The following is a 47,531-nucleotide window of genomic DNA, read 5'->3' on the forward strand; positions in this document are numbered from 1 at the left end:
GGCCGCCCTCCTTGGCGAAGGTCGCGTAGATGTCGGTCATCTCAGAAGTCCCAGCCCTCGTCCTCGGTCACGGGCGCCTCGGTGACGGCGGCGAAGGAGTCGCCCGCCATGCCGGCGGCGAGGGTCGTGCCGTCCGCGGGGTCGATCAGCAGGAAGGAGCCGGTGCGGCGGGAGTCGGCGTACGAGTCGAGCGCCAGCGGCTCGGCGGTGCGCACCCTGACGCGGCCGATGTCGTTGGCGACCAGCCGGCCGGGCTCCGGGTGCTGCGAGAGGTCGTCGAGCGTCAGACGCGACTCGATGGACTTGACGATGGCCTTCACCGTGCGGGTGGTGTGCTTGAGGAGCACCCGCTGGCCCACGGTGAGCGGCTGGTCCGCGACGTGGCAGACGGTGGCCTCGACGTCCTGGGTGGTGGCGGGCGCGTCACCGCTCGGCACGACGATGTCGCCGCGGGAGACGTCGATGTCGTCCGCCAGCAGCAGGGTGACCGACTGGGGCGTCCAGGCCACGTCCACCGGCTCGCCCAGCAGGTCGATGCCCGCGACGGTCGACGTGCGGCCCGACGGCAGCACGGTGACCTGCTCGCCCACCCGGAAGGTCCCGGCCGCGATCTGGCCCGCGTAGCCGCGGTAGTCGGGGTGCTCGGCGGTCTGCGGACGGATCACGTACTGCACGGGGAAGCGGGCGTGGCAGCCGGTCAGGTCATGGCTGGCCGGCACGGTCTCCAGGTGCTCCAGCACCGTCGGCCCGCCGTACCAGTCCATCCGCGCGGAGGGTTCCACCACGTTGTCGCCGGCGAGCGCGGAGATCGGGATGGCGGTGACCTCGGGGACGCCGAGCTCGGTGGCGTACGCCGTGAACTCCTCGGCGATGGCCGCGAAGACGGGCTCCGCGTAGTCGACGAGGTCCATCTTGTTGACCGCGAGCACCACGTGCGGCACGCGCAGCAGCGCGGCGATCGCCGCGTGCCGGCGGGTCTGCTCGACGACGCCGTTGCGGGCGTCGACCAGGACGACCGTCAGCTCGGCCGTGGACGCGCCGGTCACCATGTTGCGGGTGTACTGCACGTGCCCCGGGGTGTCGGCCAGGATGAACCGCCTGCGCGGGGTGGCGAAGTAGCGGTACGCCACGTCGATGGTGATGCCCTGCTCCCGCTCGGCGCGCAGTCCGTCGGTGAGCAGCGCCAGGTCGGGCGTCTCCTGGCCGCGGCCGCGGGACGCCGCCTCGACGGCCTCCAGCTGGTCGGTGAGCACCGACTTGGAGTCGTGCAGCAGCCGTCCGACGAGCGTGGACTTGCCGTCGTCGACGGAACCGGCGGTGGCGAAGCGCAGCAGGGTGGTGGCCGACAACTGGGCGGCGAGCTGCTCGGTCGTGCTGGTCATCTCTAGAAGTACCCTTCGCGCTTGCGGTCTTCCATCGCGGCCTCGGACATCTTGTCGTCGGCGCGGGTGGCGCCCCGCTCGGTGAGCCGGGAGGCGGCGATCTCGGCGATCACCGCGTCCAGCGTGATGGCGTCGGAGTCGACGGCGCCGGTGCAGGACATGTCGCCCACCGTGCGGTAGCGGACGAGCCGCTTCTCGGTCGCCTCGTTCGCCTTGGGACCGCCCCACTCGCCGGCGGTCAGCCACATGCCGGAGCGCTTGAACACCTCGCGCTCGTGGGCGAAGTAGATCTCGGGCAGCTCGATGCGCTCCCGCTGGATGTACTGCCAGACGTCGAGCTCGGTCCAGTTGGAGAGCGGGAAGACCCGCACGTGCTCGCCGGGGGCGTGGCGGCCGTTGTAGAGCTGCCACAGCTCCGGGCGCTGGCGGCGCGGGTCCCACTGGGAGAACTCGTCGCGCAGCGAGAAGACCCGCTCCTTGGCGCGCGCCTTCTCCTCGTCGCGCCGGCCGCCGCCGAAGACGGCGTCGAAGCGGTGCTGCTGGATCGCCTCGGTCAGCGGCACGGTCTGGAGCGGATTGCGGGTGCCGTCGGGGCGCTCCTTGAGCACACCGCGGTCGATGTAGTCCTGCACGGACGCGACGTGCAGGCGCAGCCCGTGCGCGGCCACCACCCGGTCGCGGTACTCGAGGACCTCGGGGAAGTTGTGTCCGGTGTCCACGTGCAGCAGCGTGAAGGGGACCGCCGCGGGGGCGAACGCCTTCAGCGCCAGGTGCAGCATGACGATGGAGTCCTTGCCGCCGGAGAAGAGGATCACCGGCCGCTCGAACTCGCCCGCGACCTCGCGGAAGATGTGGACCGCCTCGGACTCCAGGGCGTCCAGGTGGGACAGGGCGTACGGGCTGTCGGTGCCGCTCACGACGTCGACGCTGGTCGTCACAGCAGACCCCTTTCGGCGAGCAGTGCGTGGACGGTGTCGGCGGATTCCCGCACGGTCTGGTTCTGGGACTCGATCCGCAGGTCGGGCGACACGGGCTCCTCGTACGGGTCGTCGACCCCGGTGAGCCCGCTGATCTCGCCCGCGGCCTGCTTGGCGTACAGCCCCTTCACATCGCGCTCCGAGCACACCTCGACCGGGGTGGCCACATGGACCTCCACGTAGGCGGTGCCCTCCTGCTGGTGCCGCTTGCGGACGGCGTCGCGGCTGTCCGCGTAGGGAGCGATGACCGGGACGAGCACCAGCACGCCGTTGGACGCGAGGAGTTCGGCGACGAACCCGATGCGCTGGACGTTGAGGTGCCGGTCCTCGCGGCTGAAGCCGAGGCCCGCGGAGAGGAACTCGCGGATCTCGTCGCCGTCGAGCAGCTCGACCCGCCTGCCCTCGGCGCGCAGCACGGCCGCGAGCTCGTGGGCGATCGTGGTCTTGCCGGCGCTCGGCAGGCCGGTGAGCCAGACGGTGGCTCCGGTCACGTCGTTCTCCTGGGTGGTCTGTTCGTCGCTCATCAGCCGTGCAGCCCGCATTCCGTCTTGCCGCGCCCGGCCCAGCGGCCGGCGCGGGCGTCCTCGCCCTCCAGCACCCGGCGGGTGCAGGGCGCGCAGCCGACGGAGGCGTACCCGTCCATGAGCAGGGGGTTGGTGAGCACGCCGTGCTCGGCGACGTAGGCGTCCACGTCGTCCTGCGTCCAGCGGGCGATCGGCGAGACCTTGACCTTGCGCCGCTTCTCGTCCCAGCCGACGACCGGGGTGTTCGCGCGGGTCGGGGACTCGTCGCGGCGCAGGCCGGTGGCCCAGGCCCGGTAGGCGGTCAGGCCCTCCTGGAGCGGGGCGACCTTGCGCAGCGCGCAGCACAGGTCGGGGTCGCGGTCGTGCAGCTGCGGTCCGTACTGCGCGTCCTGCTCGGCCACGGTCTGGCGGGGCGTGAGGGTGACGACGTTGACGTCCATCACCGCGTCCACCGCGTCGCGGGTGCCGATCGTCTCCTCGAAGTGGTAGCCGGTGTCGAGGAAGACGACGTCCACGCCGGGCATGGCGCGGGAGGCCAGGTGCGCGACGACCGCGTCCTCCATGGAGGAGGTGACGCAGAAGTCCTTGCCGAAGGTGTCGGCCGCCCAGGCGAGGATCTCGAGCGCCGGGGCGTCCTCCAGGTCGCGGCCCGCCCGCTCGGCCAGCGACTTGAGATCGTGATCGGTCCGTATCGCCGTCATATCGCTTCCCCTCCACCGTCGTTGCGCTGAAGTCCGCGGGCGAGGAGCCCGAGGAACTTCAACTGGAAGGCCCGGTTGCATGCCGCGCATTCCCAGGCGCCGTGACCCTGCTCGTTCGGACGCAGGTCCTCGTCGCCGCAGTACGGGCAGTGGAACGGCGCCGCCCGCTCGCTCATGACAGGGCCTCCTCGGAGGCGCGGGCGGCCCAGGTGGCGAAGCGCTCGCCGTCCTCGCGCTCCGCCTGGAAGCGCTTCAGGACACGCTCGACGTAGTCCGGCAGCTCGGCCGAGGTCACCTTCAGCCCGCGGACCTTGCGGCCGAAGGCCGGCTCCAGGCCCAGGGCGCCGCCCAGGTGGACCTGGTAGCCCTCGACCTGGTTGCCCTCGTCGTCGAGGACCAGCTGGCCCTTGAGACCGATGTCCGCGACCTGGATGCGGGCGCAGGCGTTGGGGCAGCCGTTGATGTTGATGGTGAGCGGCTCGTCGAAGGCGGGCAGCCGTCGCTCCAGCTCGTCGATGAGCGCGGAGCCGCGGGCCTTGGTCTCGACGATGGCCAGCTTGCAGAACTCGATGCCGGTGCAGGCCATCGTGCCGCGCCGGAACGGCGAGGGCGTGACCTGGAGGTCGAGTGCCTCCAGCCCGGAGACGAGCGAGTCGACCCGGTCCCCGGCGACGTCGAGCACGATCATCTTCTGCTCGACGGTCGTCCGGAGCCGGCCGGAGCCGTGCGCGGCCGCCAGCTCGGCGATCTTGGTGAGCGTGGCGCCGTCGACGCGGCCCACGCGCGGCGCGAAGCCGACGTAGAAGCGGCCGTCCTGCTGGCGGTGCACGCCGACGTGGTCGCGCCAGTGCTCGACGGGCTGCTCGGGCGCGGGGCCGTCGAGGAGCTTGCGGTGCAGGTACTCGTCCTCCAGCACCTGGCGGAACTTCTCGGCGCCCCAGTCGGCGACCAGGAACTTCAGGCGGGCGCGGTTGCGCAGCCGGCGGTAGCCGTAGTCACGGAAGATCGAGATGACGCCTTCCCAGGCGTCCGGGACCTCGTCCAGCGGCACCCAGGCGCCCAGGCGCACGCCCAGCTTGGGGTTGGTGGACAGGCCGCCGCCGACCCAGAGGTCGAATCCGGGGCCGTGCTCGGGGTGGTTCACGCCGACGAAGGCCACGTCGTTGATCTCGTGGGCCACGTCGAGGAGGGGCGATCCGGAGATCGCGGTCTTGAACTTGCGCGGCAGGTTGGAGAAGTCCTTGTTGCCGATGAAGCGGCGGTGGATCTCGTCGACCGCCGGGCTGCCGTCCACGATCTCGTCCTCGGCGATCCCGGCGACGGGCGAGCCGAGGATGGTGCGCGGGGTGTCGCCGCACGCCTCGGTCGTCGACAGGCCGACGGCCTCCAGCCGGCGCCAGATCTCGGGCACGTCCTCGATGCGGATCCAGTGGTACTGCACGTTCTGCCGGTCGGTGAGGTCGGCGGTGCCCCGCGCGAACTCCTGGGAGATCTCGCCGATCACACGCAGCTGCTCGGTGGTCAGGCGCCCGCCGTCGATGCGCACCCGGAGCATGAAGAACTCGTCGTCCAGCTCCTCCGGCTCCAGGATCGCGGTCTTGCCGCCGTCGATCCCGGGCTTGCGCTGGGTGTACAGGCCCCACCAGCGCATCCGGCCGCGCAGGTCGGCACCGTCGATGGAGTCGAAGCCGCGGTGGGCGTAGATCGTCTCAATGCGTGTCCGCACATTGAGACCGTCGTCGTCCTTCTTGGTCTGCTCGTTCCCGTTCAGCGGGGTGTGGTGGCCCATGGCCCACTGACCCTCGCCACGGTGGCGTCCGGCCTTGCGGCGGGACGCGGCGGAGACGGGCTTTTCCGGGGTGGCGGCCATGGTGATGTGTCCTTCGAGACTGCAGGAGGGCGGCTCTGAGCTGCACACTCGCGACGAGGGCGCGACGGTGCGCAGGGCGGGGTGGAGCGGGGGAAGCTGCGGCTGTGCTGAGCTGTCAGCCGGCGGGACAGATGGCGCTGGACATGCGGCCGAGGTCGACGTGCCGCCGACTCACCAAGGCAATTCCAGTGCTGGACATGGCGGAAGCGTGTCATGGGACTTTGGAACCAGTCCACCTTCATCCACGATGTGGACAACACTGTCCCGCATCGCGAGACAGTGTGTCCTGGGTCACCGCAGAGCGTACGGAACGCCGCGGGGTGTTCAGATTTCGGTGTCAGACACCGGCGTCAGACACCGGCGCCCGGCCAGGGGCCGGGGGCGGCCACGTCGGACTCCTCCGCCGTCTTCGTGTCGAAGAGCCGGAACCCCCGGCGGAGGTAGTTGTCCATCGCGTGCGGCCCGTCCTTGGAGCAGGTGTGCAGCCACACCCGCTCCGTCCGCCCCAGCTCCGGGCGGCGCTCACCCAGGTCCCAGGCGCGGGCCACCCCGTACGACAGCAGGTGGCCGCCGATGCGCCGGCCGCGGAAGGCGGGGATCAGCCCGAAGTAGACGATCTCGACGCTGCCGCCCTCCTGGGCCTCCAGCTCGACGTAGCCCGCCGGGGTGCCCCGGTCGTACGCCACCCACGTCTCCACGCCCGGCCGCCCGAGCCACTTCTCCCACTCGGCGTACGTCATGCCGAGCCGGTCGGTCCAGCGGACGTCGCCCCCGACGGCGGTGTAGAGGAAGCGGCTGAACTCCGGAGAGGGCACCTCGGCCCGCACGACGCGTATGTCCCCTTCGGGCACGGCCGCCGGACGCTGATCGGCGGGCGACGTCTGTTCGAGGGACCAGGTGGTCACAGTGATGCTCATGGAGGCCAGGGAATCACGCCGTCCCGATCCGGCCAAACGTCCGAATCCGGACGACGAGGCGCCCGTATCCGGGTCGTTCCGGACGACGAGGCGCCCGTATCCGGGTCGTCCCGGGGGACGAGGCGCCCGCATCCGGGTCGTCCCGGGGGACGGCGCACCCGCATCCGGCCGCTACGCGGCACGGGCGCGGCGGACGGCCGGCGCGGTCGAGTGGGGCAGCAGCGACGCCGGATCCTCGGGAACCACCAGTTCCACCTCGACCTCCTCGGCGAACCGGTACGGCCGGTGGGCCAGCACCTGGGCGAAGTGGCGCCGCAGCCGCGACATCTCCGCCCGCACCGTGACCGTCCGGGTCCGGTCCGCGAAGATGTCCTCGGCCAGCTGCGCCGCGCTGCGCCCCTCCCGGTGCCGGGCCAGCAGATAGAGCAGCTCCGCGTGGCGCGGGCTGAGCTCGTGCGACCAGCTGCCCGCACCGCCGGATATCCGTACCGACGGCCGGTGCGGCCGGCTCAGATCGAGGAGCACCCGGCCCGCGCCCACGGGCGCCGGGTCGCCGTCGTCCACCCGCACCAGCCAGCCGCCCGGCAGCGGTTCGAGGGTGCAGCTGCCGAGCGACGGCAGCCACTGCCGCCCCGCGCGGACCGACTTCGGCAGCGCCAGCCTCCCCGGAGGCGGCATCCCGGCCACCGCGGCCGTCCACCCCCGCTCGTCCACGGCGAGCGCCCGCCCCCCGAGCCGGCCCAGCAGCGGGGAGGCCACGCTGCGCAGCCGGTCGAGCGCGTCGCGGTGGCGGTCGCGCAGCTCCGCCTCGGCCAGCCTGGTCACCGACGTGACCAGGGCGAGCGTCGCCGGATGCATCGTCGACAGCGGACCGCTGATGTCGACCACCCCGATCAGCCGGCCGTCCCGCGGATCGGTGACCGGCGCCCCGGCGCAGGTCCAGGTGTGGTGCGTGGAGACGAAGTGCTCGGCGGAGTGCACCTGCACCGGACGGCGGCTGATCAGCGGCGTGCCCACGCCGTTCGTGCCGACCAGTGCCTCGCTCCAGTCGGCCCCCGGCACGAAGCCGAAGGCGTCGCCCTTGCGCAGCACCGGCGCGCTGCCCTCACGCCACAGCAGCCGCCCCTCGGTGTCCGCGATCACCATGATGTGCTGTGCGGCCTCCGCGATCGACACCAGGCCGTCGCGCAGCACGGGCAGCACCTCCAGCAGCGGGGAGGCCAGCCGGCGCCGTTCGATCTCCTCCAGCGGCAGCACTCCCGCCCTGCGGTCCCGGTCGGGATCCACCCCGCCGCGCAGCATCCGCTGCCAGGACTCGTCGATGTCCGCCCGGGGCCCCACGGGCGGCCTGCGGCCGGCCAGGGCCGCGTCCCGCACGCCCTTCAGCAGACGCGTCGCCGCCGCCGCGTCCATGGCGGACAGGCGGACGAGATCGACCGTGGAGTTCTCCACTGCGCCCTCCTTCGGCGACGCCGGCGTCGGTGCGGATGAGGTTGGCTCAATCCTGCCCTGTCGGGGAGACCGGCCGCCGCGATATGCCTCACAAGGATGCAACCCTTTGCAACCGTCGCGAACACGCGTGCGCCTGTACGAAGGTGACAGAACACCGGCCCGCCGGTGGGGTGGTGCCGTGTCGGCGCAGCACCACCCGTCACACGTCACGGGCGCGGGTCGCCTGCACCTGGCCCGCGCCCGTTCGACGTGCCCGGTGACCCGCCGGCCACCGCGCCCTTCCCGGCCCGTCCGCCGCCCGGCCCGTCCCCGGCCTCAGGCGACCGGCCGCGCCCGCTCCACCACCGCGGCCAGGTCCAGGGTGTGCGGCAGCGTCCCGAAGGCCGCCCCCCACTCGCCCCCGAGCCGCGACGCGCAGAAGGCGTCGGCCACCTCGGGCGGCGCCCAGCGCACCAGCAGCGAGCCCTGGAGCACCAGCGCCATCCGCTCCACCACCCGGCGGGCCCGCGCCTCGATCCCCGCCAGGTCCGCCAGCTCCGTCAGCAGCGCGCGGATCGCCGCGTCGAGCCGGTGGTCGGCCCCTCGCGCGGCGCCGACCTCCTGGAGGAACGCGTTCACCGCCTGCGGCTCCCGCTGGAGCGCGCGCAGCACGTCCAGCGCCTGGACGTTCCCCGACCCCTCCCAGATCGAGTTCAGCGGGGACTCCCGCAGCAGCCGGGGCATCCCTGACTCCTCCACGTACCCGTTGCCGCCCAGGCACTCCAGCGCCTCCGCGACCAGCGGGGTGCACCGCTTGGTCACCCAGTACTTCGCCGCCGGCACCGCGATCCGCAGCAGCGCACGCTCCGCGTCGGTGTCCGCGTCGTACGCCGCCGCGAGCCGCATGCCGAGCGCGGTCGCCGCCTCCGACTCCAGGGCCAGGTCCGCCAGCACATTGCGCATCAGCGGCTTGTCGACGAGCAGTCCGCCGAAGGCGCTGCGGTGGGAGCAGTGGTGGACGGCCTGCGCCACGGCCTGGCGCATCAGCCCCGCCGAGCCGAGCACGCAGTCGAGCCGGGTCGCGGCCACCATCCCGATGAGGGTGCGCACCCCGGCGCCCTCCTCGCCCAGCCGGCGCGCCCAGGTGCCCTCGAACTCGACCTCGGCCGACGCGTTGGACCGGTTGCCCAGCTTGTCCTTGAGGCGCTGGAGGCGGAAGACGTTGCGCGTGCCGTCGTCGAGCACCCGGGGCACCAGGAAGCAGGTCGGGCCGCCGGCCGCCTGCGCGAGGACGAGGAAGACGTCGTTCATCGGCGCCGAGCAGAACCACTTGTGACCGGTGAGCGCGTACTCCCCGTCGGCCGCGAGCGGCTCGGCGCGGGTGGTGTTGGTCCGGACGTCGCTGCCGCCCTGCTTCTCGGTCATGCCCATGCCGGCGAGCGCCCCCGCCTTCTGCCGCGCGGGCCGCAGGCCCTGTTCGTACACGGACGAGCGCAGCCGTCCCTCCCACTCGGCAGCCAGCGCGGGATCGGTGCGCAGGGCGGGGACCGCGGCGTGGGTCATGGAGACGGGGCACAGGTGACCCGCCTCCGCCTGGGTCCACACCAGGAACCCGGCGGCGCGGCGGACGTGCCCGTGCTCCCTGCCCCAGGCGTCGGTCAGTCCCGCGGAGACCGCCTTGCCGAGCAGCCGGTGCCAGGCGGGGGAGAACGTCACCTCGTCGACGCGGTTCCCGTAGCGGTCGTGGGTCCGCAGCCGTGGCGGGTCGCCGTTCGCCTCCTCCGCCCACCCCTGCGCCTGGGCGGAACCCGCCGAGCGCCCGAGGAGGGCGAGCTCGTCCTGTGCCGCGGCGAGGACGCCGGGGGCGACATGTCGCCCGACCGCCTCCGTGAGCGCGCGGTCGGCGGTGAAGACGTCGTACCCCACCAGGGGCGGAGCCTGGTTGGTCACTGTGTGGGTGCCCGGTGCCATGCCGATACGGTAAGGAGGTGCAGGCAGCAAACGAAACACCCGAGCGGCCGTCGGGCCGGCTCCACCGGGCCCGAGTCCTCTACCGCAACGTCTCGAAGCGGAGGATGACCTGGCTGCTGCTGAAGGACACCGTCAATTCGTGCATCGAGTACCGCATCCTCGGCCTGGCGGCGGAGGCGGCGTTCTTCACCCTGCTGTCCGTGCCGCCGCTGATGCTCGGCCTGCTCGGTCTGCTCGGCTACATCGACGACTGGACCAACACCACCACCGTCGCCTCCATCGAGGAGAACATCCTCACCGCCGTCGGCACCGTGCTCTCCGACCGCGGGGTCAACGACATCGCCAAACCGCTCCTGGAGGACGTCACCCAGGGCGGCCGGCCCGACCTGATCTCGATCGGCTTCGCCATCGCGCTGTGGTCCGGGTCGCGGGCGGTGAACGTCTTCATCGACACCATCACCGTCATGTACGGGCTGGACGGCCAGCGCGGCATCGTCGCCACCCGGCTGCTCGCCTTCCTGCTCTACCTCATCGCCCTGCTGATCGGCGCGGTCGTGCTGCCGCTCGCCGTGGTCGGCCCCGACCGGGTCGTGGAGCTGATGCCCTGGGGCACGGAAGTGGTGCGGATCCTCTACTGGCCCGTGGTCATCCTGCTCTCCATCGCCTTCCTGACCACGCTCTACCACGTGTCCGTCCCCGTGCGCTCGCCGTGGGTCGAGGACATCCCGGGTGCGCTGGTGGCGCTCGCGATGTGGTTCCTCGGCAGTTTCCTGCTGCGCATCTACCTGACCAGCCAGGTGGAGGGCCCGACCATCTACGGCTCGCTCGCCGCGCCGATCGCCTTCCTGCTGTGGATAGGCATCTCCGCCTTCGCGGTCCTCGTCGGCGCGGCCGTGAACGCGGCCATCGACCGGGTCTGGCCCTCGGTGGCCACGGCCGCGGCCCGCGCCGCGAACGAGCGTGCCCGCGCCGCCGACGCGGCGGAGCTGCTCGCCCGGGCCCGGGCGGCCCAGCTGTACGGCGACGAGGACGACGACGACGGCGACGACGGCGGGGACATGCCGTCCGAGTTCCCCGAGCGCTGGTCCCGCTTCCTGCCGCCCGACGACGTGAAGTCCCGTCTGCACACCGGCCGGGACTCCACCCGGGACGCGGGCCGCGACCACGGCCGCGACGAGGCCGGGGACACGGCCCGCGACACCGGCGCGGACCGCACGGGCGACAACGGGCCCAAGGGCCCGTAGCGCCGCCTATCGGGCGGGGGGCTTCCCGTGGGCGGGGCCGACCGTGGCAGCCCTTAGCCTGGACGCATGTACCGGGAACGGCCCGCCCTGCTGCCGGGCGCCGTCGTGTGGACGCGGACCGCCGGGGCCGACGGCCGGGCGGCGTACCCCGTGCTGCCCGACGGATGCATGGATCTGCTGTGGAACGACGGCAGGCTCCTCGTGGCCGGGCCCGACACCCGGGCGCACACGGCCTCCGGCGCCGCGGGCGCCCGCTGGGCGGGGCTGCGGTTCGCCCCCGGCACCGCTCCCGCGTTCCTCGGCGTCCCCGCGCACGAACTGCGCGATCTGCGCGCCGACCTCGCCGATCTGTGGGGCGGGGCGGCCGCCCGCGACGCGGCCGCGCGGGTCGGCGACGCCGACCCCGCCTCCGGACTGGAGGCCGTCGCGCTCGACCGGGCGGCCCGGGCCGGGGCACCCGACCCGCTGACGGCCCGCGTCGTGCGGCATCTGGAGGCCGGCGGCACGGTCGCCGCCGCGGCGGAGGCCGCCGGTATCGGCGCCCGGCAGCTGCACCGGCGCTCCCTGGACGCCTTCGGCTACGGGCCCAAGACCCTCGCACGGATCCTGCGGCTCCAGCGTGCCCTGGCCCTGGTGCGCCGCGGTGTCCCGTACGGCGAGGCCGCGCTGCTGGCCGGCTGCGCCGACCAGGCCCACCTCGCCCGGGAGATGCGGGCGCTCGCGGGGACCACGCTGCGTGCCTACGAGGCGTCGGCGAAGAGGGAGACGCCCATGCCGTCCGGGTCGAGCACCACGGCGTAGCGCTGCCCCCAGACGGCGTCCCAGGGCTTCAGATGACCCCGGTGGCCGGCGGCCAGCAGCTCGGCGTAGAGGCTGTCGACCTCCGCCGGGCCGTCGCAGCGGAAGGCGAGCCCGAGGCGTTCGCCGGCCTCGGGCCGGGACCAGCCGGGGTCGAAGGAGCGGATGGTCTCCTCGGTGTCCCACAGCACCCGTGTGCCGCCCGGCAGGGTGGCCTCCGCGTGCGGGGCGGTGTCGGCCCCGGCGGGGATCTCCAGTCCGAGGCGGCGGTAGAAGGCGAGCGAGGCGGCCATGTCGGAGACGATCAGGCCGATGGCGTCGAGTCGTGGAGTCATGCGCCCACCGTAGGCAGGCGAGGGACCGCCGGTCTTGAACGTTTCGGACACCGCGCGCCGGTGGCCCGGCCCGTGCGTGTGCCCCGCCCCGGGTGCCCGCCGGAGCGCACCGGACAATGGGCGGGTGAGCCTCCACTACGAGGTCGTCCTCGCCTGCGCGCTCCGGGACGACCTGCCCCACGACGTGATCGCCGCTCTCCACTGGCACCTGGGGGAGCGCCCGGGGCCGCCGCCCGGCCTCGACCCGGACGCCCACGCCTACCCGTTGCTGGAACCGGACCCCCAGAGCGCCCTGCCCGGCGGGGACTTCGCCTCGCTGCGCCCCGGGGACCACCACGGATGGGGCCTGTTCTCCCGCAACCTGTGGCTCGACGACGACCTGGGCCGCCTCGACGCGCTGCTCGACCTGCTCGCGCCGCACGCCGAACAGGACGGTTACGCGGGACACTTCCGCGCGACGGACGCCACCGACCCCACCGTGTTCGTGTTCCGCGGAGGAGGGCACGCACTGCACGAGTCCTGACGCGCCGGCGCGGCCCCCGAGCCCGTGCGGGCGGGCACGCGCCGCACGCGTCCCGGCGCACCGCCGGGGCGCGGTGCGGGCGGGCACGCGTACGGGGGCCCCGCCGTGGGCAGGGACCGGACGACCCGTGCGGCCGTCCGCCCCCGGAGGGACGCCGCACGCCGCCGCGACCCGAGTGGAGGCTGCATGGCGCACGAGAGTGGATGGACGTTCCTGGACGACCGGGGCCGTCTTGCCGCCGCATCCCGTACTCCCGCGCGGCCCGTCGCCTACATACAGGCCGGAGCCGCCCTGTACGACCTCGGCATACGTCCCGTGGGCGTGTTCGGCTCCGCGCACGACGGCGCGGCGGCCGATCCGGTGAAGGCCGGCGCGCTGCCCCTGGACGGCACCGCCTACCTGGGTCCGGGTCCCGCCGTGGACGCCGACACCGTGCTCGGGGCCGGCCCCGATCTGCTGGTCGCCGTCGCCTACGGCGCCGGCGGCCCGGTCTACGGGCTCGACCCGGACACCGCCAAGCGGATCGAGGAGCGGCTGCCCGTCGTCGTCCTCGACGTCGGGCAGGAGCGCTCGCTCGACGAGATGCGCGCACGCTTCGCCGACCTCGCGGTGTCCCTCGGCGCCCCGCCCCCGGCCGCGCACTCCGACGCCGCCCGCACCGCCCTGCGCACGGCGGCCGGCGCGGCCGCCGGGCAGCGCGTCCTCGCCCTGTCGCCCGCCGGACCGGACGGCGTGCACCTCGCCCGCCCCGCCGCCTGGCCGGACCTGCGGGAGCTGACGGACTGCGGGGTGACCGTGGCCGCACCCGCGCCGGGCCCCGGTCTCAACTGGGCGACGACGGACTGGAACCGGGCCGCGCTGCTGGAACCGGACGTCGTGCTCCTCGACGTACGGGCCAACGCGGCGCCCCCCGAGCGGCTCGCGCGCTCCGAGGGCTGGCGCGCCATCGAGGCCCGAGCCCGGATCGTGCCGTGGAACCCCGAACTCCCGTGCAGCGCCCGCGCCCACGACGCCTTCCTGCGCACCGTCGCAGAGGCCCTGACGACCCGCCAGGACTGAGGCCGCACCCGGGAACGCCCCTGCCGCAGGCACGTTTTGGAACACCGGCCGATCATCAATACGATCCGCTGATGATCATAAGAAAACGGCTCGCGGCCGGGGCGTGCGCCCTGCTCGCGGCCCTGGCCGCCGGACTTCTCCCGGCGGGGACGGCCGCGGCCGACGAGCCGGCGGCGCAACAGCCCCCCAAGGTCGAGCTCGTGCTCGACGTCAGCGGCTCGATGCGTGCCCGCGACATCGACGGCAGGAGCCGGATGGCCGCCGCCAAGCAGGCGTTCAACGAGGTGCTGGACGCGGTGCCCGACGAGGTCCTGCTCGGCATCCGCACGCTCGGGGCCGACTACCCGGGCGAGGACCGCGAGCGCGGCTGCAAGGACACCCGGCAGCTGTACCCGGTCGGTCCGCTCGACCGGACCGAGGCCAAGGCCGCCGTCGCCACCCTCGCCCCCACCGGCTGGACGCCCATCGGCCCGGCCCTGCTGGGCGCGGCGAAGGACCTGGAGGGCGGTGACGCCACCCGCCGGATCGTGCTCATCACCGACGGCGAGGACACCTGCGCGCCGCTCGACCCCTGCGAGGTGGCCCGCGAGATCGCGGCCAAGGGCATCCACCTGGTCATCGACACGCTCGGCCTGGTGCCGGACGCCAAGACCCGCGCCCAGCTCCGCTGCATCGCCGACGCCACCGGCGGCACCTACACCTCGGTGCAGCACACCGACGAACTCTCCGGCAGGGTGAGTCAGCTGGTGGAGCGCGCCGCGGACCCCGTCGTCACGCCGGTGGCGACCGAGGGCGCCGCGCGCTGCGCGGACGCGCCCGAGCTCACGCCCGGCCTCTGGACCGACCGCGAGAAGTTCGGCGAGCACCGCTGGTACCGGGTCGACGTGCTCCCCGGTCAGGAGCTGCGCGCCTCGGTCAGTGTCGCCGCCGACCGGGCGGTGGCCCGCGACTACGGGGTGCTGCTGCGTGCCGTCACGGTCCACGGCCGCGAGATCGTCCGCGGCTCGGAGGCCGGTGACGGACGGACGGACCTGATCTCGACCGGCCTGCGCTACCCCAGGGCCGAGGCGGAGGACACGGACGGCGCCGAGCCGGCCGCGGAGGTCGTCTGCCTCCAGGTCAGCAATTCCTTCGCCGCGGCCCCCGGCGTCAAGACCGAGCCTGGTCTGCCCGTCGAGCTCACCGTGGACGTCGTCGAGGCCCCGGACGACGCGGCCGACGCGGCCTCCTTCGGGCTGGGCCGCGGCTGGTGGCTGCTCGGCCTGCTCGTGCTCACCGGCTTCGCGGCCGGGCTCGTGTGGGGCTGGGTCTCGCGCTGGCGCATCGCCGTTTGGAGGACCAACTGATGCGATTCGCACGGATGCTGACGGCCGGCGCGCTGGCCGCCGCGGCACTGCTCGGCCCGGCCGCACCGGTCGCCCCGGCCGACACCCCCTCGCCCCGGCCGGGTGCGGACGGCTCCGCGCCCACCGAGGCCGGCACGTCCTTCCGCACCGCGACCCCGGTCGAGCAGGGGCAGAAGGCGACCGCGAACGGGTCGAGCGGTGACTACCTGTACTGGGTGTTCCCGGCCGACGCGGGGGACCGCCCCACGGTGCGCGCCTCGGTCACCCTGCCCGAACCGACCGCCCGGCACGGGGCGTCGGACTGGCGGATCGACGTCTACGACGGGCTCCGCCGCCGCCAGCCCTGCATGTACGGCATGCAGAGCCGGACGGCCGCCGCGGACGCGGTGACGGTAGAGCTGTCGTGCACGCTGCGGCCGGTGCGGGCGCTCGCCGACCCGTGGTCGGACGACCCGCTGCCCGGCAGCTACTACGTCCGGCTGACCGTCACCGCCCAGCCGGAGCAGGACCAGGGCCTGCCGGTGCGCGCCGAGGTGGAGGCCGTCTCGAAGCGGGTCGGCGGCGCCTGGGCGGTCGACGGCACGCTCGCCGAGCCGCTGGTGCCGGGTGTCTCGGCCGACGAGCGGCGCAAGGAGGAGGAGACGGCTCTCGACTGGTCCTCCGGCTGGTGGTCCGACCGCTGGGTGTGGACCGGCGCCGGCGGACTGCTCGCGGCGCTCGCCGCCATCGCCGGTTACGTCCTGACCCGAGGTCCCGGACGTCCCGCCGGGGTGCCGCCGGCGGCCTGAGCCGGGTACGGGGAAGCGGCCGCGGCGTCGTCACGCCGCGGCCGCTTCCCGCGTTCCGCCACCGGGGCGGGCCCGGGCCGGGGTCTCAGAAGTCGAAGACGACGCCCGCCGAGGCGCCCTGGAGGCACGTGTTGCCGAACACGTGCGTGTACGAGACCCGCTTGCCGTTCCACACCCCGTCGGCGGTGACCGTGACCGGGTCCCACTGCCTGGTGCAGCTCACGCCCGGCGCCGTCGTGGTGCCGGCGTCGAACCGTCCCTCCTCGGCGCGCAGCTCGGCACAGGCGGCACGGGCGGCGGGGTGGGTGCCGGTCGCCGTGGGCGCGCAGCCGAGGGTCACCGCCCGCAGGACCGTGCCGTTCGCGGCGTCGTCGCCGGGGGTGACGGTGAGGACGAGCGCGGAGGGTGCGTACAGGCTCCGGGCCTCCTGCGGCGCCGCGCCGGCGCTGCCGGTCCCGGGGGCCACGGCGAGGCCGAGCGAGATACCGGCGAGCGCGAGTCCTCTGGCGATGTACCGCATTGCGAACACTCCTTGGGGTCGTTGTTTCGGAAATCGGACGGAGTCTTGCTCACCGCGCCGCTCCGCGCGCGACGCCACCACACGATCCGGTCACCCCTTGTGACCCTTCATGGGCGGATTGTCACGGCGTTTGCCGTGCTGAACCACTGTTCAGTAGTCCATGAAACGGCCGAAGAAAGCCCCTGGCGTCGTTGAGCCTGCAATCAGTAGGCCAATCAATGCTTGAAGCATTGATTTAAAGGTTTCCTGCCGTTCAGTCTGCGGTCGCTCACGCGGTGGACCGATCCGGCGCGCCGGGGTTCACTGGCAGAGGACCCCGGAGGTGACGATGGACCCCGTCGAAGCACTGGAGCGCGTGGCGTTCCTGCTGGAACGCTCCCGCGCCGAGACCTACCGCGTGCGCGCCTTCCGGACGGCCGCCGCCGTACTCGCCGGCCTGGGCCCCGAGGAGACAGCCCGCCGCACCGAGGCCGGAACCCTGGTGCGGATCAAGGGCGTCGGGCCGAAGACGGCCCAGGTGGCCGAGGAGGCGCTCGCCGGGCGGACGCCCGCCTACCTGCGCCGGCTGGAGGACGAGGCGGACGCCACGCCGCTGGCGGAGGGCGGTGAAGGGCTGCGCGCCGCCCTGCGCGGCGACTGCCACCTGCACTCCGACTGGTCCGACGGGGGCAGCCCCGTCGAGGAGATGGGACGCACCGCGGCACGCCTGGGACACGAGTGGGCCGTGCTGACCGACCACTCGCCCAACCTCACCGTCGCGAACGGGCTGAGCGCCGAGCGGCTGCGCGAACAACTGGACCTCGTCGAACGGCTCAACGACACCTGGGCGCCGTTCCGCCTGCTCACCGGGATCGAGTGCGACATCCTGCCCGACGGCACCCTCGACCAGGACCCCGAACTGCTCGACCGGCTCGACGTCGTGGTGGCCTCGGTCCACTCCAAACTCCGCATGGACGCGGCTTCGATGACCCGCCGGATGGTCGCCGCGGTCTCCAACCCCCTGACCGACGTCCTCGGCCACTGCACCGGCCGGCTCGTCACCGGCGGGCGGGGCACCCGGCCGGAATCCTCCTTCGACGCCGACGAGGTCTTCGCCGCCTGCGCCGAGCACGGCACCGCCGTCGAGATCAACTCCCGCCCCGAGCGCCGGGATCCGCCCCTGCGTCTGCTGCGCCGCGCGGTCGCCGCGGGCACCCTCTTCGCCGTCGACACCGACGCCCACGCCCCGGGCCAGCTCGACTGGCAGATCATCGGCTGCGACCGCGCGGAGCGCTGCGAGGTGCCCGCGGAACGGGTGGTCACCACCTGGACGGCCGACGCCCTGGCCGAATGGACCCGCACCCGCCGCCCGCCCGGCGACCGGTGAACACCCGTCCCCGGAGGGCCGGCGCAGAGGGCGGAAAAAACCGGTGGCACCCGCCGGTGGGGAGCGGCTAACGTGTGCACCGTTGTGAGGGGGCGGCCCGGTGCCGCCACCCTGTGAGCCGACAAGGACCAGGAGGTGTGACCGATGGCTGTCATGGCGACGGGCGCTGCCCGCATCCGAGAGACCGTCAATTCCACCTCCGTGGCCGCCGGCTGACCACCACCTCACCGCGCCGTACCTTCGGCGCCGCCGGGGCCACCCCTGTGAAGGGCACCCCTTGAACTCCTCTGCTTCCGCAGACCTGTACTCGCACACGCTCACCGCCTACGGCTGGGACGACGCCTGGGCGGACGCGTTCACCCCCTACACCGAGCGCGGCCTGCTGCCCGGCCGCGTCGTCCGGGTCGACCGCGGCCGCTGCGACGTCGTCACCCCGGTCGGCACCGTCCACGCCGACACCGAGTTCGTCACCCCGCACGACCCGCTGCGCGTCGTGTGCACCGGTGACTGGGTCGCCGTGGACGCCGGCGGCGACCCGCAGTACGCCCGGGCCGTGCTGCCGCGCCGCACCGCGTTCGCGCGCTCCACCTCCTCCAAGCGCTCCGAGGGCCAGATCCTCGCGGCCAACGTCGACCACGCGGTGGTCTGCGTCTCGCTCGCCGTCGAACTCGACCTCGGCCGCATCGAGCGTTTCCTCGCCCTCGCCTGGGAGAGCGGCGCCGAACCGCTCGTCGTGCTCACCAAGGCGGATCTCGTCCCCGACGTCACCGGTCTGTCGTACCTGGTGCAGGACGTCGAGACCGCGGCGCCCGGTGTCCAGGTGCTCCCCGTGAGCTCCGCCACGGGGGAGGGCGTCGAGGTGCTGGCCGCGATCCTGTCGGGCGGCACCAGCGTGCTGCTGGGCGTCTCCGGCGCCGGCAAGTCGACCCTGGCCAACCTGCTGCTGGGGGAGGACGTCATGGACGTCCAGGCCACCCGGGAGACCGACGGCAAGGGCCGGCACACCACCACCACCCGCAATCTGCTGGTCCTGCCGGGCGGGGGAGTCCTCATCGACACCCCGGGTGTGCGGGGCGTCGGCCTGTGGGACGCGGCGGCCGGCGTCGGCCAGGTCTTCGCCGAGGTCGAGGAGCTCGCCGGCCGGTGCCGCTTCCACGACTGCGCGCATGTGGCGGAGCCGGGCTGCGCCGTCCTCGCCGCGGTCGAGGACGGCACCCTGTCCGACCGCCGGCTGGAGAGCTACCGCAAGCTGCTCCGCGAGAACCGGCGGATCGTCGCCAAGACGGACGCCCGGATGCGGGCGGAGATGCGCCGCGACTGGAAGCTCCGCGGCGCGGAGGGCAAGGCGGCGATGGAGGCCAAACGCGGACGCGTGCGCTGAGCCGCGCGGGCGCGGCCGCCGCCGGGGAGACGGGCCCCCGGGGCCGCTGCCGGACACCGTGCGCGCCGCCGGTCCCCGGACCGCGCGGCGCACACGGCCGGCGTGCCGTGGCGCTCGCGAGGCGCCGATGCGCCGTCGTGGTCGCCCGGGTGGCACCGGGCACGCGGGGGCGTGCGGCCCGCCCTCGGGACCGCCACCGGACAGCGGCGGTCCCCCGTGCTCTCAGGGCCCGCCGCGGCACGCCAGGCCCCCGGGCCCGGGCCCGCCGCCGCCCGTCGGCCGTGCGACGGCCTCCAGGAACACGGCTGGTGCGCCGGGGCGGTCCCGCGGGTCCGGGTGCGGGGTTGGTGTGTCGTGGCGGTCTCGCGGGTCCGGGTGCGGGGCTGGTGTGTCGTGGCGGTCTCGCGGGTCCGGGTGCGGGGCTGGTGTGTCGTGGCGGTCTCGCGGTCCGGGCGCACGGCCGGTGTGTCGTGGCCGTCCCGCGGATCCCGCGCACGGCCGGTGCGCCGTGGCCGTCCCGCGTGTCCGGGCGCACGGCTGGCACGCTGGGGCCGTCCCGCGGGTCCGGGCGCACGGCTGGTGTGTCGTGGCCGTCCCGCGGGTCCGGGTGCGGGGCCGGTGTGCCGTCGTGGCCCCGTGAGACGGCCGCACGGCCGGTGTGCCGCGGTCCCGAAGGCCCCCGGGGCCTTCCGCGCCGCGTGTCAGCCGCGCAGGGTGACCGTCACCCACGCCCCCACGACCAGCAGGCACCCGAACAGCTCCACCAGCACGCTGGTGCCGGCCGCGCGCATCACGGCGCGGGTGGAGGCCCGCGCCTGGCCGTGGCCGCCGAGGCGGCGGCGTTCGCAGAGGTAGATCCCGCCGACGAAGCCGGGAACCGCACCCACCACCGGAAGCAGGACGAACCCGGCCAGCGCGCCCACCCCCGCCCAGACGGCCGTCCGGCGGGTGATCCCCACCCCGCGCAGCCGGCGCGGCGGCAGCAGCCACACCACGACCTGGTTGATCAGCAGCACGGCCGTCGCGCCCACCAGCAGCGCCCACGCCGTCCCGGTCAGCTCGTGCATGGCCCACCACAGGACGGCGGCCCACACCAGCCACGGCCCGGGCACGCCCGGCACCAGCACCCCCAGCAGACCCAGCAGCATCACCCCGCCGGCCATCAGCAGCTGCCACACGCCCATCTGCCCAGCGTGCAGGATCAGTCGCGTCCCCGCAGGTCGCGGGCTACCCAGCCGCGCGCGTACGCGTGCCAGCCCAGCTGCAGCCGGGTCGTGACGCCGGTCAGCTCCATGAGGCCCTTCACCCGGCGCTGCACCGTGCGCAGTCCCAGGTCCAGCTGCTTGGCCACGCTCGCGTCCGTCATGCCCGCGAGGAGCAGCGAGAGGATCTGGAGGTCCGTCGCGTCCGGGACGGCGTCCGCGTCCTCGGCGACGGAGTCGCCGCCCGCGGTCAGCCGCAGCGGCAGCGACTCCCGCCACACCGCCTCGAAGAGGCCCATCAACGACTCCAGCAGGCCGCTGGCGTGCACCACCAGTGCCGCCGGTTCCGCCCCGCGGCCGGTCAGCGGCACCATGGCGAGCGAGCGGTCCGCGACGACGAGCTTGGTGGGGACCCGGTCGGCCACCCTGACCTGCTCGTCCCGGCCGAGCGCCGCCGAGAGTTCGGTGATGCCGTCCGGCATGGTCAGCACCTCGCGCTCGACCACCACCCGGTACGACACGCCGCGCCCGGCCGCCTTCTCCTCGGCCTCGTTGTCCATGCCGCTGACCGCGATCGGCTTGCCGGTCACCAGGGCGCAGACCTCCTCCGTGGCCCCCAGCTGCAACTGCACGAACCGGTGGGTCACCGCGCTCGCCCCGGTCACCACCTCCACCAGGTCGTGCACCGCCGGCTCGGCCGACTCGGCCCGGTACTCCTCCGCCAGCAGCACCGCCGCGAGCTCCGCCTGCTCCAGCTCATGGCGCTGCTGTGTCAGCAGCGCGCCGAGGGCCACGCCCGGCGGCGCCGCCACCCAGCGCCCGGTGCGGGCCGACGACTGGGCCGCCAGCCCCTGCTGTTCCAGCCGGCGCAGCGCCCGCTCGGTCTCCGGCTCCGGCAGCGCCAGCCGGTGCGCGAGATCGGTGATCTCCGCCGCACCCAGCGCGACCAGTGCGCGGTAGGCGGTCTCCTGCCGTTCGTCGAGACCTATCGCTCCCAGCACAGTGCCCCTCCCCGGACGTGCCCCTGTGGCCGCCGTGGCGGAAATCGGCCACGGCGCAAACCCGCCGCGCAACATCATCCCTGCATCACCCGCTCCTCTGCCAATGTGGCGCCACCGCAGCACCAACAGCCTCCGGCAGCTGGGCCTTTGTACCCGTTTGCTGCTGGTTTCGGAATGGGAGAGCGATGCGTCCGATATCGCGTACGGCACTGGGAGCGGCCACCGCCGCCGCCCTCGCCGTCAGCGCCCTCGCGCCGGTGGCCGCCGCCGGCCCGCAGCGCGACGCGGCCGGCCGGCCCCCGCTGACGGGCAGCGAGGCCGCCGCCCGCCAGGACGGCGGGCAGGCCACCGTCACGCTGGTCACCGGCGACCGGGTGCTGGTCACCCACGATGCCGCCGGCCGCCCCGCGGCCGCCGTGCTGCCCCGCCCCGACGGCACCACCCCCGTCGTGCAGACCCGCACCTCGGGAGACGACCTGTACGTCTACCCCGAGGCCGCGGCCCCCGCGCTCGCCGCCGGGCGGGTCGACGAACAGCTGTTCAACGTCACCGGACTGATCCGACAGGGCTACGACGACGCAGGGACCGACACCCTCCCGCTCATCGCCACCTACGGCGACGGCGTCGCCCGCACCGCGCCCGCCACCCCGCGCGGTGCCCGCCGCGGCCCCGTCCTCGACGCGGTGGACGGCGTCGCGCTCACGGCGGACAAGGACACCGCCGCCGACTTCTGGGCCGACATCACCGGCACCCGTTCCCGCGCCGCGGACGGCCTGCAGAAGCTGTGGCTCGACCGCAAGGTCGAGGCCGCCCTGGACCGCTCGGTCCACCAGATCGGCGCCGACCTCGCCTGGGCGTCCGGCTACGACGGCAAGGGCACCAGGGTCGCCGTGCTCGACACCGGCGTGGACGCCGAACACCCCGACCTCACGGGCCGGGTGAGCGTCGCCGAGAACTTCACCGACTCCGCGGGCCCGGACGACCGGCAGGGCCACGGCACCCACGTCGTCTCCACCGTCGGCGGATCCGGCGCCGCGAGCGACGGCCGGAACAAGGGCGTCGCGCCCGCCGCCGACCTGATCAGCGGCAAGGTGCTCGACGACTCGGGATCCGGCGCCGCCTCGTGGATCATCGCGGGCATGCAGTGGGCCGTCGACCAGAAGGCCGACGTCGTCTCCATGAGCCTCGGCAGCGCCGAACCGACCGACTGCACGGACCCCATGAGCGTCGCCGCGCAGGAGCTCGCCAGGACCCACGAGGACACGCTCTTCGTCGTGGCGGCCGGCAACACCGGACCCGCCTCCGGCACCGTCTCCTCACCCGGCTGCGCCCCCGGCGTCCTCACCGTCGGAGCCGTCGACCGCGACGACAGCACCGCCCCGTTCTCCAGCCGCGGACCCGCGATCGTCACCCACACCCTCAAGCCGGAGATCGCCGCTCCCGGCGTCGCGATCTCCGCCGCGTCGGCCGGCGGCCGCGGCGTGTACGCCTACCGCTCGATGTCCGGCACCTCCATGGCCACCCCGCACGTCGCGGGGGCCGCCGCCCTCGTCAAGCAGCGCCACCCGGAGTGGAACGCCGCGCGCATCAAGGCCGCGCTCGTCTCGTCGGCCCGCTCGGGCGTGCCCGGCGACGTCCGGGAGACCGGCGGCGGGCGGCTGGACGTCAGGGCAGCCGTGGACACCACGGTCACCGGCGCGTCCGCCGTCCAGGGCGGCTCCTTCGCCTGGCCGCAGCACGGCAGCGACCGCACCACGGTCGGCGTCCCCTACACCAACCACGGCGACCGGCCGGTCACCCTGGACCTCGCCGTGCGCGCCCTCACCGGCAACGACGGATCCGCCGTCCGCGGCGCGCTCGCCCGGCTCGGCGCGCGCGAGGTCACCGTCCCGGCCGGCGCCACCGTCACCGTGCCGCTCACCCTCGACCCCTCGGTGCGGGTCGACCGCGCCCAGTACGGGGACATCACCGGCCGCGTCGTCGCCACCGCACGCGGGGTCGCCGTCTCCACCCCGTTCGCGCTGTACGTCGAACCGGAGACCGTCACGCTGCGCGTGAAGCTCCTCGACCGGGCGGGCCGGCCCGCCGAGGGCGTCTCCTCGCTCGACGTCGTCGGAACCGACACCTCCACCGGCGAGCGCCGCTTCAACGACGGCGCCGCGGACCAGGTCTACCGCCTGCGCCCCGGCTCCTACTTCCTGTCCTCCTACGTCGAGTCCGCCGACGGCACCCTGTCCTACCTCGGCAGGCCCCAGACCGAGATCACCGAGGACACCACCGTCGTCCTCGACGCCCGCCGGGCCCACCGGCTGCGCATCGCCACCGACCGGCCCTCCGAGAGCCGCAGCACCACCCTGGCCTTCTCCCGCACCTGGGACGACACCTGGCTGCACGCCGGCACCCTCACCGGCAACCGGCTCGCCCGCGGCTTCTACGCCGACGTCCAGGGGCGGGCGAAGGACGGCGGATTCGAATTCGCCAGCCACTGGCGCGCCTACGCCCCCCTCGTCGAGAGCCTGAAGGCCGTCCCGGGACCGGAACTGCACCCCGTCGCCGCGAGCGTCGGCTCCGTCAACCTCGACGGCACCGGCGAGGCGCAGGTCGCCGATGCGGGCACCGGCACCCCCGAGGAGCTCCAGGCCGCGGGCGTCCGGGGCAGGTTCGCCCTGATCCGCCTGCCCGACGGCAGCGCGAGCGCCACCACCGCCGCACGCAACGCCAAGGCCGCGGGCGCGGTGGCGGCCCTCGTGCACCGCGCCGCCCCCGGCGCGTGGCTCCCGTCCACCGGCTTCGGCACCGCACCCCACCCCGTCCTCGGGATCGAGGCCGAGGAAGCCGAGGCCCTGCTCGCGGCCCTGGCGGACGGGCCCGTGACGCTGCGCTGGAAGGCGACGGCCCGCAGCCCCTACGTCTACAACCTGGTGCAGCCGGAGGACGGTCCCGTCACCTCCGCGCGCACCTACCGGGTGCGGGACGCGAAGCTCGGCAGGAACGAGTCCACGTACCACGCGATGGGCGTCGGCGCCGACTTCAGCGACGGAGTCCTCGCGCAGCGGCCCGACGGCGCGACCGTGTCCCTGTCCGGATTCGACCTGGTCGGGGTGCCGGGCACCCGCACCGAGTTCCACTCGCCCGGCGACACCCGCTACCAGCACCACGTCGCCTCCAGCTTCCCCTGGGGCGAGCTCATGACGGACACCGCGCGCACCTACCGCGCGGGCTCGGTCCGGGACGAGTCCTGGTACGGAGGGGTCCTGCGGCCCGCCGCACCGCGCGGCGCCGACGGCGGCCTCGCGCTCGCCGGCGAACGGCAGGGCAACCTGGTCGGCGTCGCCCCCGCGATGTGGTCGGACACCGAACACGCGGCGCAGCAAGGGTCGTTCGGCGACATCGGAAGCATGCGACTGGTGCGCAACGGCGAGGAGATAGGGCAGACTGGATACCCGTTCGGGGTCTTCGAGGTCCCGGCGGAGGACGGCTCGTACGAACTCTCCCTCACCCAGATGAAGATCGGACAGCCGGCCGCGGTCTGGAAGCGCTCGACACAGGCGCAGACGACCTGGAGGTTCCGTTCCCGTCTCGACGAGAACGTGCACTCACAAGGGATCCCCCTGCTGTTCCCGGGATACGGTCTCCCGGAGGACGGCCTCAAGACCGTCGCCGCGCGCGACGGACAGCGGATCGCACTCGGCGTCACCGGCCACGCGGGCTACGAACCCGGCGCCCTGACCGCCGCGAAGCTGTCGTACTCGTACGACGGCGGTGAGACCTGGACCGAGGCGGTCACCCAGCGGCGGAACGGCACCTGGAGCGCCACCGTGAACCACGCGGGCGCGACGGGCGAGCAGGTCACGCTGAAGACCGAACTGGCGGATGCCAAGGGCAACTCCGTCACCCAGCTCGTGGTCGGCGCATACGCCGTGCGCTGATCACGACCGGTCCGCCGGGCGTCCTTCCCGTGGGGGGTTGGGCCGCCCGGCGGACCCTTTCACCCGCCGTTTGTCGCATTGCCATTTTTCGCCGGGGTCCGTTTTCCGCGGGGCCTCGCGGTGGACAATAAGGGCATGAGCGAACAGGGGGAGCGGCCGCCGGCCGGGCCGAGCGCCGAGGACGACTGGTGGGCGAAGCTCTACGACGATGCCGCCCCGGACACGGGCCCGCCGCCCGTGCCGACGGGCGACACCCTCGACGACCGTCTCGCCTCGGCCCCGGGCACGGTGACCCGCCCCCGCGCCTGGTGGGACCCGCCCACGGAGCGCTCCGCCGCCCCGCCGTCCCCTCCCGGGGATGCCTCGCCGGGCTCGGCGCCCTCGGCGCGGGGCCGGGAGACGCCGCCTTCGCGCGATGCAGGGGCGGTCCGCGCAGCGGGACGCGGGGCCGGGGCCACGGACGGGGGACGGCCGCGAGGGCAGGCACGCCGCACCCGCCCCCGCGGGGCGGGGCGTGCCGCCGACGCGGACCGCACCGGACGAAGGGCCGGCCGGGCCGCGAGCGGACACCGGCGCCGGGCACGTGGGGGGCGGGCCGCCGACGTACGATCCCGAGCCCACCGCGCTGCCCGCCGCCGACGCGCTGGAACTCGACCGCCTCGTGGCCGACACCGTGATGGACGGGGCCCGGTACGGGACGTACACGCTGCGGGCCGCTTCCGTGCGCGGCGACTCCGCGCGCTTCCGGGGCGCACCGCGCAGCGACGCCCTGCTCACGGCCCGGTTCGGGACCGGCCCCGACGCGCTCGTGCTGGTGGCCGTCGCCGGCGGCAGCCGGCACACCGAGTACGCCCACCGTGCCGCGGGCGACGCCTGCCGCTGGATCGGGACGGCCGTCGGCCGCAGCCACGCCCGCCTCGCCGACGACATAAGGGAGGGCCGCCGGGGCGACCTCCGCTCGGGACTGCACCGGCTCACCGACCGCAGCCTCGGCCGGCTCCGTGCCCGCGCGGCCGAACTCGGCGTCGGCCCCGAGGAGTACACCGCCGGCCTGCGCTGTCTGCTGCTGTCCGCCGACCCGGAGTGCCGCACCCGGGTCTTCTTCGGGGTCGGCACGGGCGGGCTGTTCAGGCTGCGCGACGGCGTCTGGCAGGACCTCGAACCGCTCGTGCCGGAATCCGCCGCCCCGGGCGAACCCGTCGTCGGCTACGGATCCGCCCCGCCCGAGGCGGGCCCGGACGGCGACCGGCTCACCATGGACCTGAGCATCGCCACCAGGCCCCCGCTGATCGAGGACCCCGTCCCGCCCCCCGCCGACCCGTTCCGCTTCCGGGCCTCGGTAGCCCGTCCGGGTGACACGCTCCTGCTGTGCAGCAACGGTCTCGCCGAGCCCCTGCGCGGCGAGCCGGCGCTCGCCGGTGAGCTGGCCGCCCGCTGGCACGGGCGGGAGGCGCCCGGCATGACGCAGTTCCTCGCGGACACCCAGGTGCGGGTGAAGGGGTACTCCGACGACCGCACGGCGGTGGCCGTCTGGGAGGCGTGACGGGCGGGCCCATGGGTTGATGGACCGGGGGCCGGCAGAAAGGGCGCACAATCCCATGGCGAAGCAGAAGGTGGCCGAGCAGTTCGTCGACATCCTCGTGCGGGCGGGGGTGCAGCGGCTGTACGGAGTCGTCGGCGACAGCCTCAACCCGGTCGTCGACGCCGTCCGCCGCACCTCCGGCATCGAGTGGATCCAGGTCCGGCACGAGGAGACCGCAGCCTTCGCCGCGGGTGCCGAGGCACAGATCACCGGCAGACTCGCCGCCTGCGCCGGGTCCTGCGGTCCCGGCAACCTGCACCTCATCAACGGCCTGTACGACGCGCACCGCTCCATGGCCCCGGTGCTCGCGCTCGCCTCCCACATCCCCTCGTCGGAGATCGGTCTCGGCTACTTCCAGGAGACCCATCCGGAACTGCTCTTCCGCGAGTGCAGCCACTACTGCGAGATGATCTCCAGCCCGCAGCAGATGCCCCGCCTCCTCCAGACGGCGGTCCAGCACGCCGTGGGCCGCAGCGGTGTGAGCGTCGTGACGCTGCCCGGTGATGTCGCGGACCGGCCGGCGCCCGAGAAGACGGTCGAGCACGCGCTGGTCACCACCCGCCCCACGGTCCGGCCGGGGGACACCGAGATCGACAAGCTGGTCGCCATGATCGACGAGGCGGACCGCGTCACCCTCTTCTGCGGCAGCGGCACGGCCGGCGCGCACGCCGAGGTCATGCAGTTCGCGGAGCGCATCAAGTCGCCCGTCGGACATGCGCTCCGTGGCAAGGAGTGGATTCAGTACGACAATCCCTACGACGTCGGTATGAGCGGACTGCTCGGCTACGGCGCCGCCTACGAGGCCACCCACGCCTGCGATCTGCTGATCCTGCTGGGCACGGACTTCCCGTACAACGCCTTCCTGCCGGACGACGTGAAGATCGCGCAGGTCGACGTGCGGCCCGAACATCTCGGGCGGCGCTCCAAGCTGGACCTCGCCGTGTGGGGCGATGTGCGCGAGACGCTGCGGTGCCTGACCCCGCGGGTGCGGCCGAAGACCGACCGCCGTTTCCTCGACAGGATGCTGAAGAAGCACGCCGAGGCCCTGGAGGGCGTGGTCAAGGCGTACACCCGCAAGGTCGAGAAGCGCACGCCGATCCACCCCGAGTACGTCGCCTCCGTGCTCGACGAGATCGCCGACGACGACGCCGTGTTCACCGTCGACACCGGTATGTGCAACGTCTGGGCGGCGCGCTACATCTCGCCCAACGGCCGCCGCCGGATCATCGGTTCGTTCACCCACGGGTCGATGGCGAACGCGCTGCCGCAGGCGATCGGCGCACAGTTCACCGACCGTGGCCGCCAGGTGGTGTCGATGTCGGGGGACGGCGGATTCACCATGCTGATGGGGGACTTCCTCACCCTCGTCCAGTACGACCTGCCGGTGAAGGTCGTGCTGTTCAACAACTCCTCGCTGTCCATGGTGGAGCTGGAGATGCTGGTGGGCGGGCTGCCGTCGTTCGGCACGACGAACCACAATCCCGACTTCGCCGCCGTCGCCAGGGCCGCCGGCGCCTTCGGGGTGCGGGTGGAGAAGCCCAAGCACCTCGCCGGGGCGCTGAGGGACGCCTTCCGGCACAAGGGGCCGGCCCTCGTCGACGTGGTCACCGACCCGAACGCCCTGTCCATCCCGCCGAAGATCAGCGCCGAGATGGTCACCGGCTTCGCGCTGTCCGCGAGCAAGGTGGTGCTGGACGGCGGCGTGGGCAGGATGCTCCAGATGGCGCGGTCGAACCTCCGCAACGTGCCGCGGCCCTGACGGGTGCGAGGCGGCCGGGCGGGGGGCCCGGCCGATCTCCCGCGGTATGAGTGGTGTTGCCCCTGTGGGGCATGCATCCCGTGAACGTTTGCGGACCATCGACGGACACGGGCCGGGGGCCGGTGCCGAGTGGGGGGAAGATGACTGGACGTCACGGGGGCGCCGGAGTACGGGGACGGCTCCACCGCAGGCTCGGCAGCGGTGACCTCACCGCGGTGCCCGAGGTGCGGCACGCGTTACGCGACCTCCTCGGCAAGTGGCCCGAGCCGGGCTCCCGGACGCCGGACGACGACCACGCCGACGCCGCCGACGTCGCCGAGCTGCTCGCGAGCGAACTGGTGACGAACGCGCTGATACACACCGACCACGGAGCGGTGGTCACCGCCACCGTCGAGGACTCGCGCCTGCACGTGGAGGTGCGGGACTTCGTGGCGGGGCTGGCCGTCCCCGACGTACCGAACGCCGACCTCGGTACGTCGGGCAGGGGGTTGATCCTCGTCGAGAGCCTCGCGGACGCCTGGGGCGTGCGCACGGCGCAGGGGGTGGGAAAGGTGGTCTGGTTCGAACTGCACGCGGGGGCGGCCTGACCGGGGCCCGCACCGCCCCCGCGTGAGCGGTCCGGCTCAGCCGAACTGCTGCTCGAGGTCCTTCAGTTTCCTTTCGAGCGAGTCCAGGCGCGGCAGCGCCTGGGTGTCGTCCTCGGCCGTCAGGTCCACCGTCACGGGCTCATGGCCCTTCGGCCCGACGGCCTGCAAGGGGGGCCGGGAGCGCACGGGCAGCTGACCCGGCTCGGCTATGGCGGGCTCCACGACGGAGCCCGCCGTCTCCACCGGGCCGGCCGGTGACGGCACCTGCCCCTGGGCGGAAGCGGCCGGGGCGAGCGCGGGGAGCTGCGCCGGCCGGTTCGAGCGGCCGATCCCCCAGGCCCGGTGCTGGCGGTTGTACGCCTTGAGCCGGGCCCGCTCCAGCTTCTCGTGGTCGCGGCGGCGCAGCCGGTTCTGCTCCTTCTCCCGCCGGTCCTCGCGCACCTCGTCGACCGCCTCGTCCAGGGTGCGGACGCCCTCCAGCAGCATGAGCGACCAGGCGGCGAACGTCTCCCGGGGCGCCCTGAGCCAGCGGACGATCCGGATCTGCGGCAGCGGACGGGGCACCAGGCCCTGTTCCCGCAGGGCGGCACGGCGGGTCTGCTTGAGCGCACGGTCGAAGAGCACCGCCGCCGAGAGCGACATCCCCGCGAAGAACTGCGGGGCGCCCGCGTGGCCCAGGCCGCGCGGCGCGTGCACCCAGTTGAACCAGGCCGCCGCACCGGCGAACGTCCACACCAGCAGCCGCGACCCGAGGGCGGCGTCGCCGTGGCTCGCCTCGCGCACGGCGAGGACGGAGCAGAACATGGCGGCGCCGTCGAGGCCGAAGGGGACCAGATACTCCCAGCCGCCGGAGAGGTTGAGGTTCTGGCGCCCGAAGCCCACCAGGCCGTGGAAGGAGAGCGCGGCGGCCACCGCGGCGCAGCAGAACAGCAGCACGTAGGAGGCGGTTCCGTAGACGGCTTCCTTGCGCCTGCGGCGCTCCTCGCTGCGTTCCCAGGAGTCGTCGGCCGCGGCCTTTGCCCCGGCGCGCCTGCCGCGCGTGAGCACCGCCACCGCCGCCAGTACTCCCAGCAGCAGCACGAAGCCGGGAAGCAGCCAGTCCAGCGATATGTCGGTCAGTCTCATGCGGTGTCCCTTGCATCGCGGTCGGCGGTTCGGCGGCCATAGTGTCCGACCGGGCGCGGGGCCCACCGGGGTTTCGGGGCAAGAGAACGCCAACGGGGCCGTTCGGGGCACGAATAGGTGCGATCTGACCGAACGGGGTTGCGAGGAGCGTGAGGTGTGTTCGGGTGGCACTCACTCGAACAGGTGGCGTGGATCGGTGGCGGTGGGGTGGCGAGGGTGCCGTGGCCGGACGGGGGCGTCGGACGCCCCCGTCCGGCCGTTGTCACGGGTGCGCGCGGGGGAGCGTCCGGCGCTGCCTCCGGCCGGTGGCACGGGGAGCGTCAGGCGCTCTGCCGCAGGCGCCGCACCCGGTCGGCGTCGCAGGTGCGGGGGCAGGTGACGCAGGTGTCCTCGGGCCGCAGGGTGTAGAACATGCAGCAGCTCGCCCGGTCGCGGGTCGGCAGCGGGTCGCCGTCCGGGACGGGGATCTCGCGGAATCCGGCCGTGCCGACGTACGGCGCCGTCGTGCCGGGGAACAGCCGCTCCAGCTCGGTGACGCCCCGCCGCTCCTCGCCGAGCAGGTGTGCGATGTACCACAGGCCCTCGACGACCTCGTCGGTCGCCATGCCCCACAGGGCGCGGCCGCGCCGCCGCATCCGCGGTCCGAACGCGGCCAGCACGGGGGTGAGGTGCTCGGCCACCGCCTCGCGGACCTCGGCGCGCAGCGCCTCCTCGTCCGCGACGACGCGGGCGCCGGGCAGGACTGCCGCGGGGTCGTCGGGCAGGCAGGCGAAGCCGTCCACCCGGACCGCCATCCGTCCCCGCTCGCGCTGGTAGGCGACCGAGCCGGCGGGCAGGCGCGGAACGCGGCGGTCCAGGAACCAGGGGAGGGTGATCAGCAGGCAGGCGGACCAGGCGTAGCGGTGGAGGCCGAAGCTGGCGATCACGTCCGGGCGGGCGGGACGGCCGTAGTCGCGCCGCACCTGGGCGTCGTCCCAGGCGAGGAAGGTGTCGAGGGCCTGGCCGCCGGCGGCGAGGTCGCCCGCGACGACCCAGCCGTCACCGGTGGGGACCGGTTCGTCGCCGCCGAGCTCCGTGACGCTCAGCCCGGCGAAGACCTCGGCCAGGCGTGCGTAGGCCGCGCCGACGGGGGAGGCGAGGCCGGGGAGCAGAGCGGGAAGGGTCATGCCGGGGACCACCGAATCGCGATCGTTAGCAGGTTAGCCTTACCTTACCCGATCATCGCGGTGTTTGAACTGCGGCCCCGCCCGCCTATCGTGCACGGGGGACCCGGTGCTCGCCGGCCGGGCCCCTACCGGCCGAAGGGGCACCGAGCCGGTCCGTACCGGCCCCGGGAGGCACCGAGTGGAGCAGTCGCGCGCGCATGACGCCGTCGTGCGGCAGCCGTACGCCTCCGCGCGTGTCCCGCTCCAGGGCCGCCACCGCCCCGCCGATCCGGACACCCGCGGCGAACACGTCCCGGACGAGGGACCCGCCCCCGTGCGACGTCATTCGGTGCGCACCCAGGTGCTCGACGCCCTGCGCACCGCGCTCGTCGACGGCGACCTGATCCCCGGCCGGGTCTACTCCGCCCCGGCGCTCGGCGAGCGCTACGGCGTCTCGGCGACCCCCGTCCGCGAGGCCATGCAGCAGCTGGCCGTCGAGGGCGCGGTCGAGGTCGTGCCGAACCGGGGCTTCCGCGTCTGTGTGCGCACGGCCCGGGAGCTGGCCGAGCTCGCCGAGGTGCGGGCGCTGATCGAGGTGCCGGTGATGCTGCGGCTCGCCCGCAGCGTTCCCGCCGACCGGTGGGCGGCGCTGCGGCCACTGGCCGAGGCGACGGCCCGGGCGGCCGCGACCGGCGACCGGGCGGCCTACGCCGAGTCGGACCGGGCGTTCCACCACGCCGTGCTCGCCCTCGCGGGCAACCGCCAGCTCCTCGCCGTCGCCGACGACCTCCACCGGCGCTCCCAGTGGCCGATGACCCGTGCCCCGGGGGCGAGGCCGCCGGGTCACGTGCCCGACCGTGCCGTGCTGATCGCGGACGCGGCCGAGCACACCGCGCTGCTGGAGGCGCTGATCGCCCAGGACCTGCCGGTGGTCCAGTCGCTCGTGCGCGAGCACTTCGCCGGCGCCGAGGTCTGACGGCGGCCCGCCGGGGGGACCGATGGGGCGACACGACGAGGGAACCGGGGCGGACCGGCGGGATGCGGGGGGCGGGATGCGCGGCACGGTCTGGGCGGCGGCCAATCAGCTCGGGGTGGTGGCCGGCACGCCCGCGGAACTGCGCTCGGCGCTGCTCGGCGGCACGGCACCGCGCAGGGCGCGGCTGGTGCTGCCCGGTGCCGATCCGGCCGCGGTGGCGGAACTGGTCGCCGTCATGGGGGAGTTCGGCCGGGTGCCGGTGCGCATCGACGCACCGCCGGGCGATGGGTCGCACGGGCCCGCCGGGGCCGTGGATCCGGCGGACGCCGCATCCGTCTGCGCAGCCGACCCCCAGGTGGTCACCGCCGCGTACGAGAGCGGCGGCGACGACCACGGGGGGCTGCGGACGGCATGGCTGCGCGCCGGGCAGGCGCTGATCCGCGACCAGGAGCCGGCCGTCCGCGCCCTCGCCCTGCTCGCCGCCCTGCCTGCCGGGGCGGACCCCGGGCAGCGCGCCGCGCTCGCACGGCTGGCGGAGGCGGCGCCCTGGGCCGTCGACGCCGTGCGCGAGGACGTGGGGCCGGTCGTGGCGGCGACCGTCTTCGCGGGGCGGCTGCTCGTCGCCGACCGGGGCGGCACCGTGCACGGCCTCGACGCCTCCCGCCCGGTGGCCGTGGCGACCGGTGTCCGGATCAGGGCCGTCGCCGCCATGCCCGACACCACTCTGCTGCTGCTCGACGAGCGCGGCCGGCTGCGTACCCACGGGCCCGGGTCGGGTCTCACCGAGGCGGTGACGGCGACGGTGGCCGCGCACCCCGGCACGGCGCTGGGCGCCGCCGCGGGGGTGGTGGCCGTCGGCGACCGCACGGGGTCCGTGCACGTCTTCGGCCGCACCGGCCTGCACCAGGCGGCACTGCACTGCGGCCGTGTCACCGCGCTGGCGGCGGCCGGCGGGGACGGGCCGCCGCTGGTCGTCAGCGGCGGAGCGGACGGAGCCGTGCGCCGCTGGCGTCCCGGCCGGCGGACGACCGGGGAGACCGTGACCGAGCGGCCCTACCCGGTGGTGGCGGTGGGCGCCGCCGAACCCGCCCGGCCGGGCGCGGGCCCCGCCGTCGCCGTCGCCTGGGCGGACGGGCTGGTGCAGCTCCACCGTCCGGGGCGGGGCCGCGCTCCGGTGTCGTTCCGGCCCGGTCCCGCCGTGCGGGCCGTGGCCCTCACGCCGGACGGCGCGCTCGCCGTAGGGACGGACGAGACGCTGGGTGTCCTGCGTCCCCGGTGAGGCCACCGCGGGGCCGGAGCATGCATGATCACTCCCCGGCACTTCATGGCCAGAGGTCTCGACTACCCTGTCCGAGCTGTTCGGCAAGACCGTGACACAAGGGGGAAGTTGATGAGCGGCGAGCTGCCCGACGGAGCACAGCGGCCCATATCCGACGAGGAGTGGGCCAGGTTCCAGATCGACAGCGAGGGGCCGGCGCGTCTGCACGCCCCCAAGGAGCCCTCCGCGCGGGCGCGCATGGTCACCGAACGGCTCAGGCGGGCCGACGAGGAGGAGGCGCGGCGGCAGGGCAGGGTGCGCAGGCTGGCCCGTCGCGGCCGCCCCGTCCAGGCGCGGCCCGACGGATGGCGCAGCTGGACGGCGGCGCCGGCCCGTCGCCCGCGCGGCCGGCTCCGGGCGTTCCTGTGGATCCTTCTGGCCGTCGCGGGCGTGCTCCTGCTGCTCGCACCCGGCCGGGTCCTCGGCCTGCTGGGCTGAGCGCACGGGCCCCGGAGCCGGTCTCCGCCCCCGGTGTGCTTCTCACGGGGGCGGCTCCAGACCGGACAGCAGCGAGGCCACGTCCAGACCCGTCAGCAGGTACTGCTCGAAGGCCGCGTTGTGCAGCGCCCACGGTGAGCGCCGCAGCCGCACCCGGTCGATCGCGCCGTCGCTGTCGTGCCCCAGTTCGATCAGGGTCTGGGCGGCCAGCAGGCCCGACCGGTTGTAGCCCGAGTAGCACCGCACCAGCACCCGCCGGCCCGCGCGTACGGCATCGGCCGCCACCACCGCGAGCCGGCGCACGCTGTCGATCTCGCCCGCGGTGAGCCAGTCGTCGGGTATGGGCGCCACATGGTGCTCCACCCCGGAGCCCGGGCCGTGGCCCGCCCGCGTCCAGAGGCTGATCACCACGTCGAACTCGCGGTCCACCACCACGTCCTGGTGCCGCTGCCGCCCGTCCGACCAGACATGGCCGCCCATCCAGAGGCCGGTGGTGATCTCGTCCCACCGCGACCGCGGTTCCGGGACGTCGCCCTCCCGGCGGCGGGTCCTCACTGCGCGGCGGGCTCGGGCCGTACCGGCGGTGTCTGGGCGGGGACGGCCGGGGCCAGCTGGGGGGCCAGCCACACCGGCACGCCGCCGAGCAGCCGGAACAGCCGATGGGCCTCGGCCCGGAGACGTCCGGCCTCCGGTTCCGTCTCGCAGTCGGCGAGTCCGGCGAGTGCCGGCGCGGTCCCGATCAGATAGCCCAGTTCCTCCCGGATGCGCAGGCACTCGGCGAAGCCCTGCCGCGCGATGGCCAACTCACCCTCCCGCAGGGCGAGTCCGGCCAGCTGCTGCGAGGTGAACGAGAGCAGCAGGGGGTCGCCGTGGGTCCCCGCCCCGGCGTGCGCCCGCTCGTAGGCGGCGCGCGCGGCCTGCGGGGCGTCGGCGATGTGCTCCGCGAGCAGACCCCGCCGGAAGTCGAGCAGGGGCCGCCGCGGCGACGAGGGGGAGAGCAGGGCCGCGGCCCGGCCGAGCGCCGAGCGCGCCTCGTCGGCGCGGTCCCGCACACCGAGGCGGGTCGCCGCGTACGCGAGGCGTCCGCGCTCGCTCGCCGCGCCGCCGCGTTCCTCGTCGTCGCGCGCCACCGCCTCGGCGGTGCGCAGCGCGTCCTCGGCCTCGGGCCAGCCCTCGCAGGTGAACAGGCAGCGTTCGACGAGCAGTCCGGCCCGTTCCAGGGCGGCCGCGGGCTCGGCTGCCCGGGGCGCGAGCAGGGCCGCCGCGTCGGTCCAACAGCCGCGCGAACGCAGCCGCCATACCGCGGTCTGGAGTGGATCGTCACCTGCTGTGGTTCCCGAACCAGACATGGCGGTATGCGCCACTTGCCCTCCCCTAGCACGCCATTGAGCTGTCGAGTCAGAACGGAATCTCAGCATGGATGGGCGCGCCGGGCCAAGGGGTCGAGTGAATCAGTTCACAATCTTTCGGCGGCCGACCGGGTGACCACCGGCACCGTTCCCGGGCGCCGGTGGAGCCGGATGTCCCCTTCGTTCCACGGCGCCCGCCCGCTCGGCGGCACCGCCCCCGGGGGCCGCCCCGGCGTCAACCAGATGGATCTCACCATGACCCGCACGGGTGCGGGCGCCGGAGGGCGGACCGCGGGGGGCCGATGCCGGCAGCGCGCCCGGGCGCCCTCGGCGGGACGCGCGCACAGACGCCGAGTACACCGCGATGCGCAGCGACCGGGCCGGGTCCGTCGCCCCATGGGTGGACACGGGCGTAGACGGCACGGGCATCAGCCGATCCGCCGGGACCGGCTGCTGCGGCGCATGCTCCGACGGTCCGTCCGCCGGCTCAGCTCCTCCGCAGGGCGAGGAATCCGCCGGCTCAGCTCCTCCGCAGGGCGAGGAATCCGCCCCTCTCAGCTCATCCGCAGGGCGAGGAAGAAGTCCAGCTTGTCCTCCAGGCGGGACAGGTCCCGGCCCGTCAGCTGCTCGATGCGGCCGACCCGGTAGCGCAGGGTGTTCACGTGCAGATGGAGCCGGGCCGCGCAGCGGGTCCAGGAGCCGTCGGAGTCGAGGAACGCCTCCAGGGTGGGGATCAGCTCCGCCCGGTGGCGGCGGTCGTAGTCGCGCAGCGGGTCCAGCAGCCGGGCCGTGAAGGCGCGGCGGACGTCGTCGGGGACGAAGGGCAGCAGCAGCACGTGCGAGGCGAGCTCGTGGTGTCCCGCCGCGCAGACCCGGCCGGGCCGTGCCGCCGCGACCCGGCGGGCGTGGCGGGCCTCCTCCAGCGCGCCGCGCAGCCCCTCGGCCGAGTGCACCGCGGCGCTGACGCCGAGGGTGAGGCGCCCGTCGTCGGCGAGGCCGGCCGTCAGGGGCATGCGGACCGACTCCAGCAGGGCGTCGGCGTGCAGGCCCTCGTCCAGCGGAGCCGGGTCGGCCTCCTCGCCGGTGCCCGGCGGGGCGAGCGCGGGCAGCGGCACCAGGGCGATGGCCTCGTCGCCGCTGTGCGCGACGGCGATGCGGTCCGCCGACTCCGGGCCGGTCGCCGCCGGGTCGACGAGGATCTCCTCCAGCAGAGACTGTGCCACCGGACCCGACTCGACCTCGGTGCCGGCGCCCCACTCGACGCGGGCGACCACCACCTGCCAGTGCGGAGCCGTGCCCAGCCCGGGCAGCAGCACGGGGGCGGCCACCCGCAGCCGGGCCGCGATCTCGGCGGGCGCCGCACCTGTCTGGACGAGTTCCAGGACCTCCTGGGCGAGCCGGCGGCGCACCGTGCGCGCCGCCTCGCGGCGGTCGCGTTCGACGGCGATCAGCTGGGTGACGCCCTGGAGCAGGTCGAGCCGGGCCGCAGGCCAGTCCCCGGCGTCCGCCTCCACGGCGAGCAGCCAGTCCGACAGCACGCTCTCGCGCACGTCCCGGGTGGCCGGGGCCGCGCCGCGCCCGGTGTTGCGGATCGGGAAGAGCGAGTAGGTGGCGCCGTCGGCCACCACCCGGTGCGGGGCGCGCCGGCCCGTGCGCACGGCGGCCAGGTGCTCGCCCGCGAGCAGCGCGCCGGTCGCCGCGGGCAGCCCCCCGGCGGCGCTGCCGGCGCCGGCGATCCGGCGGCCGGTGGGGGAAAGGACCCAGGCCCGCAGGTCGAGGTCGGAGCCGAGGAGATCCAGGACCGCGTCGGGTCCGCCGCCCGCCGGGCCCGAGGTCATCAGCCTCCTGTGCCTGTCGACGACCGCGGCGAGGTCGCCGGCGCGCTCCCCGGACACCTGGCGGACGACGTACTCGGTGATCGTCGCGAACGCAACGGACTCGTTCACCGCGAACAGCGGGAGCCGGTGGCGCGAACACGCCTGCACGAGATCGTCGGGGATGTCGCCGAGCTCCGCCTCGCCCGCGGCGAGCCCCGCCACCTGAGCGCCCGCGAGGATGCGCACGAAGGGCTCGGAGTCCTCGGCGGCGCGGCGCCAGGCCAGACCGGTCAGCACCAGTTCGCCGCCGGACAGGTACCGGCTGGGATCCTTGAGATCGGTGGTCATCACCCCGCGCACCCCGCGGTCGAGCTCGTCCTGGCCGCCGAGCAGCCGCAGGCCCAGCGCGTCGTTCTCCAGCAGTGCGCGCAGCCGCATCACGTCGCCGCCGATCTGTCTCGTTGTTACCGGGTACGGACGGAAATCCGTGGCCAGGGTTTCCAGGGGGAAACGGTGAGGTTGCCGATCTCCGCTTTTCGTTCGAATCTACAAGACGAGGGAGGCGACCAGCCAACTCCTTCATGTCTTCGGTGACTGCACCCGGCTCATCACGCCTTGTGTACTGGACCACATCGCATGAACACCACGTGAACACTCCAGTCGAGGGCCGGCCGTCCCGGGCCCGTTGCGACGGACCCCGATCACACGATCAAGAAGAAGAGAGCCGCTCATGGACTTCCTTCGCCCCGCCAGCTGGGAGGAGGCGCTCGCCGCGAAGGCCGAGCACCCCACAGCCGTCCCCCTCGCCGGTGGCACCGATGTGATGGTCGAGATCAACTTCGACCACCGCCGGCCCGAGTACCTCCTGGACCTGAACCGCATCGGCGAGCTGACCGAGTGGGAGGTCGGGGGCGAGAGCGTCCGGCTGGGGGCCTCCGTGCCCTACACCGCGATCATGGAGAACCTGCGCGCCGAGCTGCCCGGGCTCGCGCTCGCCTCGCACACCGTGGCCTCCCCGCAGATCCGCAACCGCGGCGGCGTCGGTGGCAACCTCGGCACCGCCTCCCCGGCCGGCGACGCCCACCCGGCCCTGCTCGCCGCGGGCGCCGAGGTCGAGGCCGAGTCGGTGCGCGGCACGCGCATGATCCCCATCGACGAGTTCTACACCGGGGTGAAGCGCAACGCGCTCGCCCCCGACGAGCTCATCCGCGCCGTGCACATCAAGAAGGCCGACGGGCCGCAGCAGTACTCCAAGGTCGGCACCCGCAACGCCATGGTCATCGCGGTGTGCGCCTTCGGCCTCGCGCTGCACCCCGCGACCCGCACCGTGCGGACCGGCATCGGCTCCGCCGCGCCCACCCCGGTGCGCGCCACCGCGGCCGAGGAGTTCCTGAACGCCGCGCTGGAGGAGGGCGGCTTCTGGGAGAGCGGCAAGATCATCACCCCGTCGGTCGCCAAGCAGTTCGCGGAGCTCGCATCCGGCGCCTGCAACCCGATCGACGACGTGCGCGGTACCGCGAAGTACCGCCGTCACGCGGTCGGCATCATGGCCCGCCGCACGCTGGGCTGGACCTGGGAGCAGTACCGCGGCACCGCCCGCACGCTGGAAGGAGCTGCATAGCCATGCGCGTCAACTTCACCGTCAACGGACGCCGCCAGGAAGCGGACGACGTCTGGGAGGGCGAGAGCCTGCTCTACGTCCTGCGCGAGCGCCTCGGCCTGCCGGGCTCCAAGAACGCCTGCGAACAGGGCGAATGCGGCTCCTGCACGGTCCGCCTCGACGGCGTGCCGGTCTGCGCCTGCCTGGTCGCCGCCGGCCAGGTCGAGGGCCGCGAGGTCGTGACCGTCGAAGGGCTCGCCGACTACGCCAGGCAGCGGGCCGAGCACGGCGGCTGCGCCTCCGGCGCCTGCGGCACCAGCCTCCAGGAGGCCCGGGGCTGGAGCGCCAGGGGCACCGACTCGCAGACCGGCGAGGGCACCGAGCTCTCCCCGATCCAGCAGGCGTTCCTCGACGCCGGCGCCGTGCAGTGCGGCTTCTGCACCCCCGGGCTGCTGGTCGCCGCCGACGAGATGCTGGAGCGCAACCCCTCGCCGTCCGACGAGGACATCCGCGAGGCGCTCTCCGGCAACCTGTGCCGCTGCACCGGCTACGAGACGATCCTGGACGCCGTCCGCCTCGCGGCCGCCCGCCAGGGACACGAGGAAGCGACGGTCTGACGATGACACAGCACACCCGGGCCGCGTCCGCCCCGGCGGGCACCCCCACCACCGTCACCCAGGGCTCCCGCACCAAGGGCGGGATCGGCGAGTCCACGCTCCGTCCCGACGGCACCCTCAAGGTCACCGGCGAATTCGCGTACTCCTCGGACATGTGGCACGAGGACATGCTCTGGGGCCAGATCCTGCGCTCCACCGTCGCCCACGCCGAGATCGTCTCCATCGACACCTCCGAGGCGCTCGCCCAGGCCGGCGTCTACGCGGTCCTCACCTACGACGACCTGCCGACCGAGGTGAAGAACTACGGTCTGGAGATCCAGGACACCCCCGTCCTCGCCCACGGCGTCGTACGCCACCACGGCGAGCCGGTGGCCCTGGTCGCCGCCGACCACCCCGAGACCGCGCGCCGCGCCGCCGCCAAGATCAGGGTCGAGTACCGCGAGCTGCCCGTCGTCACCGACGAGGCCACCGCGACCGCGCCCGGCGCCCCGCTGCTGCACCCCGGCCGCGACGACCACCACGCCGGCCATGTGCCGCACCCGAACATCGTGCACCGCCAGCCGATCGTCCGCGGCGACGCCGACGAGGCGGCGAAGCGGGCCGACGTGATCGTCTCCGGCGAGTACGTCTTCGGCATGCAGGACCAGGCGTTCCTCGGCCCCGAGTCCGGCCTCGCCGTGCCCGCCGAGGACGGCGGCGTCGACCTCTACGTGGCCACCCAGTGGCTCCACTCCGACCTGCGCCAGATCGCGCCCGTCCTCGGTCTGCCCGAGGACAAGGTGCGGATGACGCTCTCCGGCGTCGGCGGCGCCTTCGGCGGCCGCGAGGACCTGTCGATGCAGATCCACGCCTGCCTGCTGGCGCTGCGCACCGGCAAGCCCGTCAAGATCGTCTACAACCGCTTCGAGTCCTTCTTCGGGCACGTGCACCGCCACCCGGCGAAGCTCTGGTACGAGCACGGCGCGACCAAGGACGGCAAACTCACCCACATGCGGTGCCGCATCGTCCTCGACGGCGGCGCCTACGCCTCCGCCTCCCCGGCCGTCGTCGGCAACGCCTCCTCGCTCTCCGTCGGCCCCTACGTCGTCGAGGACGTCGACATCGAGGCGATCGCGCTCTACACCAACAATCCGCCCTGCGGCGCGATGCGCGGCTTCGGCGCGGTCCAGGCGTGCTTCGCCTACGAGGCGCAGATGGACAAGCTCGCCAAGGCCCTCGACATGGACCCGGTCGCCTTCCGGCAGCTCAACGCCATGGAGCAGGGCACCCTGCTGCCGACCGGCCAGCCGGTCGACTCCCCGGCGCCCGTCGCCGAACTGCTGCGCCGCGTCTCGTCCCGCCCGCTGCCGCCCGAGCGCCAGTGGGAGACCACCGAGGGCGCCGACGTCCGGGCCCTGCCCGGCGGTCTGTCCAACACCACGCACGGCGAAGGCGTCGTCCGCGGCGTCGGCTACGCGGTCGGCATCAAGAACGTCGGCTTCTCCGAGGGCTTCGACGACTACTCCACCGCAAAGGTGCGCATGGAGGTGGTCGCCGGCGAGCCGGTGGCCACCGTGCACACCGCGATGGCGGAGGTCGGCCAGGGCGGCATCACCGTCCACGCGCAGATCGCCCGCACCGAGCTCGGCGTCACCCGGGTGACCATCAACCCGGCCGACACCCAGGTCGGTTCGGCGGGTTCCACCTCGGCCTCCCGCCAGACGTACGTCACCGGTGGCGCGGTGAAGAACTCCTGCGAACTCGTCCGGGAGAAGGTCCTCGAACTCGGGCGCCGCAGGTTCGGCTCGTACCACCCGGCCTGGGCGACCGCCGAACTCCTGCTGGAGGGCGGCAAGGTCGTCACCGACGGCGGCGAGGTCCTCGCCGACCTGGTCGACGTCCTGGAGGACGAGGCCGTCGAGATCGAGGCCGAGTGGCGGCACCGCCCCACCGAGGCCTTCGACCTGCGGACCGGACAGGGCAACGGCCACGTCCAGTACTCCTTCGCCGCGCACCGCGCGGTCGTCGAGGTGGACACCGAGCTCGGTCTGGTGAAGGTCATCGAGCTCGCCTGCGCCCAGGACGTCGGCAAGGCGCTCAACCCGCTGTCCGTGGTCGGCCAGATCCAGGGCGGCACCACCCAGGGGCTGGGTGTCGCCGTCATGGAGGAGATCGTCGTCGACCCGAAGACGGCCAAGGTGCGGAACCCGTCCTTCACGGACTACCTGATCCCCACCATCCTCGACACGCCGACCATCCCGGTCGACGTGCTCGAACTCGCCGACGACAACGCCCCCTACGGGCTGCGCGGCATCGGCGAGGCCCCCACCCTGTCGTCCACCCCGGCCGTCCTCGCGGCGATCCGGAACGCGACCGGACTGGAACTGAACAGGACGCCGGTGCGCCCCGAGCACCTCACCGGCACCTGACCGGGACCAGGACTCCGACTCTCCGGGCGGTGCGCGCCATGCCTCCGAGGAACGTCACCTTCCTCCACCGTGCCCGCACCGCCCGGAGAACCCCGTGCCGCACCGCTCGCGGCCGTACCACCACCCCCACGCAGTACCCCGCACCACCCCGAAGAGCACGTTCACCTCGGGCCGTCCCCCGGGTCGTGCAGCCGAAGCACCTTCCCAAATCCCGTCATCTCCAGTCAGTACGGCGGGTGCCCCTGTGAACCTTGGGAGTAGGCCCATGACCCAGCAGTCCACCGAGCCGCGGACGACGGCGGAAGACGCCGGAGCCGGAACGCGTCAGCCCGCCGGAAGATCATGGCTCGACCGGTATTTCCACATCACCCGGCGCGGATCGACCATCGGTCGTGAAGTGCGCGGCGGCATCACCACCTTCATGGCGATGGCGTACATCATCCTGCTCAACCCGGTGATCCTGTCGGTCCCCGACGCCACCGGCGCCAGGCTCGACGGCGACCAGCTCACCACCGCCACCGCGTTCGCCGCGGCGGCGACCACGATCGTCATGGGCCTCATCGGCAACGTGCCGCTGGCCCTCGCCGCCGGACTCAGCGTCTCCGCGGTCATCGCCTTCCAGGTCGCACCTGAGATGACCTGGGAGAACGCGATGGGCATGTGCGTCATCTACGGACTGGTGATCGTGCTGCTGGTGGTCACCGGCCTGCGCGAACTGATCATGAACGCCATTCCGCTGGCGCTCAAGCACGCCATCACGATGGGCATCGGCCTCTTCGTCTGCCTCATCGGCCTCGTCTCGGCCGGCTTCGTCACCTCGATGCCCGGTCCCGGCGGAGTCGCGGGCGCCAAGCCCATCCAGCTCGGCACCCACGACATGCTGACCGGCTGGCCGGTCCTGTGCTTCGCGGTGACCGTGCTGCTGATCTTCGCCCTCCAGGTGCGCAAGGTGCCGGGCGCCATCCTCATCGGCATCGTCGGCGGCACCGTCTTCGCGGCGGTCGTCCACCAGCTCGCCGGCCTCGACCGCGCGGCGTGGGGCGGACTCAACGCGCCGGAGCTCAGCGGCTCCGTCGTCAGCGCACCCGACTTCGGCCTCTTCGGCTCCGTCTCCTTCAGCGGCATCGGCGACATCGGGGGCATCACCGTCGGCGTGATCGTCTTCACGCTGGTCCTGGCCGGCTTCTTCGACGCCATGGGCACCATCATCGGCATCGGCCAGCAGGCCGGCCTCGCCGACGACAAGGGCCGGATGCCCGGCCTGAACCGTGCCCTCGCCGTCGACGGGGCGGGCGGCGCGATCGGCGGTCTCGCCGGCGCGTCCGGGCAGACCGTCTTCATCGAGTCCACCGCCGGGGTCGGCGACGGCGCGCGCACCGGCTTCGCCAGTGTGGTCACCGGCCTCGCCTTCACGCTGTGCCTCTTCTTCACCCCGCTCGCCCAGCTCATCCCCTCGCAGGTCGCCGCCGCGGCTCTCGTCGTCATCGGATCGATGATGCTGGCCAACGCCCGGCACATCGACTGGACCGACCAGGCCACCTCGATCCCGGTCTTCCTGACGACCGTCCTGATGCCCTTCACGTACTCCATCACCGCGGGCATCGCGGCCGGTGTCATCTCCCACGTCCTCATCAAGGCCGTCCAGGGCAAGGCCCGCGAGGTCGGCTGGCTGATGTGGGTGCTGACCGCGGTCTTCGTCGCCTACTTCGCCCTGAGCCCGATCGAGGGCTGGCTGGGCGTCGGGTAACCGCCCGGCCGCCGGCCCGCCCTTCGCACACTTCGTCATCAAGGAGACCGACATGCTGGACATCGCCGAGGAGCTGGACCGGTGGGTCGGGCAGGGCCGTCCGTTCGCCGTCGCCACCGTCGTCGGTGTCGGCGGCAGCGCGCCCCGGCAGCCCGGTGCCGCGCTCGCCGTCGACGCCGACGGCGCGGCGATCGGATCGGTCTCGGGAGGCTGTGTGGAGGGCGCGGTCTACGACCTGTGCCGGCAGGCGCTCGACAGCGGCGACACCGTCGTGGAGCGCTTCGGATACAGCGACGAGGACGCCTTCGCCGTCGGCCTGACCTGCGGCGGCGTCATCGACGTCCTGGTCGTCCCGGTCGGCCTGGACGCGCCCTGGCGCGAGGTGTTCGCCGCCGGGCTCGCCGCCGCCGCGCACGGACGGGCCGCGGCGCTCGCCCGGCTCACCGACGGCCCGCCGGCACTGGCGGGCCGCGCCCTGCTGGTGCGCCCCGACGGGACCTTCGACGGGTCGCTGGGCGGCCACCCGGAACTGGACCGGACCGCGGCCGCGGAGGCGGCCGCCCTGCTGGACGCCGGGCGCACCGGGACGGTCGTCATCGGCGAGGACGGCTCGCGGTGCGGGCAGCCGCTCACGCTCTTCGTCGAGTCGAGCGTCCCCGCCCCGCGCATGATCGTCTTCGGTGCGATCGACTTCGCGGCGGCGCTGGTCCGGGTGGGCCGGTTCCTCGGCTACCGCGTCACCGTGTGCGACGCGCGGCCCGTCTTCGCGACGGAGGCCCGCTTCCCGGAGGCGGACGAGATCGTCGTCGACTGGCCCCACCGCTACCTGGAGTCCACCGAGGTCGACGGGCGCACGGTCCTGTGCGTCCTGACCCACGACGCCAAGTTCGACGTCCCGCTGCTGGAGCGGGCGCTGCGGCTGCCGGTGGCGTACGTCGGCGCCATGGGCTCGCGCCGCACCCACGAGGACCGCAACAGGCGGCTGCGCGAGGTGGGCGTCACCGAGATCGAACTGGCCCGCCTGCATTCGCCGATCGGGCTGGACCTCGGCGCCCGCACCCCTGAGGAGACCGCGCTGTCCATCGGCGCCGAGATCGTCGCGGTCCGCCGCGGCGGGTCGGGCGTCTCCCTGACCGGCGCGCACACCCCGATCCACCACGACGGGCCGGGTCCGGTCGCCGGGCGCATCGGCTCGGTGGCGTAGGGGCCCGGCGCGGCGCCGCGGGGGCGCCGAGAACCGTGCACGGTGCACCCGTGCACGGTTCTTGACGTCCGGGCACCCGCGCGTGGCAGGGTGTCGTGGGAGCGCTCCCACGGTGCATCGCGTGGGTGCTCCGCCCTGTCCGTCCTGCCGTCACGAAGGGCCGAAGAGTCATGCGCCGTAGAGTCATGCGCCGAAGAACAGCCCTCCCCGCCCTGGTCTCAGCCGCCGCGCTCGCCGCCGCTCTGCTCACGGTCCCGGCGGCCGCGGCCGGGCACACCGGGGACGGCGCTCCGCGCCCGTCCGCCGCGCGCCTGTACACCCCGCCGGCCAACCCCGCGGCGTACGACCAGGCCCTGGACCTCGCGCGCTCCGGCCGGCTCGCCGACGCCGCCGGGATCGTGGCCATGGCGCACACGCCCCAGGCCGTCTGGTACGGCGACCAGAGCCCGGCCGAGGTCGAGGCGTCGGCGCGGAAGGTCGTCCGCGACGCCGCCCGCAAGCGGACGCTGCCCGTGTTCGCCCTCTACAACGTGCCCGGCCGCGACTGCTCCAACTACTCGGGGGGCGGGGCCTCCACGACCGCCGAGTACAAGGAGTGGATCGACGCGGTGGCCCGCGGCGTCGGCGACCGTCCGGCGATGGTGGTGCTCGAACCCGACTCGCTCGCCCTGCTCCCCGCCGACTGCGGCCAGGACGACGCCCAGGGCACGAAGACGGCCGCCCGGTACGAGGAGGTGCGCTACGCCGTGGACACCCTGGAGCCGCTGGCCGGCACCAGGGTCTACCTCGACACCGGCCATCCCGGATGGCACGGCGTCGAGTCGATCGTGCCCCGGCTGCTGCGCGCCGGCGTCGGCGAGGCCACCGGATTCTTCACCAACGCCTCCAACTACCGCACCGAGGCCGACAGCCACTGGTACGGCACGCTGATCTCGTCCTGCATCGGTTACGTCCAGGACGGCGGCGACGCCGCGGCCTGTCCGAACCAGTACTGGCCTCGTGCGGACGCCGAGAACTGGCTGAAGGAGCACGTCACCACGCCGGTCGGGGAGCTGAAGCACTTCGTGACCGACACCAGCCGCAACGGACGGGGTCCGTGGACGGCGCCGCCCGGCAAGTACACCGACGCGCAGGACTGGTGCAACCCGCCCGGGCGCGGGCTCGGCGAGCGGCCGACCCTGAACACCGGCGACCCGCTGTACGACGCCAAGCTGTGGATCAAGATCCCCGGTGAGTCGGACGGGCTGTGCCTGCGGGGCACCGCAGGGCCCGAGGACCCCGAGCGCGGCATGGTCGATCCGGCGGCCGGGAGCTGGTTCCCCGAGCAGGCCCTGGAGCTCGTACGGCTGGCGGAGCCGCCGCTGCTGGGACACCGTCCGGGCAACTGACGCATCAGGGGCGCCGGTTGCCCCCGCACGGGCCGGATCCGCAGAGCGGCGGATCCGGCCTTCGTGCTCCCGGCCCGTCATGGGTGACGTTTCCGTGGGTGCTGACGCTGAGGGTGTGTGGGGGGAATCCGGGGCGCTGCACGGCATGGGCACGGTGCAGGTCGTGCCGGGAAGGCGCGGGACGAGGAGCGGGTGGGCGCGGAGGGGAGCACGCGTCGCGCGCAGGAGCACGACCCCGAACTCGGCCGGGCGGTCGAGCGGGCGCAGCAGGGGGACGAGGCGGCCTTCGCGGCTGCGTACCGGATCGTGCATCCGCCCCTCCTCAACTTCCTGCGCGGACTCGTCGGGGACGACGCCGAGGACGTCGCCTCCGATGCCTGGCTGGACATCGCGCGTGATCTCGGGCGCTTCCGTGGGGACGGGGCCGGCTTCCGGGCATGGACGGCCCAGATCGCGCGCCACCGGGCCGTCGACCACCTGCGGCGCGCCGGGAGCCGCCCGCGCGGCAGTCTCCTGGAGGTCGACCTGACGGGGCTGCCGTCCCGTCAGGACACCGAGCAGGAGGTCTTCGAGACCGTCTCGACCCGCGCTGCCCTGGCGCTGATCGCCCGGCTGCCGCGCCGTCAGGCGGAGGCCGTGCTGCTCCACACCGTCATCGGACTGGACGGACCCGCCGCCGCCCGGGTGCTCGGCACCCGGCAGGGAGCCGTGCGGTCCGCCGCCCACCGCGGACTGCGGACGCTGGAGAGACATCTCGCGGAACTGCGCGGTGGCGAGCCTGTGACAGATGCGGACCCGCGTGCGCTGGATGGTGCGAGATGACCGAAAACCGATCAGCCGGCCCCGCGGAGCCCGTCGGGCCCGATCCGTCGGGCGCGCCGCGCCGCTGCGCCGCCGTGTCGCTCGACGAGGTGCTCGCGGCCGCCAGCGCCCCGGCCCCGGCCTTGATGCCGCGCGGCAGCACGGCCCACCGGCGGGCGGCGCGCCAGTCGTCCGACGCCCGGACGGGCAGGCCGAGGGCGCCCTCCGCACGGGCGGCCCGGAAGGCGGTGAGGGCCCGGTCGGCGGGGGCGGGCTCCACGGCAGCACGGCCCACCGGCGGGCGGCGCGCCAGTCGTCCGACGCCCGGACGGGCAGGCCGAGGGCGCCCTCCGCACGGGCGGCCCGGAAGGCGGTGAGGGCCCGGTCGGCGGGGGCGGGCTCCAC

At 74.2% G+C, this 47,531-nt stretch carries 41 protein-coding genes; 22 read left to right on the top strand and 19 right to left on the bottom strand.

Features of this window, described 5'->3' with window-relative positions; all coding sequences use genetic code 11:
• Window positions 1-41: 41 nt before the first annotated feature.
• The 10 genes from EAO77_RS16085 to EAO77_RS16125 form a co-directional block, all read right to left on the bottom strand.
• A complete protein-coding gene (locus EAO77_RS16085; RefSeq protein ID WP_147988642.1) occupies window positions 42-1,382 on the bottom strand; it encodes a sulfate adenylyltransferase subunit 1 in 1,341 nt (446 codons plus the stop codon).
• A gap of 2 nt (window positions 1,383-1,384) precedes the next feature.
• The gene (cysD, locus tag EAO77_RS16090; RefSeq protein ID WP_147988643.1) at window positions 1,385-2,320 is read right to left on the bottom strand and encodes a sulfate adenylyltransferase subunit CysD; all 936 of its coding nucleotides are present in this window, start codon (window positions 2,318-2,320) and stop codon (window positions 1,385-1,387) included.
• On the bottom strand, window positions 2,317-2,883 hold the full coding sequence (cysC, locus tag EAO77_RS16095; protein ID WP_147988644.1) for an adenylyl-sulfate kinase: 567 nt from the start codon (window positions 2,881-2,883) through the stop codon (window positions 2,317-2,319). Before cysC ends, cysD begins: the two co-directional genes overlap by 4 nt.
• Window positions 2,883-3,584, bottom strand: coding sequence for a phosphoadenylyl-sulfate reductase (locus EAO77_RS16100; protein WP_147988645.1), 702 nt, complete (start codon window positions 3,582-3,584; stop codon window positions 2,883-2,885). The genes cysC and EAO77_RS16100 overlap by 1 nt, the downstream gene beginning before the upstream one ends.
• Window positions 3,581-3,760: a hypothetical protein gene (locus tag EAO77_RS16105; RefSeq protein ID WP_147988646.1), complete on the bottom strand. Its 180-nt coding sequence runs from the start codon at window positions 3,758-3,760 to the stop codon at window positions 3,581-3,583. Before EAO77_RS16105 ends, EAO77_RS16100 begins: the two co-directional genes overlap by 4 nt.
• Window positions 3,757-5,454: a nitrite/sulfite reductase gene (locus tag EAO77_RS16110; protein ID WP_147988647.1), complete on the bottom strand. Its 1,698-nt coding sequence runs from the start codon at window positions 5,452-5,454 to the stop codon at window positions 3,757-3,759. Before EAO77_RS16110 ends, EAO77_RS16105 begins: the two co-directional genes overlap by 4 nt.
• 115 nt (window positions 5,455-5,569) lie before the next feature.
• Window positions 5,570-5,653: a putative leader peptide gene (locus EAO77_RS41030; RefSeq protein ID WP_315986100.1), complete on the bottom strand. Its 84-nt coding sequence runs from the start codon at window positions 5,651-5,653 to the stop codon at window positions 5,570-5,572.
• A gap of 151 nt (window positions 5,654-5,804) precedes the next feature.
• Window positions 5,805-6,371: a GNAT family N-acetyltransferase gene (locus EAO77_RS16115; RefSeq protein WP_187283227.1), complete on the bottom strand. Its 567-nt coding sequence runs from the start codon at window positions 6,369-6,371 to the stop codon at window positions 5,805-5,807.
• A gap of 171 nt (window positions 6,372-6,542) precedes the next feature.
• Entirely contained in the window at window positions 6,543-7,823 is a 1,281-nt protein-coding gene (locus EAO77_RS16120) for a helix-turn-helix domain-containing protein (RefSeq protein WP_261993926.1), read from the bottom strand.
• Between the two features lie 315 nt (window positions 7,824-8,138).
• Window positions 8,139-9,773, bottom strand: coding sequence for an acyl-CoA dehydrogenase family protein (locus EAO77_RS16125; protein WP_147988649.1), 1,635 nt, complete (start codon window positions 9,771-9,773; stop codon window positions 8,139-8,141).
• Window positions 9,774-9,790: 17 nt separating this feature from the next.
• Between EAO77_RS16125 and EAO77_RS16130 the strand changes: the two genes are divergently transcribed.
• On the top strand, window positions 9,791-11,017 hold the full coding sequence (locus tag EAO77_RS16130) for a YihY/virulence factor BrkB family protein (RefSeq protein ID WP_187283228.1): 1,227 nt from the start codon (window positions 9,791-9,793) through the stop codon (window positions 11,015-11,017).
• A gap of 66 nt (window positions 11,018-11,083) precedes the next feature.
• On the top strand, window positions 11,084-11,818 hold the full coding sequence (locus EAO77_RS16135; RefSeq protein ID WP_147988650.1) for a DUF6597 domain-containing transcriptional factor: 735 nt from the start codon (window positions 11,084-11,086) through the stop codon (window positions 11,816-11,818).
• Here the strand turns inward: EAO77_RS16135 and EAO77_RS16140 are convergent.
• Window positions 11,758-12,150, bottom strand: coding sequence for a VOC family protein (locus tag EAO77_RS16140; RefSeq protein WP_147988651.1), 393 nt, complete (start codon window positions 12,148-12,150; stop codon window positions 11,758-11,760). The two genes, EAO77_RS16135 and EAO77_RS16140, sit on opposite strands and share 61 nt — an antisense overlap.
• Window positions 12,151-12,274: 124 nt before the next feature.
• On the opposite strand from EAO77_RS16140, the gene EAO77_RS16145 reads away from it, so the two are divergent.
• The 4 genes from EAO77_RS16145 to EAO77_RS16160 all read left to right on the top strand — a co-directional run bounded on the left by EAO77_RS16145 (window position 12,275) and on the right by EAO77_RS16160 (window position 15,866).
• Window positions 12,275-12,673: a hypothetical protein gene (locus EAO77_RS16145; RefSeq protein WP_147988652.1), complete on the top strand. Its 399-nt coding sequence runs from the start codon at window positions 12,275-12,277 to the stop codon at window positions 12,671-12,673.
• 186 nt (window positions 12,674-12,859) lie between these two features.
• Window positions 12,860-13,732, top strand: coding sequence for an ABC transporter substrate-binding protein (locus tag EAO77_RS16150; RefSeq protein WP_147988653.1), 873 nt, complete (start codon window positions 12,860-12,862; stop codon window positions 13,730-13,732).
• 71 nt (window positions 13,733-13,803) lie between these two features.
• Window positions 13,804-15,078 carry a VWA domain-containing protein gene (locus EAO77_RS16155; RefSeq protein ID WP_147988654.1) on the top strand — a complete coding sequence of 425 codons (1,275 nt, stop codon included), beginning with the start codon at window positions 13,804-13,806 and terminating at the stop codon, window positions 15,076-15,078.
• On the top strand, window positions 15,078-15,866 hold the full coding sequence (locus EAO77_RS16160) for a hypothetical protein (RefSeq protein WP_147988655.1): 789 nt from the start codon (window positions 15,078-15,080) through the stop codon (window positions 15,864-15,866). Before EAO77_RS16155 ends, EAO77_RS16160 begins: the two co-directional genes overlap by 1 nt.
• Before the next feature lie 85 nt (window positions 15,867-15,951).
• Here EAO77_RS16160 and EAO77_RS16165 read toward each other — a convergent pair whose 3' ends face one another.
• On the bottom strand, window positions 15,952-16,386 hold the full coding sequence (locus tag EAO77_RS16165; RefSeq protein WP_147988656.1) for a subtilase-type protease inhibitor: 435 nt from the start codon (window positions 16,384-16,386) through the stop codon (window positions 15,952-15,954).
• Window positions 16,387-16,714: 328 nt separating this feature from the next.
• Between EAO77_RS16165 and EAO77_RS16170 the strand changes: the two genes are divergently transcribed.
• Complete coding sequence (locus EAO77_RS16170) at window positions 16,715-17,752, top strand: PHP domain-containing protein (RefSeq protein WP_147989166.1); 1,038 nt, start codon at window positions 16,715-16,717, stop codon at window positions 17,750-17,752.
• Between the two features lie 277 nt (window positions 17,753-18,029).
• Window positions 18,030-19,133: a ribosome small subunit-dependent GTPase A gene (rsgA, locus tag EAO77_RS16175; protein WP_147988657.1), complete on the top strand. Its 1,104-nt coding sequence runs from the start codon at window positions 18,030-18,032 to the stop codon at window positions 19,131-19,133.
• A 701-nt stretch (window positions 19,134-19,834) separates the two neighbouring features.
• Here the strand turns inward: rsgA and EAO77_RS16180 are convergent.
• Both EAO77_RS16180 and EAO77_RS16185 read right to left on the bottom strand, forming a co-directional pair.
• Window positions 19,835-20,317 (bottom strand): DUF456 domain-containing protein, encoded by a 483-nt coding sequence (locus EAO77_RS16180; protein WP_147988658.1) that lies wholly within the window; start codon window positions 20,315-20,317, stop codon window positions 19,835-19,837.
• A gap of 17 nt (window positions 20,318-20,334) precedes the next feature.
• Window positions 20,335-21,336 (bottom strand): helix-turn-helix transcriptional regulator, encoded by a 1,002-nt coding sequence (locus tag EAO77_RS16185; RefSeq protein WP_147988659.1) that lies wholly within the window; start codon window positions 21,334-21,336, stop codon window positions 20,335-20,337.
• Window positions 21,337-21,521: 185 nt separating this feature from the next.
• Here EAO77_RS16185 and EAO77_RS16190 point away from each other — a divergent pair, with 185 nt between their 5' ends.
• From EAO77_RS16190 to EAO77_RS16205, 4 genes are all read left to right on the top strand, one after another.
• The gene (locus EAO77_RS16190) at window positions 21,522-25,265 is read left to right on the top strand and encodes a S8 family peptidase (RefSeq protein ID WP_147988660.1); all 3,744 of its coding nucleotides are present in this window, start codon (window positions 21,522-21,524) and stop codon (window positions 25,263-25,265) included.
• A 583-nt stretch (window positions 25,266-25,848) separates the two neighbouring features.
• Window positions 25,849-26,808 (top strand): protein phosphatase 2C domain-containing protein, encoded by a 960-nt coding sequence (locus tag EAO77_RS16195; protein ID WP_261993927.1) that lies wholly within the window; start codon window positions 25,849-25,851, stop codon window positions 26,806-26,808.
• 55 nt (window positions 26,809-26,863) lie between these two features.
• Window positions 26,864-28,606, top strand: a complete 1,743-nt coding sequence (locus EAO77_RS16200; RefSeq protein ID WP_147988662.1) for a pyruvate dehydrogenase — start codon at window positions 26,864-26,866, stop codon at window positions 28,604-28,606.
• 140 nt (window positions 28,607-28,746) lie between these two features.
• The gene (locus EAO77_RS16205) at window positions 28,747-29,193 is read left to right on the top strand and encodes an ATP-binding protein (protein ID WP_147988663.1); all 447 of its coding nucleotides are present in this window, start codon (window positions 28,747-28,749) and stop codon (window positions 29,191-29,193) included.
• Between the two features lie 36 nt (window positions 29,194-29,229).
• Here EAO77_RS16205 and EAO77_RS16210 read toward each other — a convergent pair whose 3' ends face one another.
• Window positions 29,230-30,318, bottom strand: a complete 1,089-nt coding sequence (locus tag EAO77_RS16210; RefSeq protein ID WP_147988664.1) for a DUF2637 domain-containing protein — start codon at window positions 30,316-30,318, stop codon at window positions 29,230-29,232.
• 320 nt (window positions 30,319-30,638) lie between these two features.
• Entirely contained in the window at window positions 30,639-31,484 is an 846-nt protein-coding gene (locus EAO77_RS16215; RefSeq protein WP_147988665.1) for a (2Fe-2S)-binding protein, read from the bottom strand.
• A 178-nt stretch (window positions 31,485-31,662) separates the two neighbouring features.
• Between EAO77_RS16215 and EAO77_RS16220 the strand changes: the two genes are divergently transcribed.
• From EAO77_RS16220 to EAO77_RS16230, 3 genes are all read left to right on the top strand, one after another.
• Window positions 31,663-32,439: a GntR family transcriptional regulator gene (locus EAO77_RS16220; protein ID WP_147988666.1), complete on the top strand. Its 777-nt coding sequence runs from the start codon at window positions 31,663-31,665 to the stop codon at window positions 32,437-32,439.
• A 76-nt stretch (window positions 32,440-32,515) separates the two neighbouring features.
• Entirely contained in the window at window positions 32,516-33,718 is a 1,203-nt protein-coding gene (locus EAO77_RS16225) for a hypothetical protein (RefSeq protein ID WP_147988667.1), read from the top strand.
• Between the two features lie 111 nt (window positions 33,719-33,829).
• Window positions 33,830-34,195, top strand: a complete 366-nt coding sequence (locus EAO77_RS16230) for a hypothetical protein (protein ID WP_147988668.1) — start codon at window positions 33,830-33,832, stop codon at window positions 34,193-34,195.
• A 42-nt stretch (window positions 34,196-34,237) separates the two neighbouring features.
• On the opposite strand, the gene EAO77_RS16235 is transcribed toward EAO77_RS16230, so the two are convergent.
• The 3 genes from EAO77_RS16235 to EAO77_RS16245 form a co-directional block, all read right to left on the bottom strand.
• A complete protein-coding gene (locus EAO77_RS16235) occupies window positions 34,238-34,750 on the bottom strand; it encodes a dual specificity protein phosphatase family protein (RefSeq protein WP_147988669.1) in 513 nt (170 codons plus the stop codon).
• Window positions 34,747-35,544: a hypothetical protein gene (locus tag EAO77_RS16240; protein ID WP_261993928.1), complete on the bottom strand. Its 798-nt coding sequence runs from the start codon at window positions 35,542-35,544 to the stop codon at window positions 34,747-34,749. The genes EAO77_RS16235 and EAO77_RS16240 overlap by 4 nt, the downstream gene beginning before the upstream one ends.
• Before the next feature lie 554 nt (window positions 35,545-36,098).
• Window positions 36,099-37,799: a PucR family transcriptional regulator gene (locus EAO77_RS16245; RefSeq protein ID WP_147988671.1), complete on the bottom strand. Its 1,701-nt coding sequence runs from the start codon at window positions 37,797-37,799 to the stop codon at window positions 36,099-36,101.
• A gap of 292 nt (window positions 37,800-38,091) precedes the next feature.
• On the opposite strand from EAO77_RS16245, the gene EAO77_RS16255 reads away from it, so the two are divergent.
• The 7 genes from EAO77_RS16255 to EAO77_RS16285 all read left to right on the top strand — a co-directional run bounded on the left by EAO77_RS16255 (window position 38,092) and on the right by EAO77_RS16285 (window position 47,147).
• Complete coding sequence (locus EAO77_RS16255; RefSeq protein WP_147988673.1) at window positions 38,092-38,982, top strand: FAD binding domain-containing protein; 891 nt, start codon at window positions 38,092-38,094, stop codon at window positions 38,980-38,982.
• A gap of 2 nt (window positions 38,983-38,984) precedes the next feature.
• Window positions 38,985-39,578 carry a (2Fe-2S)-binding protein gene (locus EAO77_RS16260; RefSeq protein WP_147988674.1) on the top strand — a complete coding sequence of 198 codons (594 nt, stop codon included), beginning with the start codon at window positions 38,985-38,987 and terminating at the stop codon, window positions 39,576-39,578.
• A gap of 2 nt (window positions 39,579-39,580) precedes the next feature.
• Window positions 39,581-41,986, top strand: coding sequence for a xanthine dehydrogenase family protein molybdopterin-binding subunit (locus tag EAO77_RS16265; protein ID WP_147988675.1), 2,406 nt, complete (start codon window positions 39,581-39,583; stop codon window positions 41,984-41,986).
• Between the two features lie 265 nt (window positions 41,987-42,251).
• The gene (locus EAO77_RS16270) at window positions 42,252-43,733 is read left to right on the top strand and encodes an NCS2 family permease (protein WP_147988676.1); all 1,482 of its coding nucleotides are present in this window, start codon (window positions 42,252-42,254) and stop codon (window positions 43,731-43,733) included.
• A gap of 52 nt (window positions 43,734-43,785) precedes the next feature.
• Window positions 43,786-44,937, top strand: a complete 1,152-nt coding sequence (locus EAO77_RS16275; RefSeq protein ID WP_147988677.1) for an XdhC family protein — start codon at window positions 43,786-43,788, stop codon at window positions 44,935-44,937.
• 185 nt (window positions 44,938-45,122) lie between these two features.
• The gene (locus tag EAO77_RS16280) at window positions 45,123-46,325 is read left to right on the top strand and encodes a glycoside hydrolase family 6 protein (protein ID WP_147988678.1); all 1,203 of its coding nucleotides are present in this window, start codon (window positions 45,123-45,125) and stop codon (window positions 46,323-46,325) included.
• Between the two features lie 192 nt (window positions 46,326-46,517).
• Entirely contained in the window at window positions 46,518-47,147 is a 630-nt protein-coding gene (locus tag EAO77_RS16285) for an RNA polymerase sigma factor (protein ID WP_147988679.1), read from the top strand.
• The last annotated feature ends 384 nt before the right edge of the window (window positions 47,148-47,531 follow it).

Origin of the sequence: Streptomyces sp. T39 (genome assembly GCF_008042045.1) — a bacterium.
In the GTDB taxonomy this organism is placed as follows: Bacteria; Actinomycetota; Actinomycetes; order Streptomycetales; family Streptomycetaceae; genus Streptomyces.

What these genes read in the sequence shown, in the direction of transcription:
- EAO77_RS16150 (WP_147988653.1), top strand. Translation starts at nt 12,860, where the DNA reads ATGGCGCACGAGAGTGGATGGACGTTCCTGGACGACCGGGGCCGTCTT.
- EAO77_RS16190 (WP_147988660.1), top strand. Translation starts at nt 21,522, where the DNA reads ATGCGTCCGATATCGCGTACGGCACTGGGAGCGGCCACCGCCGCCGCC.
- EAO77_RS16205 (WP_147988663.1), top strand. Translation starts at nt 28,747, where the DNA reads ATGACTGGACGTCACGGGGGCGCCGGAGTACGGGGACGGCTCCACCGC.
- EAO77_RS16240 (WP_261993928.1), bottom strand. Translation starts at nt 35,544, where the DNA reads ATGTCTGGTTCGGGAACCACAGCAGGTGACGATCCACTCCAGACCGCG.
- EAO77_RS16180 (WP_147988658.1), bottom strand. Translation starts at nt 20,317, where the DNA reads ATGGGCGTGTGGCAGCTGCTGATGGCCGGCGGGGTGATGCTGCTGGGT.
- EAO77_RS16140 (WP_147988651.1), bottom strand. Translation starts at nt 12,150, where the DNA reads ATGACTCCACGACTCGACGCCATCGGCCTGATCGTCTCCGACATGGCC.
- EAO77_RS16230 (WP_147988668.1), top strand. Translation starts at nt 33,830, where the DNA reads ATGAGCGGCGAGCTGCCCGACGGAGCACAGCGGCCCATATCCGACGAG.
- EAO77_RS16275 (WP_147988677.1), top strand. Translation starts at nt 43,786, where the DNA reads ATGCTGGACATCGCCGAGGAGCTGGACCGGTGGGTCGGGCAGGGCCGT.
- EAO77_RS16165 (WP_147988656.1), bottom strand. Translation starts at nt 16,386, where the DNA reads ATGCGGTACATCGCCAGAGGACTCGCGCTCGCCGGTATCTCGCTCGGC.
- EAO77_RS16085 (WP_147988642.1), bottom strand. Translation starts at nt 1,382, where the DNA reads ATGACCAGCACGACCGAGCAGCTCGCCGCCCAGTTGTCGGCCACCACC.
- EAO77_RS16260 (WP_147988674.1), top strand. Translation starts at nt 38,985, where the DNA reads ATGCGCGTCAACTTCACCGTCAACGGACGCCGCCAGGAAGCGGACGAC.
- EAO77_RS16270 (WP_147988676.1), top strand. Translation starts at nt 42,252, where the DNA reads ATGACCCAGCAGTCCACCGAGCCGCGGACGACGGCGGAAGACGCCGGA.
- EAO77_RS16225 (WP_147988667.1), top strand. Translation starts at nt 32,516, where the DNA reads ATGCGCGGCACGGTCTGGGCGGCGGCCAATCAGCTCGGGGTGGTGGCC.
- EAO77_RS16200 (WP_147988662.1), top strand. Translation starts at nt 26,864, where the DNA reads ATGGCGAAGCAGAAGGTGGCCGAGCAGTTCGTCGACATCCTCGTGCGG.
- EAO77_RS16245 (WP_147988671.1), bottom strand. Translation starts at nt 37,799, where the DNA reads ATGCGGCTGCGCGCACTGCTGGAGAACGACGCGCTGGGCCTGCGGCTG.
- EAO77_RS16280 (WP_147988678.1), top strand. Translation starts at nt 45,123, where the DNA reads ATGCGCCGAAGAACAGCCCTCCCCGCCCTGGTCTCAGCCGCCGCGCTC.
- EAO77_RS16125 (WP_147988649.1), bottom strand. Translation starts at nt 9,773, where the DNA reads ATGGCACCGGGCACCCACACAGTGACCAACCAGGCTCCGCCCCTGGTG.
- cysC (WP_147988644.1), bottom strand. Translation starts at nt 2,883, where the DNA reads ATGAGCGACGAACAGACCACCCAGGAGAACGACGTGACCGGAGCCACC.
- EAO77_RS16215 (WP_147988665.1), bottom strand. Translation starts at nt 31,484, where the DNA reads ATGACCCTTCCCGCTCTGCTCCCCGGCCTCGCCTCCCCCGTCGGCGCG.
- EAO77_RS16155 (WP_147988654.1), top strand. Translation starts at nt 13,804, where the DNA reads ATGATCATAAGAAAACGGCTCGCGGCCGGGGCGTGCGCCCTGCTCGCG.
- EAO77_RS41030 (WP_315986100.1), bottom strand. Translation starts at nt 5,653, where the DNA reads ATGTCCAGCACTGGAATTGCCTTGGTGAGTCGGCGGCACGTCGACCTC.
- EAO77_RS16110 (WP_147988647.1), bottom strand. Translation starts at nt 5,454, where the DNA reads ATGGCCGCCACCCCGGAAAAGCCCGTCTCCGCCGCGTCCCGCCGCAAG.
- EAO77_RS16115 (WP_187283227.1), bottom strand. Translation starts at nt 6,371, where the DNA reads ATGAGCATCACTGTGACCACCTGGTCCCTCGAACAGACGTCGCCCGCC.
- EAO77_RS16210 (WP_147988664.1), bottom strand. Translation starts at nt 30,318, where the DNA reads ATGAGACTGACCGACATATCGCTGGACTGGCTGCTTCCCGGCTTCGTG.
- EAO77_RS16135 (WP_147988650.1), top strand. Translation starts at nt 11,084, where the DNA reads ATGTACCGGGAACGGCCCGCCCTGCTGCCGGGCGCCGTCGTGTGGACG.
- EAO77_RS16265 (WP_147988675.1), top strand. Translation starts at nt 39,581, where the DNA reads ATGACACAGCACACCCGGGCCGCGTCCGCCCCGGCGGGCACCCCCACC.
- EAO77_RS16105 (WP_147988646.1), bottom strand. Translation starts at nt 3,760, where the DNA reads ATGAGCGAGCGGGCGGCGCCGTTCCACTGCCCGTACTGCGGCGACGAG.
- EAO77_RS16170 (WP_147989166.1), top strand. Translation starts at nt 16,715, where the DNA reads ATGGACCCCGTCGAAGCACTGGAGCGCGTGGCGTTCCTGCTGGAACGC.
- EAO77_RS16160 (WP_147988655.1), top strand. Translation starts at nt 15,078, where the DNA reads ATGCGATTCGCACGGATGCTGACGGCCGGCGCGCTGGCCGCCGCGGCA.
- EAO77_RS16100 (WP_147988645.1), bottom strand. Translation starts at nt 3,584, where the DNA reads ATGACGGCGATACGGACCGATCACGATCTCAAGTCGCTGGCCGAGCGG.
- EAO77_RS16255 (WP_147988673.1), top strand. Translation starts at nt 38,092, where the DNA reads ATGGACTTCCTTCGCCCCGCCAGCTGGGAGGAGGCGCTCGCCGCGAAG.